The 43,079-nt window shown below is 58.6% G+C and carries 45 protein-coding genes, 1 rRNA gene and 1 riboswitch; of the genes, 7 read left to right on the plus strand and 39 right to left on the minus strand.

Translation table 11 applies throughout. The features are described from left to right. A 16S ribosomal RNA gene (locus H4Q31_RS11430) occupies window positions 1–78 on the minus strand; the annotation flags it as partial. A 584-nt stretch (window positions 79–662) separates the two neighbouring features. Continuing rightward, the gene (locus H4Q31_RS11435; protein ID WP_311771726.1) at window positions 663–1,583 is read right to left on the minus strand and encodes a nucleotidyltransferase-like protein; all 921 of its coding nucleotides are present in this window, start codon (window positions 1,581–1,583) and stop codon (window positions 663–665) included. A 171-nt stretch (window positions 1,584–1,754) separates the two neighbouring features. Between H4Q31_RS11435 and H4Q31_RS11440 the strand changes: the two genes are divergently transcribed. After that, on the plus strand, window positions 1,755–2,141 hold the full coding sequence (locus H4Q31_RS11440; protein WP_185179214.1) for a DUF2614 family zinc ribbon-containing protein: 387 nt from the start codon (window positions 1,755–1,757) through the stop codon (window positions 2,139–2,141). Between the two features lie 53 nt (window positions 2,142–2,194). Here H4Q31_RS11440 and H4Q31_RS11445 read toward each other — a convergent pair whose 3' ends face one another. From H4Q31_RS11445 to gatC, 8 genes are all read right to left on the minus strand, one after another. Beyond that, window positions 2,195–3,946: a glycosyl hydrolase family 18 protein gene (locus H4Q31_RS11445; RefSeq protein ID WP_185179256.1), complete on the minus strand. Its 1,752-nt coding sequence runs from the start codon at window positions 3,944–3,946 to the stop codon at window positions 2,195–2,197. Between the two features lie 164 nt (window positions 3,947–4,110). Continuing rightward, the gene (locus H4Q31_RS11450; protein ID WP_185179215.1) at window positions 4,111–4,542 is read right to left on the minus strand and encodes a Fur family transcriptional regulator; all 432 of its coding nucleotides are present in this window, start codon (window positions 4,540–4,542) and stop codon (window positions 4,111–4,113) included. Between the two features lie 143 nt (window positions 4,543–4,685). After that, window positions 4,686–5,252 carry a hypothetical protein gene (locus H4Q31_RS11455; RefSeq protein WP_185179216.1) on the minus strand — a complete coding sequence of 189 codons (567 nt, stop codon included), beginning with the start codon at window positions 5,250–5,252 and terminating at the stop codon, window positions 4,686–4,688. Window positions 5,253–5,293: 41 nt separating this feature from the next. Then, the gene (locus H4Q31_RS11460; RefSeq protein ID WP_185179217.1) at window positions 5,294–5,992 is read right to left on the minus strand and encodes an MgtC/SapB family protein; all 699 of its coding nucleotides are present in this window, start codon (window positions 5,990–5,992) and stop codon (window positions 5,294–5,296) included. 77 nt (window positions 5,993–6,069) lie between these two features. Further along, entirely contained in the window at window positions 6,070–6,558 is a 489-nt protein-coding gene (locus H4Q31_RS11465) for a GNAT family N-acetyltransferase (RefSeq protein ID WP_185179218.1), read from the minus strand. A gap of 106 nt (window positions 6,559–6,664) precedes the next feature. Further along, window positions 6,665–8,101: an Asp-tRNA(Asn)/Glu-tRNA(Gln) amidotransferase subunit GatB gene (gene gatB / locus H4Q31_RS11470; protein WP_185179219.1), complete on the minus strand. Its 1,437-nt coding sequence runs from the start codon at window positions 8,099–8,101 to the stop codon at window positions 6,665–6,667. A 17-nt stretch (window positions 8,102–8,118) separates the two neighbouring features. Next, window positions 8,119–9,567, minus strand: a complete 1,449-nt coding sequence (gene gatA, locus H4Q31_RS11475; RefSeq protein ID WP_185179220.1) for an Asp-tRNA(Asn)/Glu-tRNA(Gln) amidotransferase subunit GatA — start codon at window positions 9,565–9,567, stop codon at window positions 8,119–8,121. 19 nt (window positions 9,568–9,586) lie between these two features. Further along, window positions 9,587–9,874, minus strand: coding sequence for an Asp-tRNA(Asn)/Glu-tRNA(Gln) amidotransferase subunit GatC (gatC, locus tag H4Q31_RS11480; RefSeq protein WP_185179221.1), 288 nt, complete (start codon window positions 9,872–9,874; stop codon window positions 9,587–9,589). Between the two features lie 146 nt (window positions 9,875–10,020). Here gatC and H4Q31_RS11485 point away from each other — a divergent pair, with 146 nt between their 5' ends. Continuing rightward, window positions 10,021–11,145 carry an EAL domain-containing protein gene (locus H4Q31_RS11485; RefSeq protein ID WP_185179222.1) on the plus strand — a complete coding sequence of 375 codons (1,125 nt, stop codon included), beginning with the start codon at window positions 10,021–10,023 and terminating at the stop codon, window positions 11,143–11,145. Between the two features lie 67 nt (window positions 11,146–11,212). Here the strand turns inward: H4Q31_RS11485 and H4Q31_RS11490 are convergent, their stop codons facing one another. Beyond that, complete coding sequence (locus tag H4Q31_RS11490) at window positions 11,213–11,587, minus strand: ATPase (RefSeq protein WP_185179223.1); 375 nt, start codon at window positions 11,585–11,587, stop codon at window positions 11,213–11,215. Between the two features lie 174 nt (window positions 11,588–11,761). Here H4Q31_RS11490 and H4Q31_RS11495 point away from each other — a divergent pair, with 174 nt between their 5' ends. After that, window positions 11,762–12,493 (plus strand): hypothetical protein, encoded by a 732-nt coding sequence (locus H4Q31_RS11495; RefSeq protein ID WP_185179224.1) that lies wholly within the window; start codon window positions 11,762–11,764, stop codon window positions 12,491–12,493. Window positions 12,494–12,590: 97 nt separating this feature from the next. Here the strand turns inward: H4Q31_RS11495 and H4Q31_RS11500 are convergent, their stop codons facing one another. From H4Q31_RS11500 to uptA, 17 genes are all read right to left on the minus strand, one after another. Beyond that, a complete protein-coding gene (locus H4Q31_RS11500) occupies window positions 12,591–13,787 on the minus strand; it encodes a M24 family metallopeptidase (protein ID WP_185179225.1) in 1,197 nt (398 codons plus the stop codon). Window positions 13,788–13,855: 68 nt separating this feature from the next. Then, window positions 13,856–15,037, minus strand: coding sequence for a Ger(x)C family spore germination protein (locus H4Q31_RS11505; RefSeq protein ID WP_185179226.1), 1,182 nt, complete (start codon window positions 15,035–15,037; stop codon window positions 13,856–13,858). Window positions 15,038–15,074: 37 nt separating this feature from the next. Continuing rightward, window positions 15,075–15,296, minus strand: coding sequence for a hypothetical protein (locus tag H4Q31_RS11510; RefSeq protein WP_185179227.1), 222 nt, complete (start codon window positions 15,294–15,296; stop codon window positions 15,075–15,077). Window positions 15,297–15,311: 15 nt separating this feature from the next. Continuing rightward, window positions 15,312–16,418, minus strand: a complete 1,107-nt coding sequence (locus H4Q31_RS11515; RefSeq protein ID WP_185179228.1) for a GerAB/ArcD/ProY family transporter — start codon at window positions 16,416–16,418, stop codon at window positions 15,312–15,314. 30 nt (window positions 16,419–16,448) lie between these two features. Further along, window positions 16,449–17,981: a spore germination protein gene (locus tag H4Q31_RS11520; protein ID WP_185179229.1), complete on the minus strand. Its 1,533-nt coding sequence runs from the start codon at window positions 17,979–17,981 to the stop codon at window positions 16,449–16,451. 148 nt (window positions 17,982–18,129) lie between these two features. Next, entirely contained in the window at window positions 18,130–18,612 is a 483-nt protein-coding gene (locus H4Q31_RS11525; RefSeq protein WP_185179230.1) for a hypothetical protein, read from the minus strand. 40 nt (window positions 18,613–18,652) lie between these two features. After that, the gene (locus H4Q31_RS11530; RefSeq protein WP_185179231.1) at window positions 18,653–19,078 is read right to left on the minus strand and encodes a hypothetical protein; all 426 of its coding nucleotides are present in this window, start codon (window positions 19,076–19,078) and stop codon (window positions 18,653–18,655) included. After that, window positions 19,075–19,221 (minus strand): hypothetical protein, encoded by a 147-nt coding sequence (locus H4Q31_RS11535; RefSeq protein WP_185179232.1) that lies wholly within the window; start codon window positions 19,219–19,221, stop codon window positions 19,075–19,077. The genes H4Q31_RS11530 and H4Q31_RS11535 overlap by 4 nt, the downstream gene beginning before the upstream one ends. A 31-nt stretch (window positions 19,222–19,252) precedes the next feature. Continuing rightward, entirely contained in the window at window positions 19,253–19,402 is a 150-nt protein-coding gene (locus H4Q31_RS11540) for a hypothetical protein (RefSeq protein ID WP_185179233.1), read from the minus strand. A gap of 28 nt (window positions 19,403–19,430) precedes the next feature. Continuing rightward, the gene (locus tag H4Q31_RS11545; protein ID WP_185179234.1) at window positions 19,431–20,324 is read right to left on the minus strand and encodes a hypothetical protein; all 894 of its coding nucleotides are present in this window, start codon (window positions 20,322–20,324) and stop codon (window positions 19,431–19,433) included. A gap of 62 nt (window positions 20,325–20,386) precedes the next feature. Beyond that, window positions 20,387–21,409 carry a type II secretion system F family protein gene (locus H4Q31_RS11550; protein WP_245347476.1) on the minus strand — a complete coding sequence of 341 codons (1,023 nt, stop codon included), beginning with the start codon at window positions 21,407–21,409 and terminating at the stop codon, window positions 20,387–20,389. Then, window positions 21,318–22,730, minus strand: coding sequence for an ATPase, T2SS/T4P/T4SS family (locus H4Q31_RS11555; RefSeq protein WP_245347475.1), 1,413 nt, complete (start codon window positions 22,728–22,730; stop codon window positions 21,318–21,320). Before H4Q31_RS11555 ends, H4Q31_RS11550 begins: the two co-directional genes overlap by 92 nt. Then, a complete protein-coding gene (locus tag H4Q31_RS11560) occupies window positions 22,727–23,572 on the minus strand; it encodes a CpaE/TadZ family protein (protein ID WP_185179235.1) in 846 nt (281 codons plus the stop codon). Before H4Q31_RS11560 ends, H4Q31_RS11555 begins: the two co-directional genes overlap by 4 nt. Next, window positions 23,569–24,288, minus strand: coding sequence for an SAF domain-containing protein (locus H4Q31_RS11565; protein WP_185179236.1), 720 nt, complete (start codon window positions 24,286–24,288; stop codon window positions 23,569–23,571). Before H4Q31_RS11565 ends, H4Q31_RS11560 begins: the two co-directional genes overlap by 4 nt. A gap of 193 nt (window positions 24,289–24,481) precedes the next feature. Next, a complete protein-coding gene (locus H4Q31_RS11570) occupies window positions 24,482–25,111 on the minus strand; it encodes an MBL fold metallo-hydrolase (RefSeq protein WP_185179237.1) in 630 nt (209 codons plus the stop codon). A gap of 18 nt (window positions 25,112–25,129) precedes the next feature. After that, window positions 25,130–25,696, minus strand: coding sequence for a thioredoxin family protein (locus tag H4Q31_RS11575; RefSeq protein ID WP_185179238.1), 567 nt, complete (start codon window positions 25,694–25,696; stop codon window positions 25,130–25,132). Between the two features lie 106 nt (window positions 25,697–25,802). After that, entirely contained in the window at window positions 25,803–26,414 is a 612-nt protein-coding gene (gene uptA / locus H4Q31_RS11580; protein WP_185179239.1) for an undecaprenyl phosphate transporter UptA, read from the minus strand. A gap of 201 nt (window positions 26,415–26,615) precedes the next feature. Between uptA and H4Q31_RS11585 the strand changes: the two genes are divergently transcribed. Both H4Q31_RS11585 and H4Q31_RS11590 read left to right on the plus strand, forming a co-directional pair. After that, window positions 26,616–27,065 carry a cupredoxin domain-containing protein gene (locus H4Q31_RS11585; protein WP_185179240.1) on the plus strand — a complete coding sequence of 150 codons (450 nt, stop codon included), beginning with the start codon at window positions 26,616–26,618 and terminating at the stop codon, window positions 27,063–27,065. Window positions 27,066–27,360: 295 nt separating this feature from the next. Further along, complete coding sequence (locus H4Q31_RS11590; RefSeq protein WP_185179241.1) at window positions 27,361–27,672, plus strand: dehydrogenase; 312 nt, start codon at window positions 27,361–27,363, stop codon at window positions 27,670–27,672. Between the two features lie 152 nt (window positions 27,673–27,824). On the opposite strand, the gene H4Q31_RS11595 is transcribed toward H4Q31_RS11590, so the two are convergent. The 8 genes from H4Q31_RS11595 to yyaC all read right to left on the minus strand — a co-directional run bounded on the left by H4Q31_RS11595 (window position 27,825) and on the right by yyaC (window position 37,394). Then, a complete protein-coding gene (locus tag H4Q31_RS11595; RefSeq protein ID WP_185179242.1) occupies window positions 27,825–30,026 on the minus strand; it encodes an O-antigen ligase family protein in 2,202 nt (733 codons plus the stop codon). Between the two features lie 515 nt (window positions 30,027–30,541). Then, entirely contained in the window at window positions 30,542–31,228 is a 687-nt protein-coding gene (locus tag H4Q31_RS11600; protein WP_185179243.1) for a PilZ domain-containing protein, read from the minus strand. Window positions 31,229–31,326: 98 nt separating this feature from the next. Continuing rightward, a riboswitch (cyclic di-GMP riboswitch) is annotated at window positions 31,327–31,414 on the minus strand. A gap of 104 nt (window positions 31,415–31,518) precedes the next feature. After that, window positions 31,519–32,196: a GGDEF domain-containing protein gene (locus tag H4Q31_RS11605; protein ID WP_245347477.1), complete on the minus strand. Its 678-nt coding sequence runs from the start codon at window positions 32,194–32,196 to the stop codon at window positions 31,519–31,521. Between the two features lie 63 nt (window positions 32,197–32,259). Further along, window positions 32,260–33,921: a histidine kinase N-terminal 7TM domain-containing diguanylate cyclase gene (locus tag H4Q31_RS11610; protein ID WP_245347474.1), complete on the minus strand. Its 1,662-nt coding sequence runs from the start codon at window positions 33,919–33,921 to the stop codon at window positions 32,260–32,262. 118 nt (window positions 33,922–34,039) lie between these two features. After that, entirely contained in the window at window positions 34,040–35,281 is a 1,242-nt protein-coding gene (locus H4Q31_RS11615) for a class I SAM-dependent methyltransferase (protein WP_185179246.1), read from the minus strand. Next, window positions 35,278–35,940: a DUF6483 family protein gene (locus tag H4Q31_RS11620; protein WP_185179247.1), complete on the minus strand. Its 663-nt coding sequence runs from the start codon at window positions 35,938–35,940 to the stop codon at window positions 35,278–35,280. The genes H4Q31_RS11615 and H4Q31_RS11620 overlap by 4 nt, the downstream gene beginning before the upstream one ends. After that, a complete protein-coding gene (locus H4Q31_RS11625; protein ID WP_185179248.1) occupies window positions 35,933–36,742 on the minus strand; it encodes an alpha/beta fold hydrolase in 810 nt (269 codons plus the stop codon). The genes H4Q31_RS11620 and H4Q31_RS11625 overlap by 8 nt, the downstream gene beginning before the upstream one ends. Window positions 36,743–36,872: 130 nt before the next feature. Further along, window positions 36,873–37,394 carry a spore protease YyaC gene (yyaC, locus tag H4Q31_RS11630; RefSeq protein ID WP_185179249.1) on the minus strand — a complete coding sequence of 174 codons (522 nt, stop codon included), beginning with the start codon at window positions 37,392–37,394 and terminating at the stop codon, window positions 36,873–36,875. A gap of 199 nt (window positions 37,395–37,593) precedes the next feature. Between yyaC and H4Q31_RS11635 the strand changes: the two genes are divergently transcribed. Further along, entirely contained in the window at window positions 37,594–37,815 is a 222-nt protein-coding gene (locus tag H4Q31_RS11635) for a DUF1128 domain-containing protein (RefSeq protein WP_185179250.1), read from the plus strand. A 286-nt stretch (window positions 37,816–38,101) separates the two neighbouring features. Here the strand turns inward: H4Q31_RS11635 and H4Q31_RS11640 are convergent, their stop codons facing one another. From H4Q31_RS11640 to H4Q31_RS11650, 3 genes are read right to left on the minus strand one after another with little or no spacing between them, the layout of a single operon-like run. Beyond that, window positions 38,102–39,712 carry a UDP-glucose--hexose-1-phosphate uridylyltransferase gene (locus H4Q31_RS11640; protein WP_185179251.1) on the minus strand — a complete coding sequence of 537 codons (1,611 nt, stop codon included), beginning with the start codon at window positions 39,710–39,712 and terminating at the stop codon, window positions 38,102–38,104. Between the two features lie 19 nt (window positions 39,713–39,731). Continuing rightward, the gene (galE, locus tag H4Q31_RS11645; protein ID WP_185179252.1) at window positions 39,732–40,718 is read right to left on the minus strand and encodes a UDP-glucose 4-epimerase GalE; all 987 of its coding nucleotides are present in this window, start codon (window positions 40,716–40,718) and stop codon (window positions 39,732–39,734) included. A 2-nt stretch (window positions 40,719–40,720) separates the two neighbouring features. Continuing rightward, the gene (locus H4Q31_RS11650; RefSeq protein ID WP_185179253.1) at window positions 40,721–41,902 is read right to left on the minus strand and encodes a galactokinase; all 1,182 of its coding nucleotides are present in this window, start codon (window positions 41,900–41,902) and stop codon (window positions 40,721–40,723) included. Between the two features lie 208 nt (window positions 41,903–42,110). On the opposite strand from H4Q31_RS11650, the gene H4Q31_RS11655 reads away from it, so the two are divergent. Next, window positions 42,111–42,974 carry an AraC family transcriptional regulator gene (locus H4Q31_RS11655; RefSeq protein WP_185179254.1) on the plus strand — a complete coding sequence of 288 codons (864 nt, stop codon included), beginning with the start codon at window positions 42,111–42,113 and terminating at the stop codon, window positions 42,972–42,974. The last annotated feature ends 105 nt before the right edge of the window (window positions 42,975–43,079 follow it).

Raw genomic sequence — 43,079 nt, forward strand, 5'->3', positions numbered from 1 at the left:
CAATGAGATCCGCTCGACTTGCATGTATTAGGCACGCCGCCAGCGTTCGTCCTGAGCCAGGATCAAACTCTCCATAAAGGTAAATCCTCCGGCGCTCCAAAGGAACGCGCATCGGAAGCATCTACTTTGAGAGAGCCAAATGGCTCATTCGTTGTTAAATCGTTGTCCGTCTCCCAAGAACCGAAGCTCAAGTTCGACAGGGTCCGTTAAATCCGATCGACGATCGGATCGATTACGCTCGATGTTCAGTTTTCAAGGAACAAGTTCGTTGCTTCTCTAACTCGTCGTTGTCGTAACAGCGACCTTCATAATATATCACAGCGTCTCGTTCGATTGCAAGGACCAATTTGTTCCAGTCCGTACTTTCTTGCTTGATTCGCTCACCACCGCGTTACCTCTTGCGGCGGCGAGAATTAATTTAACACAGATACAACGGCCGAGTCAACGCTATTTCGACATAAAATTAAAGAAGTAATATTCAGTCATTTCAAGCGATTCGCGCGTTGGGACGGCCAGTCTCGATCCTACTGCAATCGGACGGCAATTCCGGCAATCCGCGTTCCAGCGCTCCGTCATTCGCGGCGCTCTCCTGATACCATCCCCGATTACCAGCCAAATATTCCGATAAACCAAAATCCTCCCGAAGGAGGATTGGAGTACATCTATTCAGCTGCCATGCTCCCGGGAACGGCAGCATACCGCAGTTCCATCACGCCGGCTCCGACCTCCCGCTTCGGCCGGGCGACCTCCAACAGATAGCCCTTCCTCGCCAGCTTCTGAAGCAGCAAGGACAAATCCAGGGAAAGCCCCCTCAATTCTTGATGCTCCATAAGCTCCGGCACGCTCCACCCTTCCGCTCTTGTCTCGATCAGGCGCAGCAGCAACGAGCACGAAGACTTCATTTTCGTCAGAACCGAGAATTCGCAAGCCAGAATCAACAATTGCACTCGCTGTTCGACCGTCTCCCGATTCGTAGTCAGTTCTTCATACAGCTTGTAGATGCCCGGGTTCACGCGCCGCAACTGCACCCATACGGTGAACTCCGGATTCATTCCTTCTTCTATAAGCGCGATGTGCGCCCAATGATGCAGAGACGTTAGGATATGGCTGTAGGCGTCAAGAATCTGGCCGTCCTTCAGGTCTTGCTTCGCTTGCAAGTAGGTCTTCATGAACTTCGAGAACTCGATGAGCATCTTGCGTTCCTTCATCCGCTCCGGCCAATCGTTCAAGCGGCGCTTCAAGTCGGTCATATACCCGCCCCGATCGAGCAGCACCTCGCCTTGGACGACCCACTGAACAGCCCCCCGGCTCTCCCCGCTCATGACCCACATCTCCAGATAATCCGCGGTCACTCTTCGAACGAGAACCCGGGTGTCTCCGACAATCAGATGTTCTGTCCCCTTCTCTTGCTCCTGATCGTATACAGCTAGAATAAGACGGTCCATTCCGTCGAACAGCGTCTCATTAGAATAGGAATTCGAGACCGACACCAGGCTGATCAGCCCGTCCTCGCGTCCGAACAAATCCGTATAGAACAGTCCGCTGTCATTCATCCGACTCATGGTCACCATCACCTCGATCACTCAGTCCCTCTTCCCCATTGTGAATCCAGAAAGTGGTCTGTCTGCTGATTGTAAGCTATAATGATTTTGCAGGTGTAAGTATCTTCTACAGAACGGCTTCGGTTTCCTGCCGGGATGTCGGATATGTCCAAATATGTCGAGACTGATCAAGAAGATGGGAGTTACGTAGACATGAAGTTTAGAGCTAGCAAAATTTCTACGATGCGGACTTGGGGATTGCTGCTCGTATTCGGCGGCATGGGGCTGATGGTGCTCGGCACAAGCGGAATTCTGCTATTCGGCCAAGTAGGCAAGATCATTGCGGCGATCTTCATGGTGTTCGGGTTGCTGACTTGCGCAGCTAGCATGATGATCTATTTCTGGGTCGGCATGCTGTCCACGAGCGCGCCGGTGATCGATTGCCCCGAGTGCGGCAAACGAACGAAGATGCTCGGCAAGACGGACCGCTGCATGTACTGCCATACGATTCTCACTTGGGATCCGGAGGAAGCGACGGAAGGCGCATCAGTTGAAATGGCAGCTGTTGAGACGGATCGACAGACTCTCTCTCATACATAAGGCAAGAGGCGCAGCCGGCGGAAGAAGATCCGCAGCTGCGCCTCTCTTATAGATTAGGGGTGCGACTGGAGCGCCTTGTCCAGCACCGCCCATATATCGGAATCCGCGAAGCTCCGGTTCCACGTCGCGGCTCCCGCCAAGCCATACTTCTTGATCAGCTCCGCACGAGCCTGTATGGACGTCTCGTCTTCAAACCATATTTTCCGAGTGGCCCCGTCTTCCGTGTATTCCGCATAGTGCTGGCCGGTCTCTTCGGACAATTCCGGCTTCAGCTTCTTGTCCGTGATCAGCTTCTGCGCGGCGGTCATGCTCATCGTCTTCGAAGAGACCTCAACGCCTCCGTCCTCGCCCGGATTCTCCGTCCACAGACGCGTATACAGCGGCATACCCAGTATCAGCTTGTCCTTCGGAACGTCATCTTCCTCCAACAGCCGCTTGATAGAAGCTTCCGTCCACGGAAGAGAGGACACAGAGCCCGCTTCCGGGCTCGATGCCCAGTGCTCGTCGTAAGCCATCAGAATCAAATAGTCCACGGTCTGCGACAATCGCTTGCGGTCCAGGAAGAGCGACCAGAGCTCGCTATTCGACTTGGGCGTGACATCGATCGAGACGACCAGGCCCTGCTCATGCAGAAGCGGTGTCAGCTCCCGGACGAATTGGATGAGGTTGTCCTTGTCTTCAGTCTTCACGCTCTCATAATCAATATTAATGCCCTGCAAGCTGAAGGTCTTCGCATAAGCGAGCAGCTGCTGGATCATCTTCAGGCGGACATCGTAGCTGGCCAACGCCTGATGCGTGCGTTCCTCATCGAAGCCGTTGCTGAACAGCCCCCATATCTGCATGCCTTGGTCGCGAGCCCACTTCGAATAGCCTGCATCCGCCTTGCTGACAATTTGTCCTTCTCCGTTGCTCAATTCGAACCAGGTCGGGCTGACGACGTTCACGCCGGTTAGCTCGCCGATCGATCGCGTGTCCGGGTTCGCCGTATAGACAGCTTCCCAAGTCAAGTTGATCCGCTTGCCCGTCAGCTTCCACGGAACGAACGGCTCCTCGTCCGCCGCCGAAGCCGCCGAAGGAACCTTCCGGATGGAAGAGAGGACGACGTCGCTCTTCTCCGCGTAGCCGAGGAAGCCTTCTGCGGATTGAACCTTGTACCAGCCCTCTTCTTCACCCCAGATCGTCAAGCCCGTCCCCGCCGGCATATCCTCGACGATCGGATAAGAACGCTTCGGACCGGACCGCAGCTGAACGCCGTTCTTCCCGGCATTCTCGGGAACGACCGCCGTCTGCAGCGTACTCTCGGGCAGCTGCAGCGTCACGATGCCCGACTGCGCTCCCACGTCCGCTTGAATGCCGAACAGCTGCTTCAGCGGCGCGAAGGGCAGGTACAGCTCGCCTTCTTCATCGGACTTACGGGCCGCGAAGCTTAACGTAATCGGCTTGCTGTTCAGCGTCGCGTCCAGCGCTCCGGTCTTAAAGTGCAGCACTTCCGTTGACGTTGTCAGAATAATGGTCTCGGTGGCGGCTTCGTAATGTACACCGTCCCCGAGCAGCCGCTGGGCGATGCTAAGCGGAACGAGCAAGCCTTCGCCTTCGCCAAGCGCGGTTGACTGGCTCCATTGCCCTTCGATCATGATCGGATGAGGCCTTGCCATATATTCCGGAATCTCGTGAGACATATTCGGCCTCGTCACCGCCCACCAGACGATGACGGCAGCGGCAGAAGCTAGAAATAAGAGGAGCAGCGCCAAAGCTCGTCCCAACCGACCGCGAGGTCGGGGACGGCGCCGGCCGGTCATGACCATCGTGTTCAAATCTTCACTCTCCCATTGGAAGTCTATTAAACTGGACGATCAGCAGCCGCGAACGGTTGCATCCAATCATCGGCAGATGCCGGGAGGGGATCCGGAAGCCACTAGCAAAAACGCGCGCAAGGCTGTCGACCTTCCGCGCGTTTATCTTCTTGTATTTAGGAGCGCAGCGAAGCGCACGTTGGGCAGAGGCCGTAAATCTCCATCCGGTGGCCTTGCACCATAAATCCGGTTCTCTGTGCCGCAGCTTCTTCAACCGCGCGCACGGGAGGATGATCGAAGTCGACCATGGTTCCGCAGCGCGTGCAGATCGCATGGTAGTGGTCGGACAAGTCGGAATCGAATCGGCTGGAGTCATCTCCGTAGGTCAATTCTCTAATTAAGCCGGCGTCCACGAACAGCTTCAAATTGTTATAGACCGTCGCTACGCTTAAGCTCGGGTATTGAGGAGACAGCGCTCGAAAAATGTCGTCGGCAGTAGGATGATCCTCTGATTCCATCAGAAATTGCAAGATCGCATAACGCTGCGGCGTCATCCGGACCCCGCCGGATTTGAGATGGTCCACGGCATGATGTACCCGGGAGTCCATTCACCTCACAGCCTTTCCTTCGTGTTAAACTAATTGTAAATGTTTATTTTTGCAATTGTCAATGGAAGAAGCCCCCGACCGAAGCCACGAAAGTCCGATGGCGCTTGCGTTGGCATTCGGAGCGCGCTTGGACTGCCGGCCGATCAACCTCTGCGGTTCGAGCTGCCCCGCCGTTCCCACACCCAGATCAAACCGCCGATCACGAAGAGGATAACGGCTCCGGTCATCGAGCCCGACGAATGCAGAAACCACCGGGTCCAGTTCATGTCGGCGATGGAGAACAACGCGAGTCCGCCTGCCGCCAGCAGCACTACTCCCGCGACGGACACTTGGTGCTGGGAAGGGGTTCCCTGTGCGGAGGGCATCCCGTTCGGGCCTGAAGCTCCGAGCCAACCCGCCGCGTGCCTGTCATTAACCGCCTCGGTCTGCTGCAGTGCATCGAACAAGCTATAGAAGTATTGGATCGGCACCAGCAGACTGACCAGCACGATGACGAGGACGCTGCTGCCGCTGCCGGAGCCATTGCCATATTCGATCGCGAAATAGACGATGGCGCAAATGTTGAGCGATAGCAGCAGCATGATGGCGATTCCCTTGGCCATTAACCCCAAATACATATGTCCGGTTCCCGGGAAGAGAAGCGACAAGAGCGCGGATACCCATTTTCTCTTCTTCCGGACAGGCTGATCAGGATAACCGCTAGAACTCATATCCGTTCACCTCCAAGAAGTCGATTCCGTTCCGAACCGGTCTACTCGACCCCGACGGCGAAGACGCCTGCCGTCTTGCGCAGCCGCTCCACGAGCTCGAGAGCCGTCTCGATCTTCGCCATGTTCACCCTCAGACGAATCCGCGTCCGCACCGAGTCGTTAGGGCCGACGTAAGATTCCTCATATTGAATGCGAAGCAGCTTGGCGCCCTTCTCCCGGAGCAGTTCCTGAAGCTGCTCCGTCGTGATCTGGTTGGCGTCCACCGATAACGTGATCAGATGCTCCTTCGTCTGGTTGACGAATCTTCTCTCCACGATATGAAGACCCCAGAGCACGAGCAGTGCAAGAACCGAACAGATCGCAGCAGGAAAATAGAATCCGGCGCCAACAGCTAATCCAATAGCCATTACCACCCATAGAGAAGCGGCGGTTGTCAGACCCGTAATCGACTTGCCCGTGAACAGAATGGTACCGGCTCCGAGAAAACCGATGCCGGTAATCGCTTGCGCCGCCAATCGGGCCGGGTCGCGGTTCACGTTAGGCTGCCCGATGAAGTCCGTGAATCCGTAAATGGACAGAATCATAATCAAGCAAGATCCCATGCAGACGAGCGTGTGCGTGCGCAGACCCGCCGCGTGATTCTTGCGTTCCCGTTCAAAGCCGATCAGACCTCCAAGAATGACGGAGATGAGCAGCCGGAACATCAAATGCCAATTATCAATCACCCAAGGATTGTCCATGCCGCCTTCTCCTTCCCAAATCGTAGCATGATACGAGCCGAATGAACAATGGCTCGGCGGCGGGGCCGCCGCCAGCCTTAAGTCTCGGCTTCGGCACTTGCCGGCTTCCGCATCCGCACCATCGCGATGCCCGGCGCCGGGCAGAACGTCTCAGCAGGCAGGAAGCCCAGCTTCGCATACAAGGACAGTGCCGGTTCATTGCGAACCTCCGCCGTCACATCCCAATCGGAGCCCGGCGCATACTCCGCCATCATAACAGACAGCAGCTTGCTGGCAAGCCCCTGGCGGAAATAATCCGGATGCACCATCACCCGGCAGACCGTTGAGCTCCCCGCCTCATCGCCAGTCTCCGCGGATACGGCGGCTGCGAGCTCGCCGTCCTCCGTCCAGCAGCCCCAGAACGTCTCGGTCCCGGCGCAGGCCTCCAGATCAGCGACTGTCTCGCGAAGCGGCGGAAGATCAGTGACGCCGATGAGGTTCGCTTCGATTCGATAGGCTGCATGCTGCAAGCTCCACACCAGCTCCGCCGTCTCCCGATTCGACAGATCCAATCGTTCGATCACCATGAATACTGTTTGCTCCTACTCTTCGTATACTCTTTATCATAAATCCAAATGGGAAAAAACGGCTATCCTTAATTTCTATAAGGATTGCCGTTCCATCATTCCGTTATTAGCCTTTGAGGCGTTCCATCAGCAGCTTATTCACCATGCCAGGGTTCGCCTTGCCCTTCGTCTCCTTCATAATCTGGCCGACGAGGAAGCCGATCGCCCTGTCCTTGCCGCCGCGGAAATCCTCCACGGATTGCGGGTTGGCGGCGATAACCGCGTCGACGATGGCCACGATCGCGCCTTCGTCGCTGATCTGTACGAGCCCTTGCTCCTCGACGATCTGCTGCGGCGACTTGCCCGATTCGATCATGGATTTAAAGACGGTCTTGGCAATCTTCGTGCTGATCGTGCCCTTCTCGATCAATCCGATCATCTCGCCGAGCCCTTGGCCGGTGACCTTCACGTCGTCCAGCTCCAGGTTGTTGGCGTTCAGATACCCGAGCAGATCGCCCATGATCCAGTTAGCGGACGCCTTGGCGTCGCTCGTGTACTTCAAGCTCTCTTCGAAGAAGTCGGCAAGCTGCTTGGATGCGGTCAGAACGCCGGCATCGTAGGAAGACAGGCCATACTGCTCCGTATAACGGGCTTGCCGCGCATCGGGGAGCTCCGGAATGGAAGCCCGCACGCGTTCCTTCCATTCTTCATCGATATGAAGCCGAACGAGATCCGGGTCTGGAAAATAACGATAGTCATGCGCATCCTCCTTGCCGCGCATGCTGAACGTCTTGCCCTGCGCATCGTCCCAGCGGCGAGTCTCCTGTACGATCGTTCCGCCGCTCTCCAGCACGTCCGCCTGGCGCATCTGCTCATACTCGAGCCCGCGCTGCACGCCGCGGAACGAGTTCATGTTCTTCAGCTCCGCCTTCGTGCCGAATTCCTTCTGTCCCCACGGACGCAGGCTGATGTTGGCGTCGCAGCGCAGCGAGCCCTCCTCCATCTTGACGTCGGAGACATCGCAATATTGCATGATGGCGCGCAGCTTCTCCAGATAAGCCTTCGCTTCCTCCGGAGAACGGATGTCTGGCTCGGAGACGATCTCGACGAGCGGCGTGCCGACGCGGTTGAAGTCGGCTAACGATCCGAAGCCGCCGTCTATGTGCGTCAGCTTGCCCGCATCCTCCTCCAGATGAAGGCGGGTGATGCCAATCCGCTTCGTCTGGCCGTTCACTTCAATGTCGATCCAGCCATTGCTGCCGATCGGCTGGTCATATTGCGAGATCTGATACGCCTTCGGCGAGTCCGGGTAGAAATAGTTCTTACGGTCGAACTTGCACCATTCGGCAATCTCGCAGTTGATCGCCATCGCGGCCTTCATGGCGTACTCGACCGCCTGGCGGTTCAGCACGGGCAGCACGCCGGGATGGCCAAGGCAGACCGGGCACGTATGGGTATTAGGCGGCGCTCCGAACGAGGTCGAGCAGCCGCAGAAGATCTTGGACTTCGTATGCAGCTCGACGTGCACCTCAAGTCCAATGACCGTCTCGAATGGGGTAGACATTGTTGGCTCCTCCTCCTCTACAGCGCCGGGCGCAGCTTATGATGTTCAGTGTTGCCTTCATAGGCGTGGGCGGCGCGGAGCACCGTCGCTTCGTCGAACGGCTTGCCCATAATTTGAAGCCCGACAGGCAGGCCTTCTGCCAATCCGCAAGGAATGCTGATCGCCGGAATGCCGGCAAGGCTGGCAGGAATGGTGCAGATGTCGTTCATATACATCGTCAGCGGATCGTCCGCTTGCTCGCCGAGCTTGAACGCCGTCGTCGGCGCCGTCGGCGCCAGGATGATATCGAAGCGTTCGAACACTTGATCGAAGTCGCGCTTCACGAGCGTGCGGACTTGCTGCGCCTTCTTGTAATAAGCATCATAATAACCGGAGCTGAGCGCGTAAGTGCCGAGCATGATCCGGCGCTTCACTTCCGCGCCGAAGCCGTCGCTGCGGGAACGGCGATACAGGTCAAGCAGGTTCGCCGGATTCTCCGAGCGAACGCCATATCTCACGCCGTCGAACCGAGCCAGGTTCGAGGATGCTTCGGACGACGCCAGCAGATAATAGGCGGCGACAGCGTACTCTGTATGCGGCAAGGACACTTCTTCCCATACGGCGCCCATCGATTCGTACACTTTCAACGCTTCGAGCACCCGCTCCTTCACCTGCGTATCAACGCCTTCTCCGAAATATTCCTTCGGAACGGCAATGCGCAAGCCTTTGACATCGCCTGTCAGCGAGGAAGCGTAATCCGGAATATCGACGTTGGCAGAAGTCGAGTCTCGTTCGTCATGGCCGGCGATCGCCTGCAGCACGTAAGCCGCGTCTTCAACATTCTTCGTGATCGGACCGATCTGGTCGAGCGAAGACGCGAACGCTACAAGGCCGTAACGGGAGACGAGACCGTACGTCGGCTTCAAGCCGACAACGCCGCAGTAAGCGGCCGGCTGGCGAATTGACCCGCCCGTGTCGGAGCCGAGCGAGAAGTATACTTGGCCGGCAGCGACCGATGCGGCAGATCCGCCGCTGGAACCGCCCGGAACACGGGACGTATCCCAAGGATTGCGAACTGGATGGAAGGAAGAGTTCTCGTTCGAGCCGCCCATCGCGAATTCATCCATGTTCAGCTTGCCTACCGTGACGGATTGTGCCGATTTGAGCTTCGTTACGACACCGGCATCGTAAATCGGGTTGTAGTTCGCCAAGAACTGGCTGGCGCAGGTGGTGCGCAGCCCTTCCGTGACGATATTGTCCTTGATGCCGGCCGGAAGGCCGAACAGCAAGCCGCGTTCGCCGGTCCAGGCATCCAGCTCCCCAGCCTGCTTCTTCGCTCCGGCCTCGTCCATCGTCAGGAATGCGCCAATCTTCCCGTCGGTCTCGCCGATCTGCTTGAGCGACGCATCGACAAGCTCGGATACCGACAGGTCTTTATGATGAAGACGGTTATGTATATCGGACAACCGCATATCAAACAGAGACAAGTGGAGTTCCTCCCTTATGTTATTCCATTACGGCCGGCACCCTGAAGTGACCGTCCTCTTCCTCCGGCGCGTTAAGAAGCGCCTTCTCGGCCGACAGGGAAGGCCTGACCTCATCTTCCCGCATTACATTATAGATCGGCAGCACGTGGCTGGTCGGCTCGATGCCGTTCGTATCCAGCTCGTTCAGCTTATCCGCATATTCCAGAATCGTACTCAGCTGTCCGGCTAACCGATCCTTCTCGGCTTCGGATAGCTCGAGACGCGCCAGATTCGCGACGTGTTCCACGTCTTTGACGGTGATGCTCATGGTCCAGTATCCTCCTCACGTTCGTGTCGAATCATTCTCATTATTATATCGGACAACCTGGGAAAAAGAAAACCCGTGGACGCGCTCATAAACTCCGGAAGCTGGGAATATTAGAGGAGGAGACGAGTTGGAGGAGATAGGAGGGAATGGCATTGGCCCGTTACCACATGCGCAACCGCAGGCATCCGCTCCGGGACGCCGGCCTTCTGGAGCTGGCGTCGGACGATCTAGGCGCTTGCGAGCTGCTCGAGAGCTTCGCGGGCGAAGGATCCGCCTCGCCGCAAGGGCGCGTCTGGTCGCTGCGCTTCGAACAATATGAGCCTTTCCTCCAGTTAGTGAACCATCTGCGCCGGTGGATGAACGAAGAACAGAGCCGAGCCGTCCGTTGCCGAATTACGTATGAGGATTCGGCTGGCGATGCCTATGAAGACGAGGCAGCACAGCGCTTGGAGAAGAATGCGGAGGACGGCACATATGAGGCAGGGCTGGCAGCCGACGGTTGGGCGCCGATCGGCTACCTGTTCGCGAATGTCGGCGGCGACGGCATTGCCGACCTCATCCTCAACCGCCGCTTCACCTCATACATGCAGCCGATTGTTCAGCCAAGCGGCCAATCGATCGGCTATGAATTCCTGCTGCGGCCGCTGCCCGAGCATCCGCCGTTCCGCCCGGCCGAATTGTTCGAGAAGGCGCGTGAAGCAGGCCTACATTCCTACTTGGACAGAGAAGCCCGCGACAGCGCCATCCGCTTGGCGGCTCGCCACGTGCCGCAAGGCGTGAAGAAATTCGTTAACTTCCTGCCTTCCTCGATCTACCGTCCGTCCTCCTGCCTGGAGAGAACGTTCGGCGCCATTCGGGAACACGCCTTGGATCCGGCGGACTTCGTCTTCGAGGTGGTGGAGACGGAGCAGTTGGACGATATTCGGCATCTGAACGATATCTTCGATGCTTACCGCGGAGAAGGCATTCGGCTGGCGATGGACGACGTCGGCGAGAAGCATGCCACATTGGCGGCGATGGACCGACTGAAGCCGGAATACGTGAAGCTGGACCGCAAGTGGGTGACCGGCTGCCACGCCGATGCCGGCAAGCAGAAGTATATCGACGACGCGCTGGACCGGGCCGCCAGGTTCCATGGCGTCGTGCTTGCAGAAGGCGTCGAGCAGGAAGAGGACTGGCGTTATCTGGCTAAGGCTGGCGTGCCGCTGCTGCAAGGATACCTTTTCGGAAGACCGTCGCCTGTCCCTCTGCCGGCCTCCGCGTTCATCTAGTCGCAGATAAAAATCCCGGCCGAGCCCGCATACAGGCTTGTCCGGGATTGGGATGTCGATTAGATCCTTAGATCCAGGCCTTCAAATTGATCTGCTTGATGAATTCCTCGCGGCTGAGCACTTCCTTGTCGGATTCCGGTTCCGCCGGCGAATCTCCATTCATTATCCGCCTGAACAATTCTTCGTTGCGGGTAGCCAGCGCGAAGTCGATCAGCGCTTCGCGTTCGATTCGATCCGCCTCTTGGGCGAGCAGAACCTCTTCGAGCTCTACGTCATCCGAAGAGACATAGTACTGGCGGTTCGCTTTGGGCACTCGAACGATATAATCAAATACGCTGTCGTTATTTCTATCATAGGCGATAATATAGCCGTACTCTCCAACGGGAAGATTCTGTTCGAAGCGATCGTTCACGATAACGATTCGATCCCCGAGCTTCAGCATGCCGTTCCCCTCCCTAGACAAAAGCGGTCTACTGCTTCTATCTATCCTACTAAAAAACACCGGATTTATGCAAATAGTCGACTTTTGTTGACATGATTTTGAGCCGCCCTCTATACTTTCTTTATGTTCCTCCGGATCCACATATTCGGAAATAGGAAGAAGAGAGGGAAAATAATGGCTAAATTCTGTACGATGTGCGGGTCCCCGATCCCGGATCCAACGAACGATCGGTGCGATGCCTGCCTAGCTGCCCAAGAACAAACCGCTGCCATTGAACCTGGATTCAAGGCGAGGCCGCAGCAGCAATCGATTGAGCTTCACCCACTCGCGGAATGGGCAAAGGAAGCGCTGCTCAGCCCTTCCGCCGCCCTTAATCGGGCAACGGGCTTCGCGAATGCCGTTCCGGGACTGGTCATCGCTGTCGTCGGCTCGATCGTCGCCGCTTTAGCCGCCGTTCTGTTCATCCGCAGGATTCTGGATAGCATCCTGTCCGCCTTGATGGGCGGGTTCGGAGAGTTGTTCTATTCGGATGTCGTCCCGAATTACGGCTCCGCCTTCTTCAGGCTGCTGCTCCTGCTGCTGCTCCAATGGGTCGTGCTGTCGCTCGTCGTAACCGGCACGGCACGCATGTTCAAGCAGCGTGTAACGGTCATTCAAAGCTTGAATATCGTAGGCATGACCAAGCTGTACTTGGGGATTGGAGCGATCGCGGCTCTCATTCTACAATATATCATTCCGGCACTCGCGATCGTCGTTCTGCTAGCCGTTATCGTCATGGGCTATCTGGCGATCGAACGGGGAATTCGTCCGCTGCTTAGACAGCAAGGCGATTCGTTCTATCTGATTCCGTCCGCTCTAGGGCTGTACGGCGTGTGCGTCTGCTTGTTGTGGCAAATCTTTTTCTAATGCGGCAGAAATGCGGCAGAGCTACCTGATGACGGATTCAACGAAGAGAGAAACCGGCCGAGCGATCGGCCGGTTTCTTGCGTCTTATCGTTTCCGGTCAGACGATGAATAGCTTCTCCGGACTGGCAGTCAGTGTCTCGAAGCCGCTCTCCGTGATGAGATAGCTGTTCTCGATCCCGACGACGCCGAGGCCTGGGAACGTAAATTTCGGTTCGATCGCGAGTACCATTCCCGGCTCCAGCGGCTCCGCGAAGCCTCGCGCCAGAACGGGCCACTCGTCGATCTCGAGGCCGATGCCATGCCCGAGGAAGCGAACCTGGTCGGCTCCGAAGCCCATGAAGTGCTCGGACAAGCCCGCTTCCGCGGCCATCTCCAGCGCCTCGGCGTACAGTTGCTCCGGAACGGCTCCAGGCGCGAGATGGCTCTCCGTCCGCCGGAGAATGCCGACCGCCGCTTCATAAGCTCTCTCCAACTGGCCAGGAAGTGAACCGATCACCGCCGTCCGGGTCTGATCGATGACGTAGCCGTCGATGCAGCAGCCAATGTCGAGCAGAATCGGCTCGCCTCTGTGAATCGGTCTGCCGGAAGCGCTCTGAGGAGCAGCGGGAGTCAATCCCAAGCCGCCTGCCGGACCGTCGAAGTAAGAGGGCTCCGCCGCGGCTTCGCCAGCCGCTACCATGCCGGTCATGATCTCCTGGTTGTAGCCTCTCATTCGCATCAGCCCGATATGCCCCTGCCGGCGAATGGCATACTCGATGACCGCGAGCAGCTCCAGCTCCGTCATCCCTTCCTTCAATTCGGATAAGCCATCGTCCAATGCGCGGGCTGCCGCTTGAGCGGCGACCCGAATCCGCTGCGCTTCGAAGGGGGATTTGACGCTGCGGACGCGCCTGAGCAGGCTCGAAGCATCCTTCCAATCCGCACCCGGCACGAGCTCTAGCAGCTTCAAGTATAGCTGCGCTGGCATGACATCCAGATCGGCCCCGATACGCGGGCGGCTCTTGCCGAAGACAGCCGGGTAATCCGCCGCGAGCTTCGCTCCGAACTGCCGGAACGATCCCAAATCTACCGTGCGAACCTGGGATTCGGAGCTCGCCCGGAGCAAGCTTCGCTTGACGTAATAAGCAGCCTCCCCTTCTCTCGGGATGAACAAATAACCAGTCTGCATCGAACCGGTCCAATAATAGATGCCGACATTCTGCGAGATCAGACATCCGTCTAACCCCTGCTGCCTCATGAGCTGTTGCAGCCGCTCCCGCCGGGAAGCGGCCTCGTGATTCGGCCACACTGCCATTCTCTGCGCCTCCTTCATTGTCTTCATTAGAGCAAAGAGGCGCGATCGCGTCAAATCTCTGGCTTCGATTATTCCTTGTTCACTTGGTCATACGGAACGCCGCCCGGAACGTTGACCAGTCCCGGCCTATTGATGCGTGCGGCAACGCGAACGTTCACCTTAATCTCGGGAAAGATCTTCTCCCAATCGTCCTTGGCCTTCTCCCACTGCTTCGGATACTTGCGGTGGAACGCCTCGGCGAAGCTGACGACATCGGCCTTCTGGTTACGTTGAACCTCGCGGAGCGATTGCTTGATCCGTTCGCCTATTTCGTCTGAGAATGACTTCTCCAGCCGGGCTAGCACCTCAGGGTTAATCGGGTTCTCCAGCGTCTCGTTCTGGGTGATATCGCCCTGCGTGCGGACGAAGATATCGACTTGCCAGCTTCCGTTAACCATTCGCGGCGTTACCTTCGTGCTTGCTTTGACCGGACGCAAAGACACTCTGCCGCGACTCGGTCCCTCCTCATTCTCAAAAGTCACAACGTACTCTCTTATTTGATTCAGCACCCACATAACGCCCCGCGTGACCCCTTCGGACATTGTGCCGGTCATTCTGCCGTTCTTCAAGACAGCCGTACCGCTCTCATACGGAATCGCCCGCTTCCCCTTCCCGAGCGGCAGAATACGGACCATCGGAATCATCTGCACATGGGAATCGCTCTTGAATTGCCTGCTGAGTTCTCCCACCGTCACTTTGATCCCGATGTCCAACTGCGTCAAATCTCGAATCACGCTGGCGGAAGAACGTTCAAGCGGCGGGTAGGTATCGAGCACCGCAGCCGCCTGCCCTTCGCTGACGAACATATAGGCATGCTCTCTGAACTGCGGGCTGCGAATCAGCAGATCGAAGTGATTCTGAATGCCCGATCTAGCCAGTTCTTGCGAGAAGATGAACACTTTGCACTGCCCCCAGAAGATCTTGCGAGGCACCTTCATTTGCAGCCGGGCCAATGCGTCCGCAATGTTCTCGCCTTCTTCATATCGGGTTGCCGTCTGTTGCTCCTGCCCTCCGCCGCCTCCGCCGCCTCCGCCGGTGACTGCCGTCTTGGGAATAAAAAATTGCACCGTAACGCGTACGGAATCTCCCGCTCCTCGATCGAAAGCCGCGGCGGTCACGAGAGCCAGGTCGTTCAGCTCTTTCCGGTCCCAGCAGCCGGTGGAGAATGCAAGCATTGCGAGAACGGCTGCAAGCCCGATCGCCGTCCTCATCGAATCGACTCTCCTCTTACAGGCAGTCTTCTCATGCTTAAGGCTCCACCAAGGGACGCAGCGGCTTGAACACATATGCCATCACACTCGTTGGTCCGGGAGTATCTGGCAAGTTCAGAAAGGATAGGACCGCGCCAGCCAGCAGAAGCGCGAGAAAAACGATGCGGTCTTTACCCGGCTGCTCCTGCAGCCTCTTCCATTCGGAAATGGCGATAATAACGGCTGCGATAGCTACTTCCCAGAAGAACCACTTGCCCATCTGCCTCCTCCTTCTCTATCCGTTCGGTCGCGATTGCAAGGATCTGCGTCTCCATTGAATGGACGCGGCAATGACAAGCAGGCCCGGCAGCACGGCCATCATCGTTGGAACCCAGAACGGCGCCACCAGCAGGTTCTGTTCCGCTACGATCGCAAAAGAGGGCAAATCCCAAATGGAAAAAATCAGGATGAGTATGCCGACCGGAAAAACAATCAGCCGGTAATCGCGCAGCCTGAACAATTCGGAGCAACTCATCGAAGCCGCATAATAGAACACAGCCAGCTTAACGAAATTCCCCACGACCCACATGGCCAGCAGGAAAGCCTCCATGTTCTCGAAGAAGTCCGCCACGTTGATATATCGGAAGGCAATCAAGATCGTGACCAACTTGCTGCCGGTGTCCGGACCGAGCAGAAGGATCGAGAATAGATTGACGTAGAACATGCTGGCTACGATCGCCGCGATCGAGGCGACTGCCCATCTCCCGATCTTGACGCCGCTCGCCAGGCGAGGCAGGAAGAACGAGATGAGATACACCTCGCTCATCCAGGCTTGCGGCGTGAGCGAGCCCTTGAGTACGGGAACGATCCCCCGCTCCAACGGCGGGAACAGATATCTAAACTCAAGATGCGGATAGAGGAGCACCAGAAGCAGCAGCGGCAGCACAAAGATTGGCGTGAGTAGAGCGGCGCTTCTGGCGATAACGCCTGCCCCGCACCTCACGGCAATGCCCGCAAGCAACGCAATAGAGGCGATTACGAACGTAAGCGGCGTTCGGTTCATGAAGCTGCCTGTGACGAAATCACCATATTGCCTGACCGTCACCCCTGCCGCTTGCAGGCAGAAGAGGAATAGCAGCAGACCGACGAGAAACCCAGGTATTCGCCCCAGAATGCGCTTGATGTAAGCGACGGGCGACAGCCCGGGATACATCCGGCTCAGCTTGACCGCGCAGCCCATGGAGATTAGCGCCGTCAATATGCCGGGAAACATAGTCAGCCACAGACCGTTCCGCGCATATTGGTAAGAAGTCGTAGGCAGCGTGATAAATCCTGTGCCAAGCACCGTCGAATACATCACGCATGCCAATTGAACGCCAGTCATCTTATCGTTATTTGACACGAGGCTCCCCCTCAAAGATCCTGCATCGCGTTATCCTCGGTTCTTGCTCGGCTTCTGTCCCGGCGCTAACCGTCTCTGATCGAAGGTTCCCGTCAATCGAGGACGCTTGGTCATCGACCACCACGGGGCTCGGATGAGCACGTCCTTCCACTCGCCGACTCGCGGCGTCGCCAGAGAAGCCATATAAGGAAGGCCAATGGAGCGCAAGCTGCTCAAATGAAGCACGAGCGCGATAATGCCCATCATGATCCCAAGAAGACCAAGCGTCCCCGCCAGGAAGATCATGGGGAACCGGAGCATCCGGATGGAATTGCTCGCGACATAACGCGGAATCATGCATGAAGCGATACCGGTCAACGCGACGACGATAACCATCGGCGCCGATACGAGTCCCGCCTGCACCGCCGACTCGCCGACGACGAGCGCCCCGACAATGCTGACTGCAGAACCGATCTGCTTCGGCAGCCGCAGACCCGCTTCGCGAAGCGCTTCGAAGCTTACCTCCATCAGAATCGCTTCAACCAGCGCAGGGAAAGGGACGTCCTCCCGCGAGCTCGCCATGCTGAATAACAAAGAGCTGGGCACCATCTCTTGGTGAAACGTTAGAACGGCTACATATAGAGAAGGCAGAAGCAAGGAGATCATGAGAAAGAAGTACCGGAGCCAGCGAATGAAGGTAGAGAAGATATACCGTTGATAGTAATCTTCCGCCGCCTGCATGAGAGACGAGAACGTGATTGGCGCCACCAGCGCGAATGGCGAGCCTTCGGTCAGAATGGCTACCCGCCCCTCTAATAGGCTTGCGCAGACAACATCCGGCCGTTCCGTATCGAGCAATTGAGGGAAAGGCGAGTAGGGGTTGTCCTCGATGAATTCCTCAATATAAACGCTCTCCAGAATGCCATCCGCTTGAATGCGACTCAGCCGGGATTTGACCTCTTCGACAATCGCTGCATCGGCCACCCCCTGGATATACGCCACAACGACATGGGTACGGGTATAGCCGCCGATTCGAACCGAGTCCATCTTGAGCTTGGGAGAACGGATGATACGGCGTATTTGGGACGTATTGATGCGAAGCGTCTCCGTAAATCCTTCGCGGGGCCCCCGAACGGCGGATTCTCCGGCAGGCTCTTCTACGGCTCTCATCTCCCACTTGGCCAATCCAAGCGCCAATGCGTTTAACTCTCCCTCGCAGAGCAAGATCGGGTAACCGTCCATTAGCCTGACAACACATTCGTCCAGGGTCTCAAGCTCCGAAGCATCCGACGCTTCGACCTTCTGCCGCAGCATCTCCTGAAGACCGATCGCTTCCAACGCATCCTCGCGCATGAGCGGAGCAATCACAAAATCTTCGATTCCCCTGTCGTCCGCCAAGCCATCCACGAATATCAGCAGCGCGCTCGTTCTTCCTCCGATCTTGAAGGGACGATAGACGACATCGGAGCAAGAGGAGCAGACGGAACGGATCCATTGTTCATTCCGCGCCAGTTCAGCAGACAACGGCACCGGTTCTGGCTGCGGTTCGGTCTTGGCAGAACCGCGCATGCGATATCGAACCATGGCCCTCCCCCTCCTCGGCGTCTGCAAGGTCTTCGCGCAGACGATAGGGTGTGCGAAGGATTTCTTTCTTATGCAAATTTTGCTTGGGGAGGATAAACACGCCAAAGAAGCCGGAGCATAAGCCCCCGGCTTCACTGGAGAGAGCTGATTAATAGACCATTTCGGCCGCTCCCTTCAAGTCCCATTCCACGGGAGCGAGCACGCCGAACATTCGCGGATAGACCACGTGGACGATAAGGATAACGCCTGGGCGGTTAAGCGTCGTCTCATAGCCGTATTCCGCATTGCGGTAAGTATAGGGGAATGTCTCCGCCTCATTCACGACGCGGAACGCCTTCACCTCTACCCGATCGCGCAGAAAGGCGTCTGCTTCGGGAGAGAAGTCCGCGCCAAGCCGCAAATTCGCTTGCAAATATTCGTTGGCTGCAGCCAGCGCTGCCGTCTCGTCGATCGACAGAATGCCAACCTCGAGCTTCTCCCGGTTCGCCATCTGGGCTGCCGCGTGCGCCGCACGGTCGACCGCCCGCTTCCCTTCGTGCAGCGTTCCAAGCGCGGCTTCCTCATCCATCTGCAAGGCATGAAGCATCCACCAGATCACGATCATCAGCGCAGCAAATACCAGTTTGTGCATGCCCTTCCCCCGCTTCCAGCCTTCCCTTCCCCTACTAACTTCAAGGCACGTATTCACTCATCTTTAAGCCTGCCGCGGAGATGGTATCGCCGGCAGCCGGAGGCTCGATACCGATCAAGCGGTCAATATCCAGCAGGCTCTCGTACGGATAGCGAATGGCCAGCTTGATGCCGACTCCCCGAGGAAGGGGCGCAGCTGGCGTACGCGGGTCCGCTCCCGTCGTCGAATCGACCTCATATTGCAGCAAGGAAGGCTGAAACCCCCGCTGTGACAGGCGGTTCCTCGATTCGTCGATCATCGCATCATCGATGTACCCGTATCGGCCGCTGGCGCCAACCTCAAGCAAGTAATCCACCTCCTGCTGGAGAATGGCTTGCCGGATTAAGAGCACGTGCTTGTACACCGGCGAGAACATCAGCCAGCAGAACAGCGCGGCGAATAATACAAACACGAGCAGCTGCTTCACGGGCTAATCCTGGAGATTCCGTCCGCGATGACGACGCCGGAAGATTGAATGCGCGACTCCGTCCCGCCGTTGCCGCGGGCTACGTTCATATAGATGGCGATGACCGTCATAATGAGCAGAACGGTCATAAGGATCTGCCTCAATTGAAATCCCTCCTTGCTCACCGAATCAGGATCACGGCGCCAGCTCGCCCAGCTTCGTGTTCGCCGCCGTGCCTTGCGTCTCGATCCGAGCTTTGGTGCCGGTCGAATCTTTGGTAATGATGTTCGTGAACATCACCGCGACCACGATCAGCATCATGACGGTAATGAGAATGTTCCGCATGCTTCCAACCTCCCTTCGCATCGCAGATCTAGGAATTCAGAACGTCGAACAGCTGCCTCGATTGCTGAACCCACGGGTACAGGAACACCTGGAACGTATACAGAATGGGCAAGCCCGCCAGCACGAACAGCGCATAGGATACTGTCTCCTTGCGGCCGGCCTTAGCCAGTTCGATCTTGGCCTTGTATTCCTTAACCGATTCCCGCAGCATGTCGAATACTTCGCCGGACTCGTTCAGCCGAAGCGAGCGGATTGTCTCCGCGAATCCGTAGGCTTCGCTAGTGCCTAGACGTTCCTTGAACCGGCTGATGGCGCCTTCCGGATCGTAATACCATTCGTTCAGCATCAGCTGCAGCTCCCACTTCATCAGCCTCGTGTACGGGAGGCATCGCATTAGCTTCCCATGCAGGTGGAGCCGGGAGCCTGCGTAATAGAGCAGTTGGTTGCTAATTAGCACGATCTCCCGGCGAATGCGGTCAGCCCTGTATCGCTTGACCGCTTCCAGGCCGAAGCGGTCGAAGTACACGAGAATCGCCGCTCCTAGCATGGCGGTCTCCGCATAGCCGGCTTGCAGCCCGGAGAGAGCCCCCGCTTCCTCTATGGCGTATGCGGCGATTGCCGCCAACGGGAGCAATGCCAACGCAGTGCGACGCAACGCCAAGTACCACTCTGCCGGCCAGCGGAGTCCGCAGCCTGCCAGGAGCGCGCTCCGCTCGCGAAGCGGCTGGGAATCGCGATGGCTGCCCGTCAAGCGGAGCAACCATAGCGGTGGCTGCCGGCGGTGAAGCGCTCTTCGCGCGATTCGCCAACGGGGCCGGCGTGCGGACAAGTGCCGAAGCAGCAGCCCGATCCCGATCGCGGCGAGCACGAATTGAACCGCGAACCCCAGCGTGTAATACAGCCCAGTATCATACTGTGCCATCGTTCTTCATCGGCTCCTCTCATACCGGGCGCTTCCGGCGCATCGCCGGCGCTATCAGGCTGCTACAGCTTGCGGCGGGACAAATAAACCCCCATCAGAAACGAGATGAACATGAGCACGACCGCGTTGAGAAGCATGCCTCTGCCGACAGGGTCCGTGATGTAGGAACGATAGCTGGCTTCTCCGTTCATCCGAAAGTTGACGGCAAGGAACAAGACCAGGAACAAGAGCGGCGAGAAATTAGCCAGCCGAATCTCCAGCAGCCGGTGGCGCTCCGCTTGCTCTTCCATCCGCGACTTGCGCATATCGCCGATCAATTCCTTCAAATTGTCCGCGATGTCGTTCCCTTCCGTCAGCGCGACGCCGAGCATGTTCGCGAAGTAGTCCGCCCATACGTTGCCGACGGCCATCGCGAAGCGCCGCAAGCTCCCCTCATCGTTCCCTTTGACGCATAAGTTGCGGTACAGCTGCTCGAATACCGATTGAATCTCGCCGGTCAGATGCCTCTCTTCGACCGCCTTCTGCAGCGATGTCCGAATATGCCGTCTTCCCGTGATGAGATAGCTTTGATAGAACAGCTCCAGCGCCGGCAGAAATTCAAGGCGGGTCGCCATCTGCCGATTGATCAGCCGAAACCTCAGCAAGCCATAAGGCAACAGCGCCAGCATCGCACTAAACAGCGCAGCCGAACGGAGAGATTGAAAAAGCGACCAGCCAGCGACGGCTCCTCCCAAGCCGAGCAGCAGAGAAAGCAAAGCAAACTTCTCGACAGTCATCGTCCAGCCTGCGGCGCCGAGCAGATCGGCAACACGGTTATATGGCTTGCCAAGTCTGGACAGATAGCCGGCGACCGCAGTCCGCCAGGAAGACTCGCGCCTCGATTCCAGCCGCCGGTGCCGGAACAGGGAGTCCAATCCGGCGCTGAACCAACCATAGAAAGCGATAAATAAAAAGGTGAACAGGACGATCAGCAGCAGCGGAACCGTGTACCTGTCAATCGGAAAGACCTCCCTTCCGCCGATAGCGTTCGAACGCGGCAGAGTCGGCGCGCCGGATTCGTTCCCAGGCGCGGGCAGAGAAATCAAGCGGCAGCTCCCACGAGTCCCGACTATCGTCATAACGGGCCAGATCGCGCACAACGACGTCTCCGCCTTCCCAAGCGAACTCCCCGATCCGGACGAGCTTGCGGCAGTCTCCGACCATCCGCATCTCGAAGCCGATCTGGGTCACCATCTCGGCGATCCGCTTGGTCAGACGCGTTGGATTCATGCCGCGGCCGTCCAGCATGCACATGTCCGTGATCGTCTCAGGCACATCCTCCAACGCATTCGCGTGGACAGACGTAATGCTGCCTTCATGACCGCGCGTGCAAGCGCGAACGTAGATGTTCGCGTCCTCATCGCGAATCTCCGCATGGCATATCCGCTGCGGAGACTGCCGCAGCGCCAGCTTGAACGCCTGGCGGGAGCCATGGAGCGGATCGTCCTCTTCCGCTTCGTACTCGATCACGTTCTTCTCCGGGAAGTCCTTGGCCAGCCGAAGCTCATATCGGCCTTCGATCGTGACGATCCGCTCTTCATCTGGCATGGCGGCGATCATCGCCTTGATGAAGTGGGTCTTCCCCGTATTCGTCGCCCCGATGACGACCATATTGAACCGGGAGCGAATCAAGGCCCCGAGCAGTTCGCGAATCTCATCATTAATAGTGCGGTACTCGGGCCGGCACAGCGTCTCCAGCTCAAATCTGCGCACCGTGTAGAAGCGGATCGTAAGCGTCGGCTGCGCCGTGAATCCGAAGCCGGTCATCGTCACGCGGGAGCCGTCCAGCAGCAGTACCTCCGCCCATCGCTTGCGCGGATTGATTCGGTCGTTGTTAAACAGCACCAGATTCTGCTGGATACGTTCCACTTGCGAGATATCGTCGAACCGATAGACCGAAGGATATGCCTTCCCGTCGCGCACCTCGAAGATGCGCGTCCCGACGACCTGCACCTCCTCTAGACCCTCCCGGTCGCGAAGCACCAGCTCCAGCACGTTCAGCCCGATCACTTCCGCGAACAACGCTTCCGCCAGCGTGCCGTACTGCATCGGCCCGAGCGCATAGTGCTGAAGCCGCTTCTTCATGACCCAGTCTGATAATACGGCCAGCATCTCCGAGCGCTCCTGCGGGAACCCGATCACCGCGCGGTTCAGCTTCTCCGCATACTTCCGGCGTTCTTCCTCGCTCCAGCCCCTCGGCGCCGCAAGCATCTGCCGCGCTTCTTCCTTCAACTCCTGCACATCAAGCCGGCCGCCTTCCGGCATGCGCAGCACCGCAGCCGCAGCCGGCATCTCTCCCTCCGCCTGCAGCTTGGAGGCGTAGGCCGCAGCCGAGAACCGCGTCGGCCTATCATCCGCGGCCATCATCCGCCTCGGCTCCGATGCATCATTAATCGGCGCATCCACGGACGCTCCGTCCGCTGGAGCCGCTCGCTCCAGTTCAGCCTCTTCAACAGCGGATCTGCCACTTGATCGAAAGCCTGCGCATGCCGCTCCTCCATCGCCAGCCATTCGTCCAGCCGCCCGCTGTCCAGCTGCAGATGAAGGCTCTCCTTCAGCTTCAGCTCCGAGAATGAGACGCATCCCGTCTCCTTGCGAATCTCCTTCATACCGAACCCTCCCGAATGCGGATATGCCCCTTGCAGTAGCACGAGCTGGAACTGCTCTTGAGCGATGCCGAATTGTGCTCCGACTTGGCCGGTCCATCGGTTAACATCTTCCTGGAAGTGGGACAGGCTTCCCGTCGTCACGAGACAACGGTGATCCGCTTCGCGCATGGCGCAGACCGTAGCCGCATTGTCCCAATAAGCGCTCACGTCCGCGATCGTCAGATCGAACGCTTCCCGCGACGCCTGAAGCAGCCTCTCGATCTGCTCCGGCTCGTAATACTCCGCTTGATCGCGGGCCAAGTTGCCGAACAAGACGTGCAAGCCGTTCAGCCGCGAAGGAGCGAACGAGTATTGCCTCAGCTTGTCCCCAGTCAGCGTTCCCGCCTTCAGCTCCGGACGCAGTCCGTCCAGCGTCACTTCCGGCTTGTCGATGCCTAGATACAGATGGGTCTTGGCACTCTTCAAGTTAAGGCAGAGGAACCCGACCCGCTTGCCGGTCATCGTCGCGATGCGGAACGCCGTGCCGAACGCGGTGACCGAAGTGCCGATGTTGGGCGTCGATCCCGCGAAAGCCACCAGCTTGCCTGCCGCTGCGCTCATTGTCCCGCCTCCTTCCCGTTCGGGCTGAATGCCGAAGCCTCGAACGCGATAATCAGCTTAGCGCTTCCGTCCTTGCAAGCCGAATCGAGCGCCAGCCACTGCGCTTCCGTCAAGTTCAGATTAACCGAGTCGATGCTGCCGTTCGCGTCTCGGCGGGATGCGTACAGCTGCTCTTCGTCACCCTCCACCAGCGACTGCAGACCGGAACGATCCGGATTCTCGAGCTCCATGTTGGCCGCCGTCTTCACCGCAGCGACTACCACCGGCTCAGGATAGAGCCGGCGCGACGGGCCTAACTCAGACGAGACGAACACGCTCGCCCAGTCTCCCGCGCGAAGCCCGTTGGACACCGACTTCACATATTCGCGCGGAATCTGGAAGGTTGCCTCCCCTTCGCGCGGCAAGAGCGGGAAGCGGCTGATCTTCCAGCCCAGCAGCGGCTCGCCTCCCCCCAGCGGGGCGAACGTCTGCATGCCTTCGGCGTCTTCCACCCGCCGGATCATGTCTTGATCCAATGACCCGCGCGGAATGGACGCCACTGTCAGCATCCCCTTGTCCAGAATCGTGCCGGCGGGCACGAATTGTCTCGGGACAACGATCTCTTCCGTCTCTTCCAGCCGAATGTGCCGAAGTTGCAGCAGATAGACGCCATAAACGAGCAGACCCGACAGCAGGGCTGCGGATAAGCTGATGACCATTTGGCGTTTGCGATTCACAATCCATCCTCCTCTTCTCGATAAAAAACAAAAAGAACGCAAGCGAGTGAGAGTCGAGCTCTCCTTCGCCTGCGTTCTTCGCAGCCGTAAATCGTAAACCTTGGTATCGCTATATTAGCAGATGCTGTAACCCATGTAAAGCATAAATTTACATTTACTCTCAATAGGCGACATTTCCTGCAAGCTGCGTCTTCTAAGCCCGGACGTACGGATTGTCCCGCTTCTCCTCGCCGATCGTCGTCTCCGGCCCGTGTCCCGGCAAGACGATGACGTCGTCCGGCAGCGCGTACAGCTTCTCGCGGATCGACCGCTCCAGCGCAGGCCCGCTCCCGCCCGGCAGGTCCGTCCGTCCGACCGAGCGGCGGAACAGCGCGTCCCCGGCGAACAGCAGATCCCCGCAGCGCAGGCTGACGCTGCCGGGCGAATGCCCCGGCGTGTGCAGAACGTCGAACGTCTCGCCGAGCAGCTCCAGCTTCTGGCCGTCTGCAAGATATGCGTCCGGCGGCTCGGTCGTTATGGGCCCGCCGATGTCGGGCCACATCAGCGATCCGTTCTTGGCCGGATCGGTTAACCAATCCTTCTCCGAAGCGTGCAGGTAGACCGGGCAGCCGAACCGCTTGCGCAGCTCGGCGACGCCGCCGATATGGTCGAAGTGCGCATGCGTCAGCACGACCGCTTCGACCTTCAGCCCTTCCAGCCGGCGAAGCAGCGCGGCGTCCGGCGTACCGGGATCAATGACCGCCGCGCGCGTGCGCGTCGCGTCAATCAGCACGTAAGCATTCGTCTGCAAAGCGCCCAATGTATAGCGTTGAAAAGTTAGCATTTTCGACAACCGCCCCTATTAGGCTCGTTCCAGAATCGCTTGCAGCTCGCGCAGAATAACCGGCGTGTAATCGGCCGCGTCGCCATAGCGGCGCACGATCTCCTTGCGGGCTACGCCCAGCTTCTCTTGGTAGTCCGGCGCCTCGCGATCCGGATTCGCCTCCTTGAAGGCGAGCATCACTTCCTGCACATGCTGCGGACGAGGACCCCACTGGCCGAGCAGATGGCCGCCCGTGTCGGTGATGAGCACGATCGGGATGGAACGGCCGCCGAACGTCAGAAATTGATCGATCAGATCGTAATGCTGCTCAATAATCATCACTTCGGTCGGAACGCCGCCCGCCTCCATGGCGCGGAGAACGATCGGCACGCTGCGCAGCGCGTCGCCGCACCAATCCGCGGTAATGATCATGCAGCGCAGATCGTCGCGGTTGTTCAGCGATTCGTAATACTCCTGCAGCTCAGCGGTTGGCCAGGCGAACTGCTCGTAATTCGCATGGAACGCTTCGCGGTTCTTCTCCATCCCGTCCATGAACTGCTTAGGCGAGATGCCCTTATTCAGATATTGGCCCAATTGTTGGCTCATGAGGGTCCCTCTTTCCTCTAATAGGATCTGGATTCCAATCGGATCTATTGTATCAAATCGCGGGACGCGGATGAAGGATGAAGGATAAAGGATAAAGGATAAAGGATTATGCCTTCGGCTTCGAACGCTTGCGCACGTACTGGAACAGGAAGTAGACCACCAGCAGCGCGATGGCGATTAGAATGACCGGCTGCACGTAAGGGGCCGCCTTCTCGTCGATCTTCTCCCATTGCGACCCAAGCGACCAGCCCAGGCCAACGAACAGCAGCGACCACGGCAGCGAAGCGACGAATGTCAGCAGCGTGAACTTCCCCAAGTTCATGCGCGCCATGCCGGCTGGAATGGAGACGACCTGCCGCATGACCGGCACGAAACGCCCGGTGAAGACAATCACGGAGCCGTACTTGTCGAACCACTTCTCCGCCAGATCGATATGTTTGGGTTTGATATGCAAATATTTGCCGAGCTTGTCGACGAGCGGACGCCCGCCGAATCGGCCGATGGCGTATAGAATCCACTGCTGAAGAAGCGCGCCGATCGTTCCGCATAATACAGCGACGAAGTAATTAATGTCCCCCTTGGAGACGAGGTACCCGCCGTAGCCCAGCACGATCTCGCTCGGAATGACCTCAATCGCAAGGCCAATAATGATGCCGAAATACCCCAGGCTCTCGATCCAGCTCAGCAGTTGAGCCAGCCATTCGTGAATCAAACCCATTCCATAGCCTCCCATTACCTATCGACAGCTTCCGGCCGAGCCGTCTGGCGATAATATCTACTCTATCATAAGGGCAAGCTCCCCCTCCGCGCAAACCTATCGTCCATGAAGTCTTCCAAGCCCCAGCTTGTCATGCGGGGACGGGCTCTTGCATACATTTCTATTAGAACGAGGATCAAGACGAAGAGGAGAGAGCGGACGATGAGCAAAGTGGTTTTCATTAGCAAAAAGAGGGTTCAATGGTACATCATCTTGGCGGCTGCGATCATCTTGGCGGGCTCGTACGTGGGGTGGACACAGTCGAGAGCGGCATCGGCCCCGGTATCCGCGGAGCCGCAGGTGTTCCAGATCGTCACGGGGGAATTCTCCTCCAGTTCGAACGGCAAGCAGCTGGAATCGTATGTGTTCTCGCCGGGGTCGATTATCGTCCACAAGAACCAGCCGGTGGAGCTTCACATCACAGGCGTCAGCGGACAGTCGCATCCATTCTACATCGAAGGGCTGGACAACGTATCCGGCACGATCAACAAGGGCAAGACGACGATCGTTAAGTTCACTCCGACGGAAGCCGGCACGTATCCGATCATCTGCACGACGCACAGCGACCCGAATACGAGCATCCCGATGGTCGGGTATTTGTACGTAATCTGAGGCGGCTGGTGAGAAGGCGGTTGTGAGGGCAGGTTGACGGCGGCGAGTCTAGAGACGGCTATGAGGGCGGACTGTTGACGGTGGTCGAAAAGTTGGCTGTAAGAGCGGGCATTTGTTCCGCTCTTTTCTTGTTGTATTCGTGCGGCGGCTTCCTCTTATCGGTCGCTGCCGCCGCGGACTGCCTCTCGCTCATCAACAGGCGCGGATCGAACCGGCTCCGCCGTCTATTGGCGTTATGCGACTCGGTGTCCATCCCCCGCTCTGACGCATAGGCTATCGCGGGAGAGGATGACCAATGAGAACCGGACAGCCTAAGCACGAAGCTCAGCTTCCGAACCTTCGTTCTATTCGGCGCGCATGCGGACTCGAGCTCTACAGGACAGCCAAGCGGCTGAAGCAGTATATTCCCGCCGAGCTTGTCCAGCAGGCGGAAGAGATTTACGTCAAGCGAGTCGTCGGCAACCTGCTCTGGATCCATGAGAATCGCAGCAACCGCAAGAAGCTCGCCGATTGGTGGGAAGACGAACTGAGCGAAGAGATCGCCGCTCTATGGAACGTCGACCGCGAGTCGCTGGCCGATGCGTTCCGCAAAGCGTTCGGCGGGTGAGATGGCGGCAGTCCCGCAGTCCAGAAGGAGTGCGGGACGGTTCGGGCGAGGAATTAGTCTGATTTGAGACTAATTCGGGCTGATGCGGACGTTCCGGCGGCGAGTTAGTTCGTTTTGAGACTAATTCGGGATGTCCCACCGCTCGAGCGTAGTCAGCCTTCTGCTTCCTCTAGCCGCTTCAATCGCTCGGCGGCTTCTTGGCTCCACTCTGGCGAGTTCTCCTGCATCACTTCGAGCAGAAGCGAGCGCGCTTCCTCCGTCCGGCCAAGCAGAGCCATCGCTCTTGCCGCGTTGGTCTTAGCGGAGACGAACAGCGCCAGCTTCTTGTCCTCCCAAGGATTGGCTTGTCCCGCGTATGTCTGCCGATACAGTTCGCGGTAACTCTCGAAGAATTCGACGGCTGCGGCCGCGGCGGTGCGGGCTTCGTCGCCGCGGCCGGCGTACGCGAGCCGATCGGCGAGCGTCGCCATGCGGGCGATCGCGGCGTTCTGCGCCTCGCGATCGTACCGCCCGAGGCGCAGCCCCTCGCGCAGATGATCGCGCGCGAGGGCAGGCTGCCCGAGCTCGGCATACGTTGCGCCGAGCTCAAGCTCCAGCGGCGCGGATTGCGGCTCATATCGCAATCCCGCCGCCAGCAGGCTCGCCCTCTCCTGCATCGGCAGGAGAGCGGCGAGCTGGAGGCGGACCGTCGTCCACGACGGATCCGCCTCTAGCGCGGCGCGCAGGTGCGCAGCACGCGCGCCCGGGGCTGCCGCCGCGAGCGCAGCATCCTGCTCGCTCGCGGCGGCAGCGCTTCGCCAAGCCGCGGGCAATGCCGCGGCGGCGAAGCCAAGCAGCAGCGCAGCGCATAGCGGCGCTGCCAGGCGCGGCGGCCAGGCGGTACGCGGCCGCCGCGGCCCCGGCTGCGCGGCGGCGTATACGCCCGCGCCCGGGGCCGGCTCTTGCTCGCGCGCCGACAGGTGCAGCGCGAGCCAATAGAACAAGAGCAGCCATGCGAACCCGTAGGACCAATCAAAGTCGATCGCCGCGTGGCTAAGCAGTACGGCGGCCGGCCCCCATACGCCAGGCGCGCCCCTGCGCAGCTTGCACGCATACCAGGCCAGCATGCCAAGCAGCAGAACGATGCCAAGCAGCCCGGTGTCGATCAGCATCTCCAAATACCCGCTATGGACCTCATTGCCGATATATGGCTCGCTCTGATACAGTCCGACTAGCATTCGCCAGCTCTCACCGCCCGTCCCCAGCCACGGATGGTCACGGAACATCCGCAGTGCATCGGCATAATACATCTGTCTCGCCGCCGCCGTCTCGAAATGCCCGACAACTCTCGCCCCCGCCGTCCCCCCTCCAGCTAGCAGCAGGTATGCCGCGAACATTCCCATCACAAGTAAGAACAGGCCGCCTGGCGTTGATGCCGCAACTTTGACAGCCTTCGCGCAGCGTGCTCCCCATCGTCTCCGGCCTGAATACAATCCGGAATTCCGAATGACAAATAGGAGGCCACCTCCTACTAGAGTCGCTGCGATCAGCGCCCACATTCCGTCCCCCGGCCGCCCCTGCTTCATCGCCTCGAACGCCTTGCTCGCTGCAGCTGCCGCCAGCGCCGCAGCGATTCCTGCTGCGGCGAAGCCGCTCCCTCGCTGTTCCGGCTTGCGGAGCGCCGCCGCAATGACGAACCCGATCGCCAGCGCCAACAAGGCGCCTCGCGATTCGGTTAAGAACAACGCGCCGAGCGTCGGTACGAGCAACAAGGAAGACGCCAGCGATTCCGTCCGACGCTCGGAAGCAATCAACTGCCATTGCATTAGCGCGAAAGCCGCGACGACAGCCCCGAAGGCATTCGGATACTGCAAGAAGCCAGCGAGCCTGGCGCCGTTCGCCGCAAGCGCCGCTTCATTCGAGCGGAAGATGATCTCGGGGAATCGAAGCCAGTCGAACCAGCCCAGCCAGCCCCCGATGACAAGAAAGGCTCCCACTGCTTGCAACCCTGCCCATGCCGCCTTGCGCCGCAACGAATCGGCCATGAGAATACCCAGCAGCACCATCCAAGAGGCGTATGCCGTCCAGCGGAGGAAGGCGTCCGCCGTCCCTTTAGTTGATGCCGGCTGCAACATGTATACGAGCGCGTACACAGCCGCGATCGCGAACGGAGCGAGCGACCAGGGCTTCACCCGCCATGGAACGAAGCTCCAACAGCCCGCGATTCCGGCCAAGACCGCACAGGTGATAATCGACAGCTCTAGCCAATAGAAGTCGGAGTCAAAAAAAAGACCGCTGCGGTAAGCGGAGCAGCCAAGCGTAATTGCAAGCGCTATTGCGCCGAGAAGGCCAACTATCCTTAGTCCCCGAGTCATCGCTACGCCCCACTAAATGCCAAATGTTGTCTCTCAACTTTAGCTTAATAGCTTCTCTCTTGTGAAGCAAGGATGCTCCCGATGAGGCAGGCTGAGCCCGTTGTTGAACAACCCCTACTTATCCACTGCTTTGCCCACAGAAAATATGATTTTATCCACGATATCAACCGAGTTACCCACATTATCCCCACATTCTATCCACTAAACCGCCGGTTATCGCCCATGAACAAGTCTAACTCTCTCCTATTATCTGTCGATATCCACGATGCCCAAGCGGTTACCCCCAACTTATCCACTGCTCACCCACAGAATTGACCCCTTTTATCCCCAGCACTCGACTAATATCCCCAGGGCAAGTAGAAGGCAAAAAAAAATAGGCGCGCGACGATCACGAGCCTGCTCCTGTATATATCCGTGCCTTACTCTTGTACGTACTCCTGCCTGTCTTGCTCTGTCTTGCTCTATCTTGTTCTATCTTGTTCTATCCTGTATTGCCTTGCCCAGCCCCGCTCTCGCTATGAACGCTTCTTCACGGCCTGGCCGCGCAGCTCGATCTGCTTCTCCACTTGCTTGCGCAGCACGAACGCCCGAAGCGGACGCATCATATCCATGTCCTGCAGCTTCATTCGCATGCCGTAGCTTAACACGTCGGCATCTGCGCGGTCACGGCGAACGATCTCCAGCTCGCATTCGAGCATGAAGCCAAGGTCAAGAATGGCGCCGAGCTGCGCCGCCTTCGCCAATGCCGGATGCTTCGGAATTCGCAGCCCGACGCCGGCGATACTTATATCGCTCAATTCGGCTTCGAGCGGCTCCGGAAGCAGTTCCGTCTCGCCTCTCTCGCCGACTACCCGGAGAATCTTCGCTTTGCCTGTCGTCTCGACCCGGAAGTACTCTCGCTTCTCTTGGAATTTCTTCATGATGAGCGGAGGCTGAATGACCGCGACGGCTCCTTCATATTTAGCGAACACGATCGATTGGAATGTCTGGATTCCCGCCGGCGAGTAGACCGTCATCGTCACGGCTTCTCCCAGCTCGAAGCGGTTGAATTCGTGCAGCTCGATCTCGAACAGTTCTCCTTCAACTTGAGTCATGATGCCCGTGGCGACAAAATGGGAATTCGCGATAACCGTTCGGCAATGCAGCAGCGACTTCACCGACAGCGAATCTTTATCTGGTTGTATGGGGACTCTATGCGCCATTTTATCCTGCCACCTTTCCCGCTATCACCGAATAAAAAAAGCCGCCTCTCGATTGGAAGGCAGCCGGACAACCGTATCGGCAATTCCCGGAGGAAGTTACCGGCGGCTAGGCTGTCATCGTTCCATAGAACTTTAGACCCTATAGCTTTGCGTCCTTGCCTTTCAGCAAGTTTGCCCAATTTAAGTATGTAATAAGAGCATGGGATAACGAGGATAACGTAAATATAGCATTAAACGGACTAAGTAGGTAGACCTATTTCTACAATAATCGATCTGACTTGGATACTAATTTAGGCCTTAAGTCGATGAATCGTCTCTTCCTTCTTGCGAAGCTTCTTGTCCTCATACATGCCGCGATCCGCCGTTTGAAGCAATTGCTCCAGCGTCTTGCCGTCCTCCGGGAATACCGCCGTTCCGATCGCGACCGAGATCGGCTTGTCCGTCGACTGTGACAGCCGCTCCATCCGCTCCTCGATGAGTCGATGGAGCGAGTTCGACGCGCCTCTGACTGCATAGGGACTGAGGATGAGGAATTCATCTCCGCCCCATCGTCCGACGATCTCGCCGCGGTTGCAGCAGGAGGCTAACGCCTTCGCCAATTGGACCAACACTTCGTCGCCGCTTCTATGGCCGTAAGTATCGTTAATCAACTTGAAGTCGTTCAGATCAACCAGCGTCACCGAGATCCGCTTGCCTCCTCGCAGCGCTTGTTCGGATAAGCGAGTGAAGCAGCGGTCGATGAACCTTCTGGTGAAGGCGTTCGTCAAGCTATCCCGCTCCGAGCGGGATTTGATGCGGTCATAATGCCTGCCCAGCATCCAGCCCGTTGGCAGAAGCACGCAGGCAAACCCGATTCCGGTCGCGCCGACGATAATCTCCCATCCCGAACCTTCTGCTTCTATGGCTATTACGATCGCTGCGGCTGCACTGATGATGGATGCCAGGGTGATGCCGAACCATTTTCCCATGTGATCCAACTAAACTTCCTCCATCCAACTTCATGGAATGTCCGTTCCGAACAATGAACAACATCAATTGACTTGTGCGATGACGGCGCGGTTGCGCCCTTCGTCCTTCGCCTTATACAAGGCTGCGTCGACGCTCGAGAACAATCCGCGCAAATATTCCTTCACATCGTCCACCTGCTGATCGAAGTTATCTTCCGTCACGATGCCCATGCTGATCGTGATCCCGATCTGCTCCTGCTCCGAATCGATCCGGTTATCGAAGACGGCAGCCATAATCCGCTCCGCCAGATGCTCCGCCTGCTCCCGATTCGTATGCGGCAGATACACCGTGAATTCCTCGCCGCCGTAACGGGCTAGAATATCCGTGCGCCTCAGCTGGCTCTTCACGATCTCCGCCGTGCGCCGGATCACTTCGTCCCCGGCCAGATGCCCGTATCGGTCGTTGACATGCTTGAAGAAGTCGATGTCGAACAGGAAGATCGAGAACGGAATGCGATATCGCAGATTCAACAGCACTTCATGCTCCAGCTGCTGCATCAGGAATCTCCGGTTGTAGCAGCCGGTCAAGCTGTCCGTAATCGCCATCTGCTCCAGCTTCTGGTTGACCCGATAGAGCTCGTCCTGTATGGTGATCAGTTCCAGGTTGCGTTCATGCAGCGCTTCGTTCTTGCGATTCATCTCGTCAACCAGCTTGCGCAGCTCGGTCACATCATGGAACGTGATGATTCGGCCGAGTACCGCCTTCGTATGGTCGAGGACGGGCGAGATCTGAATCGAGACGTGCCGCTGATCGTGCAGCGTAAGCTCCGTCTGCAGCCTCTCTTGGGGGTAGTGGCGATAGCGATATAGGAACTCGCCGACGCCTTCCTGACTGTGGAGCGATGCGAGGAACTTCTCCATCTCGAAATGGTCGCCCTTCGTGACGTTCGCGAACGATCCGGAACCCCGATTGGCTTCCAATACCTTGCCGTTGTCGTCGACGACGACGATGCCCATTGTCATATGTTCGAAAATATCCTGCTGCGCCATGCTGAGAATATCGAACATGCCGAAGCGGTAGATCGCCAGAATGAAGCAAATGTCAGACAACAGAATCCCGAGCGACATTAGGCCAGGAACGACCGGCAAGTAATCCTTCAGCAGAACATTCACCAGCAGGTCCAGCATGGAGAACCCGCTCAACACGAACATGCCAATCAACGTCGTCGCCAGCTGCTTGCGCCGATGAACGGACGTGTCGTTCTTTAGCTCGTGGAACATCTGGATCAGCGTGAAGAACAAGTAAGCGTACTGAACGATGGAGAGCACCCAGAAGAGCGGTCCGTACTTCCGCATCGGCTGATCGCCGGCCAGCATCTCGAAGAACAGATGGTTCGGGTTCCAGATCACTCCCGCGATGCACACGAGAGCAGGCGCCAGCATCGCCGCAAGGCGGGCAGGCTTCAGCATCGAAGAGCGCTGCGTCAAGAACAGCACGAAGCAGAGCCACCCCGGCCCGATTAATCCGACAGCCACGAAGGAGAGCTGGATGAAGAAGTTCTGGTAGTGAGGATAGTCGGTAATGTTGGCGGCAAGCTGACCAAGCGGCCATAGCATCATGAGAAAATGGAATGCTAAATATAATTTGTGCGTGAGCGTTAGTCTATTAAATGCTATGACGCAAGCAAATAAGATAAAGAGAGAGATGAACAAGAGCAAATCTGGCCATAGGAGTCCCAAAGGCATTCACCTTTTTCGCGTTTCTTTCCCCGGAAAACATGGGACTTAATTCCTTTATTCTACCATACTCTGGTTTTTTTCGACAATATAGACTTGCCGATTTGGCCTTGTATTATAGATTTCCTTAGCGCTCGCGCTCCGAATTGTTGAAATTGGACAAAATAGTCGCCAATTCGCCCTGCGAATTCCTCTCCATATATGGGGATATCCCCAAGAAGTCACGCATCGCCGCATATTCGGAAGCGGCTTCGCAGCTGCCCTGCTGGCCTGTTCGGACCGCGCGGATGAGAATATTTTTGGGCGTGTGCTCCAGATCAATAAATTCAAGCAGCTGCGTCCGGTAGCCGGCCGTCTCCAGAAGCTGCGCTCTGACCGCGTCCGTCACGAGAGCCGAGAAGCGTTCTTTGAGCAGTCCATGCTTCAATAGAGGCTTGAGCATCGGCTGCGACAGCTGGCTGAACAGCTCGTGCTGGCAGCAAGGAACGGAGAGAATCACATTAGCCTGCCACTCGATCGCCTGCAGCAGCGCCGCATCCGTAGCGGTGTCGCATGCGTGGAGCGTGACGACCATGTCCACCTCGGCCGATTCCTTGTACTTCGAGATGTCGCCTACCGCGAATCGAAGCTTGTCCCAGCCGAGCTTGGCGGCCAGCCGCGAGCAGGTCTCGATGACATCCTTCTTCAGGTCGAGTCCGAAAATGGTTACGTTCCGACGCTCCCGAATCGCGAGCCAGTGGTAAAGCGCGAATGTCAAATACGACTTGCCGCAGCCGAAGTCGACGATCCGGATCTCCCGATCCGCCGGCAACTGGGGCAGCGTATCCGCCACCATCTCGAGAAAGCGGTTGATCTGTCGGAACTTATCGTACTTCGCCTTCACAACGCGGCCTTCCGGCGTCATCACCCCCAGCTCGATCAGGAAAGGAACCGGTTCGCCTTCCGGCAGCGCATACGGCTTCGTTCTATTGTGCGCTTGCGCGGCTGCGGCAGAGTCCGCTTGCTTGGAGGTAGGCGCCTGCCGCAGCAGCGCCGGCTTGCCCTTCTTGCTGACGAGCACCTGCACGTCGGCTTCCGGCGTCTTGATCAGCGCTTGGCGGTAGTCCTCGCTCAGTAAGCGCTCCATCTCGCCCGCCGCCTGCTCAGGCGTCAAATTGTCGTGCAGCGCCTTGTTGCCGACCAGCCGTTCGAATTGATAATGAAGCGTGTTCTTCAAGCGAACCGGTCGAACCGATATTCGGCGCGCGGCTTCCGCAGACTTGCTCCTCGGCTGGCTCAGGGTCGCCTGCAGCAGCTGTTCGGATTGAATCGTCTCTTGGAGAAAAGCTTGCAGCTCTTCCCTCTTCTTATCAGGGATTGCATCGTTCATGAGGCCGTCTCTCCTGCCAGCTTGATCCATTGCTCTAGTCCTTCCCGAAGCTCGCCGCGAGGCAGTCCACCGCGCTCGAGCGCATCGTCTTCCAATCGCTCCAGCCGCTTATAGAAGGAGCGGCCCTCGTCAGCCGTGACGGCTCGATCTTCGTAGAGCTCGTACAGCCTATTTTCAGCATCCGCATATTGGCCTTGGCTCTCCTCCCAGCCCCAGATCGAACGCTTGGTCTCGCTTGTCGTCTCGTAAGGCTCGAGTCCGGCGATCAGCTCGCGGACGCGCTCTTCCATCCGAAGCCCCTTGATCGGGCCGCCCTCCAAGATAGCGTAGATAAGCAGCCGAAGCGCCTTCTCGTATCGCGGAACGGCGTCGACGGTTCGTCCGGTCTCCCGCAGCAGATCGCCATCTTCTTGCAAGAACGCCGCAATGATCGCGACGGACTCGAGGTTAGGCGCGCTTCCGATGCTCAGCATCTTCAGCAGATCCTCGTCCGACAGGCCGAGCGCAAGCCGGGTGCGCATTCGCAGCTCGCGGCTGAGGAACTCATCGATCAGCTCCATCGCCTCGTCATGCTTCTTCTGCTCCTTGAGCCCCATCAGCCTGCCCATCGCGACCGACATCTGCGAGATAAGCCGCATCAGATAGTCGCGGTCATACATCGTTCCGGCGTCCTTCGGAAGTCTCGATGAAGGACGCGATCGCATTCGCGAACGCTTCCGGCGCCTCCATCATGCCCATGTGACCCGATCCGGAGAGAAGCACTTGCGTCACGTTCGGGCCGGACGCCGGGAACCGCTTCTCCGGCGCGATGACGCCGTCTTCTTCGCCTGCCAGCAGCAGCACGGGCTTATGGAATTGCTCCAGGATGGAGCGGCGGTCAGGCCGTTCCTTCATGCCGAGTGCTCCGCCGATCGCTCCGAGCGGTGACGTACCGTATCCGATGACCGTTGCACGCGACAGCTTGCTGCGCATCGAAGTTCGGTGCTCGGGCGCGAACAGCTTCGGAACTAAGTCGTCGATGTGGCCTTTGATGCCTTCCAGCGCGATGCGCCGGGCTGCGGCGTCGCGTCCCGCCTTGCCGTTCTCGTCGTCGGGGAACGTCGTGGAGTGCAGGAGGCCGAGCCCCAGGACCCTGTCCGGATACTTCTCCGCCAGTGCAAGGGCGGTATAGCCGCCCATCGAGTGACCCAGCACGTACGCCTTCGGAATGCCGAGCTCGTCGAGCAGCTGCACGGCATCCTCCGCCAGCTGTTCCATCGGATAAGCTCCGTTCGTCGCTTGCGTCTCGCCGTGTCCTCGGCAGTCCGGTGCGATGATCCGGAACTTGGCGTTTAGCAAAGGCAGCACGTCGTCCCAATAATGGCGGCTCCCGCAGTAGCCGTGCAACAGCAAGACGGGCGTTCCGGCGCCTTCGTCCGCGCAGGCTGCCTGCAGCGAGTTGGCGAGCGTTACGATTGGCATAAGTCACGTCCTTTCGAGATGAGGTCTGCATGGGATTTGACGTCGATACATGTACGGATTCGTTCGCGGATTCAATATCGATATTGTAGCGAATCGAGCTCCTACAATTCAAATCGGCTCCGGCTTTGGATCACATCGGCTCCGGCCACTCGGCCTTGATCGCACCGGCGATCTGCCGCGCCATGCCGAGCACATGGTACAGCGAGGTCGTCTGCAGCGTCCAATAGGGCTTGGGCCCGTTCGCGTTCACGATCGCCGCGACGCTGTATGCGCCGACGGGAGCGAACGCCTTGCCTACGGATTTGGCCGGCTGAAGCGGCCCTTCGGCGACGAGGAATCGGCCGACGTTCTCCGGCCGCCCGAGACAGGCGTCGATGGCGACGACAGGCTCGCCAGGCGATAGGCTTGCGATCACCTCCGGCAAACGGTCGGCATCGCAAGGCTTCTCGAGCGTGCCGATGACGCGCGAGAAGCCTTCGTTGGCCAGCATCGTGCCGACCCAGGGGCCGAGGCTGTCGCCTGTCGACCGGTCGGTGCCGATGCAGAGGAAGGTCAATTCGGATTCGGCATGCCGGGCGGCGACCCCTGCGAAGAAGCGGCGAAGGCCGGAGACGTCGGCAAGCAGATCTTCGGGGCGTGAAGCTTGGACCATGCGGGTCATAAGTCTCCTTATATGACAGGTTGGTGTCGAGTATGGGGTATGGCGGAATCCGCGCGGCGGCGGTCCGGTCTGAAATGTTTTCTAACAGGGTAACATGGCTCGTGCCGGAACGCCACCTTTCGCGGTTTCGGGGGCGGGTGAGGTATGGTACAATGGGCTTCATCAAGCAATCAGAGAGGAAGCGAAGCGAATGGATTTGTCTATGCCGACGAAGGAGAACGTCGAGTACATGATCGAGGCGATCAAGACCAAGCTGAGAATGGCTTCCGGGGCGGCGATGCAGGCAGCGCATTTTCAAGTGGACCGCTACGAGGATATCAAGGACATATACGATATGGTGCAATCCAAAGACCGCTTCAGCATCAGCGAAGTGGAAGCGCTCGTCTCCGAGCTGGGCAAGCTGCGCGGGTAATGGGAGCGGCTGAGCCGCAAGAGTGGCTGTTAGCAGCCGACATACTAGAAATCCCGCCCTGCCGGACAAGCTGGCGAGGCGGGATTTGGTCGTTGCAGGCGAGCTCAACCTGAAGCTCCCAGAGCTCAAAGCCCGCTCGCCGTTCAGAGTTCAGAAATTCATGTTGCTCATTGCTCATGCCAGCCACGGCGCATTCTGCAACTCGCGTCGACGAAGCTCCTTTGCCGCCGCCAGGCTAGGGCAGATTTGCCAGAGGATCTGTTGCTCTGCACGCAGCCGAATATGCTCAGAAGCCGGCGGAGGCGAGGAACCGCTCGAACGAGGTGCGGCCGGGGGCGGTCTCCTTGTAGACGCCGGCGTCGCGCAGGACGGCGGCGAACTTGTCGCCGACCTCTCGTTGCAGCAAGCGGGCGGCGTCCTCCGCCGCCATAGCTGTGCCGTACGCGCTGACAAGTTCGGCGATCCAGTCCGCATGCTTCGCCAGCGGATGCGCAGCGTCCGCCAGCGCCGCCGGATCGTATGCCGCAGCGCCGGTCAGCAGCTCCGCGATATCTGCCAGCTCCTGCTGCAGGCGGCCCGGGAGAACGGCAAGACCCATCACTTCGATCAAGCCGATGTTCTCTTTCTTAATATGGTGCAGCTCCCGGTGCGGATGGAAAATCCCGTCCGGATGCTCCTCGCTCGTGCGGTTATTGCGCAGCACGAGGTCGAGCTCGTACTCGCCGTTGTCCCGCATGCGGGCGATCGGCGTAATGGTGTTGTGCGGCGTCTCGCCCGAGAACGCCGCCACCTCCGCCGCCGCGTCGCTATAGCCGCGCCAGGCATCCAGCACGCCGCCGGCGGTCCGCAGCAACGCATCGCGATCCTCCGAACGCAGGCGAAGCACGGACATCGGCCACTTGACGATGCCGCCGCGAACCTTCGGCTCCTGCGAATGTTCGCGCCATGCGTCGACATCCGCTTGCTCCATCGGGAATACGTGCCTTCCGGCCTGGAAATGATCGTGGTTCAGAATCGAACCGCCAACGATCGGCAGGTCCGCGTTCGAGCCGATGAAGTAGTGCGGGAATCGCTCCACGAAGTCGAGCAGCCGGGCGAACGTCTCGCGCGAGATGCGCATCGGCACATGCTCGCCGCGGAGGACGATGCTATGCTCGTTGTAGTACACGTAAGGCGAATACTGGAAAAACCACCGTTCCCCCTGCAGCTCCACCGGAAGCAGCCGGATGTTCTGGCGAGCCGGATGATCGGGCCGTCCTGCGTAACCGACATTCTCCTTGCAGAGCAGGCACGGCGGATAATTCGATTGCGGCAGCGTCTTCAGCAGTGCGATCTCCTTCGGATCCTTCTCCGGCTTCGACAGGTTCACCGTAATCTCCAAGCCGCCGTAGGCCGTTGGGTGAAGCCAATAGCCGTTGCGGCGAATCCGGTCCATCCGAATATAGTTCGAGTCCATGTTCAGCCGGTAGAACCAATCGGTCGCCGCGACAACGCCCTTCTCCTTCTTCAGCGCTTCGAACAAGGCCGCCGTCTCCGACGGACGCGGCATGAGCAGACCCATTATCCGTGCGTCGAAAAGATCGCGGTACGTCACCGTGTCGTCCGGAATAAGCCCTAACTCAGCCGCCGCATCCAGCAGCGGCTCGAGCAGAGGTGTCGGGCTATCCGGAATCGGTTCGTCGAACGCCGTGTCCATCGCAGCCTGATCGGGCTCGCTCAATCGGAAGAGATCCAGCAGCGCATTGACGGCCGCTTCCTTGTCTAGCTCCGCGATCATGTCCCGCCGCAGCGCGAATTCCACCAGCCGTACGATATGGCGCGTGATAGCCGCCGGCGATCCTTGCGTCACGTTGCTCGGCTTGCCTGCTTGAGCCGAGCCTATCGATGATGTCTCCATCCCCTGCTGCCTCCCGTTCTTACTTCCGGTACCCGTTCGGGTGCTCCCGGTGCCATTCCCATGCGCTGGCGACAATATCGCTCAGCTTCTCGCGGCGCGGACTCCAGCCGAGCTCGGAACGGGCGCGCTCCGAAGAAGCGATCAGCACCGCAGGATCGCCTGCCCGGCGCTCCTGCACGCGCACCGGTATCGGGTGGCCTGTCACTTCTCGCACCGTCTCGATCACTTGCTTCACCGACGAGCCGCTGCCGCTGCCCAGATTGTAGACGGCGCTGTCGCCGCCCTTGCGAAGCCGATCAAGCGCGAGCAGATGCGCATCAGCCAGATCGCTGACGTGAATATAGTCGCGAATGCAACTGCCGTCCTCCGTCGGATAATCTTCGCCGAAGACGGAGATGAATTCGCGCTGGCCGAGCGCGACCTGCAGCACGAGCGGAATGAGATGCGTCTCGGGGCTGTGGTCCTCGCCGATCTTGCCGCTCTCATGCGCACCCGCCGCATTGAAGTACCGCAGCGATACGTATTTGACGCCGTGTGCGACGTCGAACCAACGAATCATCTTCTCCATCGCCAGCTTCGTCTCGCCGTACGTGTTCGTCGGCTGCGTCCGGTCGAATTCCTCGATCGGCACCTTCTCCGGTTCACCGTACGTGGCTGCTGTCGAAGAGAAGACGATGTACTTCACGTCCGCCTTCTTCATCGCTTCAAGCAGGCACAGCGTCCCGTACACGTTGTTGTGGTAGTACTTGCCGGGATTCTCCATGCTCTCGCCGACAAGCGAATTCGCCGCGAAATGGATAACCCCGTCGATCTCGTTCTCCGCGAACACTTGCGCCAGGAACGCTTCGTCTCGCAGGTCGCCGACGTACAGCTTCCCTCCGAGCACCGCCTCGCGATGACCCTGATAGAGGTTGTCGACGACGACGACTTCCTCGCCTTTCTCCAATAGAGCCGCCACTGCGTGAGAGCCGATATACCCTGCGCCGCCCGTTACCAATACCGCCATGGTTACGCCTCCTCCTTCCATTCGCGCACGCCGTCGCCGATGTCGCAGACGTAGAAGGCCGGCTTTAGACCCGTGCGCTCTTCGTATTTGGAACCTACTTCCGAGATGAACCGTTCGACCGAATCTTGGTGCACAAGCGAGACCGTGCAGCCGCCGAAGCCGGCGCCCGTCATTCGGGAGCCAAGCACGCCCGGCACTTCGCGGGCCGCTTCGACCATGGCGTCCAGCTCATCGCCCGTTACCTCGTACAGGTCGCGCAGCGAATCGTGCGAGGCGTTCATGAGCAGGCCGAACGCCGCCAGATCGTTCTTGCTGAGCACCTCAACAGAGCGGCCGACGCGGTCGATCTCTTCTACGACGTGGCGGGCGCGGCGGCGCACCGTCTCGTCCGCGATCAGATGCTCGTTCGCCTCGAATTGCGCAAGCGTCAATTGGCCGAGCAGGGTCAAATCCGGGAACGCTTGGCGCAAATCCTGCACCGCTTGCTCGCACTCCGCGCGGCGCTCGTTGTACTTGGAATCGACCAGTCCGCGGCGCTTGTTCGTGTTGCCGATGACGAGCTTGTAGTCGCCGGATTTGAACGGGACGAGCTCGTACTTGAGCGTATCGCAATCGAGATGAATCGCATGGTCCTTCTTGCCGTTCGCGACGGCGAATTGGTCCATAATGCCGCACTTGACGCCGACGAACTCGTTCTCCGTATGCTGCGACCAGCGAGCGATCTGCACCGTGTCCGTCTTCTCCGCTTCCAACGTCAGCAGCGCGAACATCGTGACGACCTCGATCGAAGCCGAGGACGACAAGCCCGATCCGTTCGGAATCTCCCCGTGGAAAAGCAGGTCATAGCCCCGCGTTAAGCTTAAGCCCCTCTGTTCGAGCTCCCAAGCGACTCCCTTCGGATAGTTCATCCAATCGTCTTCCTCGCGGAACGACAGCCCGTCTGCGTCGATCACGCCGCCGAGCGCGAAATTCGTGGATGCCAGCCCCAGCATGCGATCCTCGCGCGGACGAATGAGCAGCGTCGTGCCAAACGTCAGCGCCGCCGGGAACACCGCCCCGCCGTTGTAGTCGGTGTGCTCTCCGATCAGATTGACGCGTCCTGGCGCATGGAAGACGCGAATGTCTTGCGCGGACCCGCCGAAGCGGCTCGCGAACTCTCTTTTTAGATCCGGAATGTGCGGCATAAGATTGATAATCGCTCCTTCTGGCAAGCAGATTTGGTAGCTTCAGTATAACGAATTTTGAAGCGGACGGAAAATGGCGGGATGTGTTCTTCACATGGAGAAAAGTGACTTTCGAGATTCGCACCAGCTCATGTGCGTGATACAATGAGAGAAGCCGTACAAGCGATGGAAGGAGACGACTCTTCCGTCGAATGGAGGAGTGGAAGGAATGCGCAGAACGCCGACGTACCGCGTCGTCTCCAACCCTGCCGGCATGGAGCTCGAGGCCGCCGGAGGCATAACCGTACTGTTCGCCGGGGAGAGCCAGACGAGCCCGGAGCATCGGGTCGGACCGAAAGTAGTGGACTATTATTTGCTGCATCATGTGATCTCCGGACGGGGGACGTTCGTCTCCGGCGATCTGCGTGCTGAGCTGCGCGAGGGGCACAGCTTCCTGATTCCGCCGAAGCAATTGGTCAGCTATGCCTCGGACCCCAGCGATCCTTGGAAATATCGCTGGGCCGCCTTCGACGGCGATCTGGCGCCGCATCTCGCTGAGACGGCCGGCTTCGGACCGGAAGGCGGGTTCGTCGACACCGGCGAGAGCAGACTTCCGGCCGAGATGTGCAAGAACATCTTCGAAGCGTTCCGCTCCCGCAGCCGTTCCGCTTCGCTCGAAGCATCGGGCTATCTGTACCTGCTGCTGGCCGCCTTGCAGGATGCCTCCTCCGAGGCTCAGCGCGCCGCGCTCCGCCCAGACTCCCACAGCGACGAGCTGGTTCGGCGGATGATCGGCTACTTGTCCACGCAATATGCCGAGCCCGTCACGATCGAAGCGATGGCCGAAGCGATCGGCTACAACCGCGCGTACCTGTCCCGGCTGTTCAAGCGCCGCACCGGCATGACGCCGATCGCCTTCCTGACGCAGGCGCGGATCGACCGCGGCCGCCGTCTGCTCCGAGAGCGGCCGGAGTTGACGATCGAGCAGATCGCCTCGTCCGTCGGCATTCAGGACGCGCTCTACTTCTCGAAGCTGTTCCGCCGCCGTTACGGCGAGTCGCCGACGGAGTACCGGCATTCTGCGGGACGTTGACACACGGGCAGGCGCTCCCGTAGAGTACTCCTGCGCGGGAATTACTCGGGCAAACCGTGTAACTCAACTCCACTGAGTACTCCTGTGCGGGAATTACTCGGCCAA

It is taken from the genome of Cohnella lubricantis (assembly GCF_014212015.1).
In the GTDB taxonomy this organism is placed as follows: Bacteria; Bacillota; Bacilli; order Paenibacillales; family Paenibacillaceae; genus Cohnella; species Cohnella lubricantis.

Excerpts from the sequence above, each read along its gene's own strand:
- H4Q31_RS11440 (WP_185179214.1), top strand. The coding sequence starts at position 1,755 with ATGAAGTTTAGAGCTAGCAAAATTTCTACGATGCGGACTTGGGGATTG.
- H4Q31_RS11445 (WP_185179256.1), bottom strand. The coding sequence starts at position 3,946 with ATGGTCATGACCGGCCGGCGCCGTCCCCGACCTCGCGGTCGGTTGGGA.
- H4Q31_RS11450 (WP_185179215.1), bottom strand. The coding sequence starts at position 4,542 with ATGGACTCCCGGGTACATCATGCCGTGGACCATCTCAAATCCGGCGGG.
- H4Q31_RS11455 (WP_185179216.1), bottom strand. The coding sequence starts at position 5,252 with ATGAGTTCTAGCGGTTATCCTGATCAGCCTGTCCGGAAGAAGAGAAAA.
- H4Q31_RS11460 (WP_185179217.1), bottom strand. The coding sequence starts at position 5,992 with ATGGACAATCCTTGGGTGATTGATAATTGGCATTTGATGTTCCGGCTG.
- H4Q31_RS11465 (WP_185179218.1), bottom strand. The coding sequence starts at position 6,558 with ATGGTGATCGAACGATTGGATCTGTCGAATCGGGAGACGGCGGAGCTG.
- gatB (WP_185179219.1), bottom strand. The coding sequence starts at position 8,101 with ATGTCTACCCCATTCGAGACGGTCATTGGACTTGAGGTGCACGTCGAG.
- gatC (WP_185179221.1), bottom strand. The coding sequence starts at position 9,874 with ATGAGCATCACCGTCAAAGACGTGGAACACGTCGCGAATCTGGCGCGT.
- H4Q31_RS11485 (WP_185179222.1), top strand. The coding sequence starts at position 10,021 with ATGGCATTGGCCCGTTACCACATGCGCAACCGCAGGCATCCGCTCCGG.
- H4Q31_RS11490 (WP_185179223.1), bottom strand. The coding sequence starts at position 11,587 with ATGCTGAAGCTCGGGGATCGAATCGTTATCGTGAACGATCGCTTCGAA.
- H4Q31_RS11495 (WP_185179224.1), top strand. The coding sequence starts at position 11,762 with ATGGCTAAATTCTGTACGATGTGCGGGTCCCCGATCCCGGATCCAACG.
- H4Q31_RS11500 (WP_185179225.1), bottom strand. The coding sequence starts at position 13,787 with ATGGCAGTGTGGCCGAATCACGAGGCCGCTTCCCGGCGGGAGCGGCTG.
- H4Q31_RS11505 (WP_185179226.1), bottom strand. The coding sequence starts at position 15,037 with ATGAGGACGGCGATCGGGCTTGCAGCCGTTCTCGCAATGCTTGCATTC.
- H4Q31_RS11510 (WP_185179227.1), bottom strand. The coding sequence starts at position 15,296 with ATGGGCAAGTGGTTCTTCTGGGAAGTAGCTATCGCAGCCGTTATTATC.
- H4Q31_RS11520 (WP_185179229.1), bottom strand. The coding sequence starts at position 17,981 with ATGGTTCGATATCGCATGCGCGGTTCTGCCAAGACCGAACCGCAGCCA.
- H4Q31_RS11525 (WP_185179230.1), bottom strand. The coding sequence starts at position 18,612 with ATGCACAAACTGGTATTTGCTGCGCTGATGATCGTGATCTGGTGGATG.
- H4Q31_RS11540 (WP_185179233.1), bottom strand. The coding sequence starts at position 19,402 with ATGCGGAACATTCTCATTACCGTCATGATGCTGATCGTGGTCGCGGTG.
- H4Q31_RS11545 (WP_185179234.1), bottom strand. The coding sequence starts at position 20,324 with ATGGCACAGTATGATACTGGGCTGTATTACACGCTGGGGTTCGCGGTT.
- H4Q31_RS11555 (WP_245347475.1), bottom strand. The coding sequence starts at position 22,730 with ATGATGGCCGCGGATGATAGGCCGACGCGGTTCTCGGCTGCGGCCTAC.
- H4Q31_RS11560 (WP_185179235.1), bottom strand. The coding sequence starts at position 23,572 with ATGAGCGCAGCGGCAGGCAAGCTGGTGGCTTTCGCGGGATCGACGCCC.
- H4Q31_RS11570 (WP_185179237.1), bottom strand. The coding sequence starts at position 25,111 with ATGCTAACTTTTCAACGCTATACATTGGGCGCTTTGCAGACGAATGCT.
- H4Q31_RS11575 (WP_185179238.1), bottom strand. The coding sequence starts at position 25,696 with ATGAGCCAACAATTGGGCCAATATCTGAATAAGGGCATCTCGCCTAAG.
- uptA (WP_185179239.1), bottom strand. The coding sequence starts at position 26,414 with ATGGGTTTGATTCACGAATGGCTGGCTCAACTGCTGAGCTGGATCGAG.
- H4Q31_RS11585 (WP_185179240.1), top strand. The coding sequence starts at position 26,616 with ATGAGCAAAGTGGTTTTCATTAGCAAAAAGAGGGTTCAATGGTACATC.
- H4Q31_RS11590 (WP_185179241.1), top strand. The coding sequence starts at position 27,361 with ATGAGAACCGGACAGCCTAAGCACGAAGCTCAGCTTCCGAACCTTCGT.
- H4Q31_RS11595 (WP_185179242.1), bottom strand. The coding sequence starts at position 30,026 with ATGACTCGGGGACTAAGGATAGTTGGCCTTCTCGGCGCAATAGCGCTT.
- H4Q31_RS11600 (WP_185179243.1), bottom strand. The coding sequence starts at position 31,228 with ATGGCGCATAGAGTCCCCATACAACCAGATAAAGATTCGCTGTCGGTG.
- H4Q31_RS11605 (WP_245347477.1), bottom strand. The coding sequence starts at position 32,196 with ATGGGAAAATGGTTCGGCATCACCCTGGCATCCATCATCAGTGCAGCC.
- H4Q31_RS11610 (WP_245347474.1), bottom strand. The coding sequence starts at position 33,921 with ATGCCTTTGGGACTCCTATGGCCAGATTTGCTCTTGTTCATCTCTCTC.
- H4Q31_RS11615 (WP_185179246.1), bottom strand. The coding sequence starts at position 35,281 with ATGAACGATGCAATCCCTGATAAGAAGAGGGAAGAGCTGCAAGCTTTT.
- H4Q31_RS11620 (WP_185179247.1), bottom strand. The coding sequence starts at position 35,940 with ATGTATGACCGCGACTATCTGATGCGGCTTATCTCGCAGATGTCGGTC.
- H4Q31_RS11625 (WP_185179248.1), bottom strand. The coding sequence starts at position 36,742 with ATGCCAATCGTAACGCTCGCCAACTCGCTGCAGGCAGCCTGCGCGGAC.
- yyaC (WP_185179249.1), bottom strand. The coding sequence starts at position 37,394 with ATGGTCCAAGCTTCACGCCCCGAAGATCTGCTTGCCGACGTCTCCGGC.
- H4Q31_RS11635 (WP_185179250.1), top strand. The coding sequence starts at position 37,594 with ATGGATTTGTCTATGCCGACGAAGGAGAACGTCGAGTACATGATCGAG.
- H4Q31_RS11640 (WP_185179251.1), bottom strand. The coding sequence starts at position 39,712 with ATGGAGACATCATCGATAGGCTCGGCTCAAGCAGGCAAGCCGAGCAAC.
- galE (WP_185179252.1), bottom strand. The coding sequence starts at position 40,718 with ATGGCGGTATTGGTAACGGGCGGCGCAGGGTATATCGGCTCTCACGCA.
- H4Q31_RS11650 (WP_185179253.1), bottom strand. The coding sequence starts at position 41,902 with ATGCCGCACATTCCGGATCTAAAAAGAGAGTTCGCGAGCCGCTTCGGC.
- H4Q31_RS11655 (WP_185179254.1), top strand. The coding sequence starts at position 42,111 with ATGCGCAGAACGCCGACGTACCGCGTCGTCTCCAACCCTGCCGGCATG.